The 53,953-nt window shown below is 70.4% G+C and carries 55 protein-coding genes and 4 pseudogenes (2 of these 59 only partly in view); 24 read left to right on the forward strand and 35 right to left on the reverse strand.

The genetic code is table 11. The annotated features are described in order from the left end of the window. On the forward strand, positions 1-110 hold the 3' portion of the coding sequence (locus CJ022_RS02830) for a YqhG/Tai3 family protein (RefSeq protein WP_101925184.1). Its footprint begins 439 nt before the window's first position; 110 of the gene's 549 nt are visible here — the last part of the coding sequence; the start codon falls outside the window, past its left edge; the stop codon is at positions 108-110. A gap of 11 nt (positions 111-121) precedes the next feature. Next, positions 122-604 (forward strand): dihydrofolate reductase, encoded by a 483-nt coding sequence (locus CJ022_RS02835; RefSeq protein WP_101925253.1) that lies wholly within the window; start codon positions 122-124, stop codon positions 602-604. Between the two features lie 77 nt (positions 605-681). On the opposite strand, the pseudogene CJ022_RS02840 reads toward CJ022_RS02835, so the two are convergent. The 10 genes and pseudogenes from CJ022_RS02840 to CJ022_RS02885 all read right to left on the reverse strand — a co-directional run. Continuing rightward, positions 682-1,509 (reverse strand): annotated as a pseudogene (locus tag CJ022_RS02840) (symmetrical bis(5'-nucleosyl)-tetraphosphatase); the annotation flags it as partial. Next, entirely contained in the window at positions 1,509-1,892 is a 384-nt protein-coding gene (apaG, locus tag CJ022_RS02845) for a Co2+/Mg2+ efflux protein ApaG (RefSeq protein ID WP_101925186.1), read from the reverse strand. The pseudogene CJ022_RS02840 and the gene apaG, both read right to left, overlap by 1 nt. 37 nt (positions 1,893-1,929) lie before the next feature. Further along, on the reverse strand, positions 1,930-2,742 hold the full coding sequence (gene rsmA, locus CJ022_RS02850; protein ID WP_101925187.1) for a 16S rRNA (adenine(1518)-N(6)/adenine(1519)-N(6))-dimethyltransferase RsmA: 813 nt from the start codon (positions 2,740-2,742) through the stop codon (positions 1,930-1,932). A gap of 49 nt (positions 2,743-2,791) precedes the next feature. Further along, the gene (locus tag CJ022_RS02855; RefSeq protein ID WP_343125124.1) at positions 2,792-3,157 is read right to left on the reverse strand and encodes a tRNA-binding protein; all 366 of its coding nucleotides are present in this window, start codon (positions 3,155-3,157) and stop codon (positions 2,792-2,794) included. Beyond that, complete coding sequence (gene pdxA, locus CJ022_RS02860) at positions 3,154-4,137, reverse strand: 4-hydroxythreonine-4-phosphate dehydrogenase PdxA (protein ID WP_101925188.1); 984 nt, start codon at positions 4,135-4,137, stop codon at positions 3,154-3,156. Before pdxA ends, CJ022_RS02855 begins: the two co-directional genes overlap by 4 nt. Further along, positions 4,137-5,453: a peptidylprolyl isomerase gene (locus CJ022_RS02865; protein WP_101925189.1), complete on the reverse strand. Its 1,317-nt coding sequence runs from the start codon at positions 5,451-5,453 to the stop codon at positions 4,137-4,139. The genes pdxA and CJ022_RS02865 overlap by 1 nt, the downstream gene beginning before the upstream one ends. Further along, on the reverse strand, positions 5,450-7,876 hold the full coding sequence (gene lptD / locus CJ022_RS02870; RefSeq protein WP_101925190.1) for an LPS-assembly protein LptD: 2,427 nt from the start codon (positions 7,874-7,876) through the stop codon (positions 5,450-5,452). The genes CJ022_RS02865 and lptD overlap by 4 nt, the downstream gene beginning before the upstream one ends. 246 nt (positions 7,877-8,122) lie before the next feature. Continuing rightward, entirely contained in the window at positions 8,123-9,037 is a 915-nt protein-coding gene (locus tag CJ022_RS02875) for a histone deacetylase family protein (RefSeq protein ID WP_101925255.1), read from the reverse strand. 45 nt (positions 9,038-9,082) lie between these two features. Continuing rightward, positions 9,083-9,634 carry a cob(I)yrinic acid a,c-diamide adenosyltransferase gene (locus CJ022_RS02880; RefSeq protein WP_101925191.1) on the reverse strand — a complete coding sequence of 184 codons (552 nt, stop codon included), beginning with the start codon at positions 9,632-9,634 and terminating at the stop codon, positions 9,083-9,085. 16 nt (positions 9,635-9,650) lie between these two features. Next, positions 9,651-10,238: a hypothetical protein gene (locus CJ022_RS02885; protein WP_101925192.1), complete on the reverse strand. Its 588-nt coding sequence runs from the start codon at positions 10,236-10,238 to the stop codon at positions 9,651-9,653. A gap of 91 nt (positions 10,239-10,329) precedes the next feature. Here CJ022_RS02885 and ubiH point away from each other — a divergent pair, with 91 nt between their 5' ends. From ubiH to CJ022_RS02900, 3 genes are read left to right on the forward strand one after another with little or no spacing between them, the layout of a single operon-like run. Further along, complete coding sequence (gene ubiH / locus CJ022_RS02890; RefSeq protein ID WP_101925193.1) at positions 10,330-11,541, forward strand: 2-octaprenyl-6-methoxyphenyl hydroxylase; 1,212 nt, start codon at positions 10,330-10,332, stop codon at positions 11,539-11,541. After that, positions 11,538-12,713, forward strand: a complete 1,176-nt coding sequence (locus tag CJ022_RS02895; RefSeq protein WP_101925194.1) for an FAD-dependent oxidoreductase — start codon at positions 11,538-11,540, stop codon at positions 12,711-12,713. The genes ubiH and CJ022_RS02895 overlap by 4 nt, the downstream gene beginning before the upstream one ends. Positions 12,714-12,730: 17 nt before the next feature. After that, a complete protein-coding gene (locus tag CJ022_RS02900) occupies positions 12,731-13,027 on the forward strand; it encodes a hypothetical protein (protein WP_143703862.1) in 297 nt (98 codons plus the stop codon). Between the two features lie 3 nt (positions 13,028-13,030). Here the strand turns inward: CJ022_RS02900 and CJ022_RS02905 are convergent, their stop codons facing one another. From CJ022_RS02905 to CJ022_RS02930, 6 genes are all read right to left on the reverse strand, one after another. Beyond that, positions 13,031-13,966: a DUF808 domain-containing protein gene (locus tag CJ022_RS02905; RefSeq protein WP_101925196.1), complete on the reverse strand. Its 936-nt coding sequence runs from the start codon at positions 13,964-13,966 to the stop codon at positions 13,031-13,033. A 128-nt stretch (positions 13,967-14,094) separates the two neighbouring features. Next, positions 14,095-14,436 (reverse strand): hypothetical protein, encoded by a 342-nt coding sequence (locus CJ022_RS02910; protein ID WP_101925197.1) that lies wholly within the window; start codon positions 14,434-14,436, stop codon positions 14,095-14,097. A gap of 11 nt (positions 14,437-14,447) precedes the next feature. After that, complete coding sequence (rlmM, locus tag CJ022_RS02915) at positions 14,448-15,497, reverse strand: 23S rRNA (cytidine(2498)-2'-O)-methyltransferase RlmM (protein WP_101925256.1); 1,050 nt, start codon at positions 15,495-15,497, stop codon at positions 14,448-14,450. Between the two features lie 71 nt (positions 15,498-15,568). Continuing rightward, the gene (locus CJ022_RS02920; protein WP_101925198.1) at positions 15,569-16,129 is read right to left on the reverse strand and encodes a nucleoside deaminase; all 561 of its coding nucleotides are present in this window, start codon (positions 16,127-16,129) and stop codon (positions 15,569-15,571) included. 19 nt (positions 16,130-16,148) lie between these two features. Further along, positions 16,149-16,526 carry a hypothetical protein gene (locus CJ022_RS02925; RefSeq protein WP_101925199.1) on the reverse strand — a complete coding sequence of 126 codons (378 nt, stop codon included), beginning with the start codon at positions 16,524-16,526 and terminating at the stop codon, positions 16,149-16,151. 55 nt (positions 16,527-16,581) lie between these two features. Then, positions 16,582-18,348 (reverse strand): glutamine--tRNA ligase/YqeY domain fusion protein, encoded by a 1,767-nt coding sequence (locus CJ022_RS02930; protein ID WP_101925200.1) that lies wholly within the window; start codon positions 18,346-18,348, stop codon positions 16,582-16,584. 280 nt (positions 18,349-18,628) lie between these two features. Here CJ022_RS02930 and CJ022_RS02935 point away from each other — a divergent pair, with 280 nt between their 5' ends. The 3 genes from CJ022_RS02935 to msrA all read left to right on the forward strand — a co-directional run bounded on the left by CJ022_RS02935 (position 18,629) and on the right by msrA (position 22,542). Beyond that, a complete protein-coding gene (locus CJ022_RS02935; RefSeq protein WP_101925201.1) occupies positions 18,629-20,818 on the forward strand; it encodes a sensor domain-containing diguanylate cyclase in 2,190 nt (729 codons plus the stop codon). Positions 20,819-20,882: 64 nt separating this feature from the next. Beyond that, positions 20,883-21,806: a DMT family transporter gene (locus tag CJ022_RS02940; RefSeq protein WP_101925202.1), complete on the forward strand. Its 924-nt coding sequence runs from the start codon at positions 20,883-20,885 to the stop codon at positions 21,804-21,806. 85 nt (positions 21,807-21,891) lie between these two features. Next, on the forward strand, positions 21,892-22,542 hold the full coding sequence (gene msrA, locus CJ022_RS02945; protein WP_101925203.1) for a peptide-methionine (S)-S-oxide reductase MsrA: 651 nt from the start codon (positions 21,892-21,894) through the stop codon (positions 22,540-22,542). Positions 22,543-22,590: 48 nt separating this feature from the next. Here msrA and rnk read toward each other — a convergent pair whose 3' ends face one another. The 5 genes from rnk to CJ022_RS02970 form a co-directional block, all read right to left on the reverse strand. After that, positions 22,591-23,019, reverse strand: coding sequence for a nucleoside diphosphate kinase regulator (gene rnk, locus CJ022_RS02950; RefSeq protein ID WP_101925204.1), 429 nt, complete (start codon positions 23,017-23,019; stop codon positions 22,591-22,593). Between the two features lie 120 nt (positions 23,020-23,139). Next, on the reverse strand, positions 23,140-24,057 hold the full coding sequence (gene oxyR / locus CJ022_RS02955; RefSeq protein ID WP_101925205.1) for a DNA-binding transcriptional regulator OxyR: 918 nt from the start codon (positions 24,055-24,057) through the stop codon (positions 23,140-23,142). Positions 24,058-24,142: 85 nt separating this feature from the next. Beyond that, complete coding sequence (gene ahpF / locus CJ022_RS02960) at positions 24,143-25,732, reverse strand: alkyl hydroperoxide reductase subunit F (protein WP_101925206.1); 1,590 nt, start codon at positions 25,730-25,732, stop codon at positions 24,143-24,145. A gap of 186 nt (positions 25,733-25,918) precedes the next feature. After that, the gene (gene ahpC, locus CJ022_RS02965) at positions 25,919-26,482 is read right to left on the reverse strand and encodes an alkyl hydroperoxide reductase subunit C (protein WP_101925207.1); all 564 of its coding nucleotides are present in this window, start codon (positions 26,480-26,482) and stop codon (positions 25,919-25,921) included. 331 nt (positions 26,483-26,813) lie between these two features. Beyond that, on the reverse strand, positions 26,814-27,683 hold the full coding sequence (locus CJ022_RS02970; protein ID WP_158238332.1) for an alpha/beta hydrolase: 870 nt from the start codon (positions 27,681-27,683) through the stop codon (positions 26,814-26,816). Between the two features lie 62 nt (positions 27,684-27,745). Between CJ022_RS02970 and prmC the strand changes: the two genes are divergently transcribed. The 3 genes and pseudogenes from prmC to CJ022_RS02985 form a co-directional block, all read left to right on the forward strand. After that, entirely contained in the window at positions 27,746-28,612 is an 867-nt protein-coding gene (gene prmC / locus CJ022_RS02975; RefSeq protein WP_101925209.1) for a peptide chain release factor N(5)-glutamine methyltransferase, read from the forward strand. Positions 28,613-28,648: 36 nt separating this feature from the next. After that, the gene (gene pip, locus CJ022_RS02980; RefSeq protein WP_101925210.1) at positions 28,649-29,590 is read left to right on the forward strand and encodes a prolyl aminopeptidase; all 942 of its coding nucleotides are present in this window, start codon (positions 28,649-28,651) and stop codon (positions 29,588-29,590) included. Positions 29,591-29,621: 31 nt separating this feature from the next. Next, positions 29,622-29,840, forward strand: a pseudogene (locus CJ022_RS02985) (alkylphosphonate utilization protein); the annotation flags it as partial. Positions 29,841-29,895: 55 nt separating this feature from the next. Here the strand turns inward: CJ022_RS02985 and CJ022_RS02990 are convergent. Genes CJ022_RS02990 through CJ022_RS16660 form a run of 3 tightly spaced genes read right to left on the reverse strand, consistent with a single transcriptional unit; the run spans position 29,896 to position 32,024 of the window. Then, positions 29,896-30,456 (reverse strand): NUDIX hydrolase, encoded by a 561-nt coding sequence (locus CJ022_RS02990; protein ID WP_101925212.1) that lies wholly within the window; start codon positions 30,454-30,456, stop codon positions 29,896-29,898. A 48-nt stretch (positions 30,457-30,504) separates the two neighbouring features. Further along, positions 30,505-31,446: a 5'-3' exonuclease gene (locus tag CJ022_RS02995; RefSeq protein ID WP_101925213.1), complete on the reverse strand. Its 942-nt coding sequence runs from the start codon at positions 31,444-31,446 to the stop codon at positions 30,505-30,507. After that, positions 31,443-32,024, reverse strand: coding sequence for a nitroreductase family protein (locus CJ022_RS16660; RefSeq protein ID WP_233198576.1), 582 nt, complete (start codon positions 32,022-32,024; stop codon positions 31,443-31,445). The genes CJ022_RS02995 and CJ022_RS16660 overlap by 4 nt, the downstream gene beginning before the upstream one ends. An 84-nt stretch (positions 32,025-32,108) precedes the next feature. Here CJ022_RS16660 and CJ022_RS03000 point away from each other — a divergent pair, with 84 nt between their 5' ends. From CJ022_RS03000 to CJ022_RS03010, 3 genes are all read left to right on the forward strand, one after another. Then, positions 32,109-34,502, forward strand: coding sequence for a DUF1631 family protein (locus tag CJ022_RS03000; protein ID WP_233198571.1), 2,394 nt, complete (start codon positions 32,109-32,111; stop codon positions 34,500-34,502). Between the two features lie 63 nt (positions 34,503-34,565). Then, a complete protein-coding gene (locus CJ022_RS03005; protein ID WP_143703865.1) occupies positions 34,566-36,719 on the forward strand; it encodes a DUF1631 family protein in 2,154 nt (717 codons plus the stop codon). 40 nt (positions 36,720-36,759) lie between these two features. Continuing rightward, positions 36,760-37,860: an NAD(P) transhydrogenase subunit alpha gene (locus CJ022_RS03010; RefSeq protein WP_101925216.1), complete on the forward strand. Its 1,101-nt coding sequence runs from the start codon at positions 36,760-36,762 to the stop codon at positions 37,858-37,860. Between the two features lie 3 nt (positions 37,861-37,863). Here CJ022_RS03010 and CJ022_RS03015 read toward each other — a convergent pair whose 3' ends face one another. The 3 genes from CJ022_RS03015 to CJ022_RS03025 are packed head-to-tail and all read right to left on the reverse strand — an operon-like array spanning position 37,864 to position 39,269. Further along, the gene (locus tag CJ022_RS03015; RefSeq protein ID WP_233198572.1) at positions 37,864-38,322 is read right to left on the reverse strand and encodes a DUF3106 domain-containing protein; all 459 of its coding nucleotides are present in this window, start codon (positions 38,320-38,322) and stop codon (positions 37,864-37,866) included. 3 nt (positions 38,323-38,325) lie between these two features. Further along, positions 38,326-38,721: a hypothetical protein gene (locus tag CJ022_RS03020; RefSeq protein WP_233198573.1), complete on the reverse strand. Its 396-nt coding sequence runs from the start codon at positions 38,719-38,721 to the stop codon at positions 38,326-38,328. After that, on the reverse strand, positions 38,718-39,269 hold the full coding sequence (locus tag CJ022_RS03025) for an RNA polymerase sigma factor (RefSeq protein WP_101925258.1): 552 nt from the start codon (positions 39,267-39,269) through the stop codon (positions 38,718-38,720). The genes CJ022_RS03020 and CJ022_RS03025 overlap by 4 nt, the downstream gene beginning before the upstream one ends. 232 nt (positions 39,270-39,501) lie before the next feature. Between CJ022_RS03025 and CJ022_RS03030 the strand changes: the two genes are divergently transcribed. From CJ022_RS03030 to CJ022_RS03040, 3 genes are read left to right on the forward strand one after another with little or no spacing between them, the layout of a single operon-like run. Further along, on the forward strand, positions 39,502-39,801 hold the full coding sequence (locus tag CJ022_RS03030; protein ID WP_101925218.1) for an NAD(P) transhydrogenase subunit alpha part 2: 300 nt from the start codon (positions 39,502-39,504) through the stop codon (positions 39,799-39,801). Then, positions 39,798-40,292, forward strand: a complete 495-nt coding sequence (locus CJ022_RS03035) for a hypothetical protein (RefSeq protein ID WP_143703866.1) — start codon at positions 39,798-39,800, stop codon at positions 40,290-40,292. Before CJ022_RS03030 ends, CJ022_RS03035 begins: the two co-directional genes overlap by 4 nt. Then, positions 40,289-41,689: an NAD(P)(+) transhydrogenase (Re/Si-specific) subunit beta gene (locus CJ022_RS03040; protein WP_101925220.1), complete on the forward strand. Its 1,401-nt coding sequence runs from the start codon at positions 40,289-40,291 to the stop codon at positions 41,687-41,689. Before CJ022_RS03035 ends, CJ022_RS03040 begins: the two co-directional genes overlap by 4 nt. A gap of 22 nt (positions 41,690-41,711) precedes the next feature. Here CJ022_RS03040 and CJ022_RS03045 read toward each other — a convergent pair whose 3' ends face one another. Then, entirely contained in the window at positions 41,712-42,122 is a 411-nt protein-coding gene (locus CJ022_RS03045) for a hypothetical protein (protein ID WP_143703867.1), read from the reverse strand. Positions 42,123-42,220: 98 nt separating this feature from the next. Between CJ022_RS03045 and sufT the strand changes: the two genes are divergently transcribed. The 4 genes and pseudogenes from sufT (at position 42,221) to CJ022_RS03065 (ending at position 47,410) form a co-directional block, all read left to right on the forward strand. Next, the gene (sufT, locus tag CJ022_RS03050; protein WP_101925222.1) at positions 42,221-42,772 is read left to right on the forward strand and encodes a putative Fe-S cluster assembly protein SufT; all 552 of its coding nucleotides are present in this window, start codon (positions 42,221-42,223) and stop codon (positions 42,770-42,772) included. A 252-nt stretch (positions 42,773-43,024) separates the two neighbouring features. Further along, positions 43,025-44,723 (forward strand): annotated as a pseudogene (locus CJ022_RS03055) (S8 family peptidase). 136 nt (positions 44,724-44,859) lie between these two features. Then, a complete protein-coding gene (locus tag CJ022_RS17670; RefSeq protein ID WP_101925223.1) occupies positions 44,860-46,854 on the forward strand; it encodes a PKD domain-containing protein in 1,995 nt (664 codons plus the stop codon). A gap of 142 nt (positions 46,855-46,996) precedes the next feature. Continuing rightward, entirely contained in the window at positions 46,997-47,410 is a 414-nt protein-coding gene (locus CJ022_RS03065; RefSeq protein ID WP_143703868.1) for a hypothetical protein, read from the forward strand. 29 nt (positions 47,411-47,439) lie between these two features. Here CJ022_RS03065 and CJ022_RS03070 read toward each other — a convergent pair whose 3' ends face one another. The 3 genes and pseudogenes from CJ022_RS03070 to CJ022_RS03080 form a co-directional block, all read right to left on the reverse strand. Continuing rightward, on the reverse strand, positions 47,440-47,928 hold the full coding sequence (locus CJ022_RS03070) for an asparaginase domain-containing protein (protein WP_101925225.1): 489 nt from the start codon (positions 47,926-47,928) through the stop codon (positions 47,440-47,442). A 71-nt stretch (positions 47,929-47,999) separates the two neighbouring features. Next, entirely contained in the window at positions 48,000-48,365 is a 366-nt protein-coding gene (locus CJ022_RS03075) for a DUF2069 domain-containing protein (protein ID WP_101925226.1), read from the reverse strand. Further along, positions 48,362-48,915, reverse strand: a pseudogene (locus CJ022_RS03080) (NAD(P)H-dependent oxidoreductase). Before CJ022_RS03080 ends, CJ022_RS03075 begins: the two are co-directional and overlap by 4 nt. Positions 48,916-49,050: 135 nt before the next feature. On the opposite strand from CJ022_RS03080, the gene CJ022_RS03085 reads away from it, so the two are divergent. The 3 genes from CJ022_RS03085 to CJ022_RS03095 are packed head-to-tail and all read left to right on the forward strand — an operon-like array spanning position 49,051 to position 51,187. Continuing rightward, positions 49,051-50,322 (forward strand): YihY family inner membrane protein, encoded by a 1,272-nt coding sequence (locus CJ022_RS03085; protein WP_101925227.1) that lies wholly within the window; start codon positions 49,051-49,053, stop codon positions 50,320-50,322. Beyond that, a complete protein-coding gene (locus tag CJ022_RS03090; RefSeq protein ID WP_101925228.1) occupies positions 50,319-50,918 on the forward strand; it encodes a TlpA family protein disulfide reductase in 600 nt (199 codons plus the stop codon). The genes CJ022_RS03085 and CJ022_RS03090 overlap by 4 nt, the downstream gene beginning before the upstream one ends. After that, positions 50,918-51,187, forward strand: a complete 270-nt coding sequence (locus tag CJ022_RS03095) for an acylphosphatase (protein ID WP_101925229.1) — start codon at positions 50,918-50,920, stop codon at positions 51,185-51,187. The genes CJ022_RS03090 and CJ022_RS03095 overlap by 1 nt, the downstream gene beginning before the upstream one ends. 18 nt (positions 51,188-51,205) lie before the next feature. Here CJ022_RS03095 and ppk2 read toward each other — a convergent pair whose 3' ends face one another. The 4 genes from ppk2 to CJ022_RS03115 form a co-directional block, all read right to left on the reverse strand. Beyond that, the gene (gene ppk2 / locus CJ022_RS03100) at positions 51,206-51,985 is read right to left on the reverse strand and encodes a polyphosphate kinase 2 (RefSeq protein WP_101925230.1); all 780 of its coding nucleotides are present in this window, start codon (positions 51,983-51,985) and stop codon (positions 51,206-51,208) included. A gap of 43 nt (positions 51,986-52,028) precedes the next feature. Continuing rightward, a complete protein-coding gene (locus CJ022_RS03105) occupies positions 52,029-52,367 on the reverse strand; it encodes a helix-turn-helix domain-containing protein (protein ID WP_101925231.1) in 339 nt (112 codons plus the stop codon). 2 nt (positions 52,368-52,369) lie between these two features. Further along, the gene (moaB, locus tag CJ022_RS03110; protein ID WP_101925232.1) at positions 52,370-52,891 is read right to left on the reverse strand and encodes a molybdenum cofactor biosynthesis protein B; all 522 of its coding nucleotides are present in this window, start codon (positions 52,889-52,891) and stop codon (positions 52,370-52,372) included. Positions 52,892-53,102: 211 nt separating this feature from the next. After that, positions 53,103-53,953 carry the 3' portion of a LysR family transcriptional regulator gene (locus CJ022_RS03115; protein WP_199171421.1) on the reverse strand. It continues 238 nt past the right edge of the window, so 851 of the gene's 1,089 nt are visible here — the last part of the coding sequence; its start codon lies off the right edge, out of view; its stop codon occupies positions 53,103-53,105.

Here is a 53,953-nt window from a genome sequence, read left to right on the forward strand (position 1 = left end):
CGCTGATGCGCTGCGAGGACGCGCAGTGGCGCGTCGACGACATCGCGTTCGGCGGCGACTGGGACTTCGCGTCGACCGGTCGCCTGCGCGCCACGCTGGACGCCGAGTGAGCCGGCCCGCCCTGGTCCTCGTCGCGGCGCTGGATCGCCATCGGGCGATCGGCCGCGGCAATGCGATGCCCTGGCACCTGCCCGACGACTTCCGCCACTTCAAGGCGTTGACGATCGGCAAGCCGGTGCTGATGGGGCGCAAGACTGCCGAATCGCTGGGGCGTGCCTTGCCGGGGCGTCGCAACCTCGTCCTGACGCGCAGCGGCGCGGTGCCCTTCGCGGGCATGGAAGCGGTCGCTTCGCTCGATGCGGCGCTGGCGCAGTGCGCCGCCGCCGACGAGCTCTGCGTCATCGGCGGCGGCGAGATCTATGCGCTGACCCTGCCGCTGGCGACCCGTCTGCACTTGACCCACGTCGATACCGTTGTCGACGGCGCCGATGCGTTCTTCCCCGCGTTCGACGCCGTCCGGTGGCGCGAGGTCGCGCGGACGACGCACCCGGCCGACACACGGCATGCGGTGGCGTTCGACTTCGTGGAGTACGTCGCGGTCTGACTGTCGGCAGACCGCAGGGACGATGCACCGATGCCGATGTCCGTGGTCCGGAACGCGCAGGCGTAGACGCCTCAGCGCGGCGGCGTCACGTCCCGCCCGGGCACCTGGACGATGCGCAGGCTGTCGGCATCAAGCTGCAACGCGGTCAGCTTGCCGCCCCACACCGCGCCGGTGTCGAGCGCGTGCACGCCGTGGCCGATGAACAGGCCCAGCGTCGACCAGTGGCCGCAGACGATCTTGAGGTCGCGCTCGGCGCGGCCGGGCACTTCGTACCAGGGGTAGAGGCCGGGCTGCTGGGTGCCGGGCACGCCCTTTTCCTCGAACGCGATGCGTCCGCGCGGCGCGCAATAGCGCATGCGGGTGAAGACGTTGATGATCGCGCGGTCGCGGTCCGGTCCCGCGAGCCGCGGCGACCGCGCCGGGCGGCCGCCGTACTTGCTCTTGTGCAGCTTGCGGTAGCCGATGCCACGCAGCTTGCGTTCGATCTCGCCGGCGTGCTGCACCGCGAGTTCGGTGGTCCACTGCGGCGCCAGACCGGCGTGCAGCATCATCCAGCCGAGCGCACGGTCCACGTGCAGCAGCGGGCAGCCGCGCAACCAGTCCAGCAGCACGTCGCGGTCGTGCGCGAACAGCACGCCCTGCAGGTCGGCATTGACCTTGCGCTGGTCTTCCTCGCGGCGCTCGGCGATCGCCAGCAGCGACAGGTCGTGGTTGCCGAGCACGCTGACCACGTTGTCGCGCAGCGAATGCACTAAGCGCAGGGTTTCGATCGATTCCCCGCCGCGGTTGACGAGGTCGCCGCAGAACCACAGCGTGTCGGCCGCCGGGTCGAAGCGGATCGCATCGAGCAGGCGTTGGGTCGGGCCGTAACAGCCCTGCAGGTCGCCGATGGCCCAGATCGCCATCAGTGCAGGGTTCTGGGAATCGACAGCGTGAACGGCGGAATCGGCGCATCGAAGTGCGCGCCATCGTCGCCGAGCATGTCGTAGCTGCCTTCCATCGTGCCGACGGCGGTCTTCAGCACCGCGCCCGAGGTGTAGGTGAACGCTTCGCCGGGCTCGAGCCGCGGCTGCTCGCCGACGACGCCGTCGCCGCGGACTTCCTCGACCCGGCCGTGCGCGTCGGTGATGATCCAGTGGCGCGACACGAGCTGCGCCGGCCGGCGGCCGACGTTGCGGATCTGGATCGTGTAGGCGAACACGTACCGGTCGTCGTCCGGCTTCGACTCGTCGTCGAGGAAGCGCGTGGCGATCTGGATTTCCAGTGTGTAGTCGGCGGTTTCGTCCATGTGCGCCCAGTGTAGCCGCCGGGACTGAATCCTTCGACTACACGGCCGGCGGCTGGTTGGCGAGACGCACGAAATCGGCGACCGCGAGCTGCTCGGCGCGCAGCTGCGGATCGATGCCGGCGGCGAGGATGAAGTCGGCGTCGCAGAGTGTGCTCAGCGCGTTGCGCAGGGTCTTGCGGCGTTGGCCGAAGGCCGCGCGGACGAGGTTGGAGAAGCGCGCGCGGTCGTCGATGCCGATGCTCGCCGGCGGCCGGGGACGCAGACGCACGACGGCCGAATCGACCTTCGGCGGCGGATGGAATGCGCCGGGGCCCACGGTGAACAGCGCGGTGACCTCGCAATAGGCCTGCAGCATCACGCTGAGGCGGCCGTAGACCTTGCTGCCGGGACCGGCGGCCATGCGCTCGACGACTTCCTTCTGCAGCATGAAGTGCATGTCGACGATGGCCGGCGCGTGGTCGAGCGCGTGGAACAGGATCGGCGACGACAGGTTGTAGGGCAGGTTCCCGACGAGCCGGATCGGCGTGCCGTCGGCGAGTGCGGTCAGGTCGACGTCGAGCACGTTCGCATGCACCAGCGTCAGCGCGCCGTGGGCAGCGGCCTGGGCGGTCAGCGGCGCGAGCAGGTCGCGGTCGAATTCGATCGCCGTCAGCGCGCCGTGCCGGTCGAGCAGCGGGAAGGTCATCGCGCCCTGGCCGGGACCGATCTCGACGATGCGGTCGCCGGGTGTCGGCGCGATCGCGAGCACGATCTTGTCGATGACGCCGCGTTCGTGGAGAAAGTTCTGGCCCAGTGACTTCTTCGGCGGCGCGCCGAAGCTGCCGGGTGCGGACGGGGTGTGACGGCTCATGGCGGGGAACTCGAAGTAGACGACGGCACGTGCGACCCGGTGCGGGGCCTCATGCCAGCCGCGTGCCCAGCGGCACGTCGGAATCGGGGATGCACAGCGTGACCGCGCCATCGGCGTCGTGGAAGCCGGTGACCAGGCACTCGGACATCATCGGTCCGATCTGCCGCGGCGTCAGATTGACCACGGCGACGACCAGGCGGCCGACGAGATTCTCGGGCGTGTAGCGGTCGGTGATCTGCGCGCTGGACTTGCGCACGCCGATGGCCTCGCCGAAATCGACATGCAGGATGTAGGCGGGTCGACGCGCCGCCGGAAACGGCGCCGCCGACAGGACCCGGCCGACGCGGAGTTCGACCCGGGCGAAATCGTCCCAGCCGATAGCCGGCAGGGCACCGGGCGACGCGCCGGCGCTCACGACGCGTATGCCATGCGCTGGCGGGCGAGTCGCGCGCACTGGTCGATCGCGGCGAACAGGCTCGACGGATCCGCCTGGCCGGTACCGGCCAGCGGCAATGCCGTGCCGTGGTCGACGGCGACGCGCGGGTAGGGCAGGCCGAGGGTCAGGTTGACCGCGGATTCGAAGCCGCTGAACTTCAGCACCGGCAGGCCCTGGTCGTGGTACATCGCCAGGACCGCGTCGACCTCTGCGAGCCGCGCCGGCAGGAAGGCGGTGTCGGCGGGCAAGGGGCCGAGCAGGTGCAGAGCATCGGCGCGCAGCCGATCCAGCACGGGCGCGATGACGTCGCGTTCCTCGGTGCCGAGATGGCCGTCCTCGCCCGCGTGCGGGTTGAGGCCCAGCACCGCGATCGTGGGGCGTTCGATGCCGAAATCGGTACGCAGCGCGCGGTCGACGATCCGCAATACGCGCTCGAGAAGCGCTGCGGTGATCGCGTCGGGCACGGCGCGCAGCGGCAGATGCGTCGTGGCCAGCGCGACCCGCAGGGTCGGGCTCGCGAGCATCATCACGACCTCGCAGCCGGCATCGTCGGCCAGCAATTCGGTCGTGCCGGTGTAGGCGATGCCGCCCGCATTGATGGCGGCCTTGTGCACCGGACCGGTCACCAGGCCATCGAAGCGACCCTGGCGGCAGCCGGCGGCCGCGTGCCGCAGGCCATCGATGACGCTGTGGGCGTTCTCGGGTGCGGGGGTTCCGAACGCGGGCAGCCGCGCATGCGGCAACTCGATCAGGCGCAGGGTGCCGGGCGGGGCATCGACCGTTTCGGCATCGACCAGGGTCAGGGCCAGGCCGATGGCCTCGGCCGCGCGCATCAGGGTGGGGCCATCGCCGATCGCGACCAGATCGGCATCGCAGCCGCGCCAGGCGGCGCGCACGCACAGTTCCGGTCCGACGCCGGCCGGCTCACCCGGGACCAGCGCCAGCCGGGGACGCGACATCAGCCGCCGCCGACCTCGGGATCGGCGTCGGGACCGGTGCGGACGCTGATGTAGGCCTCGCCGCGGAGTTCGCGGACGTAGCGGTCCCATTCTTCCTCCAGCTTGCGCTGGCCGATCGACTCGCGCACCTGGGCGCGACGGGTGTTGTCGGTGGCGCTGGACTGGCGCGAGCCGGTGCGCTGGACGATGTGCCAGCCGGCCTGGGTGCGGAAGGGCTGCGAGACCGCGTCGTCGGACAACGCAGCGACTTCGGCGCCGAATTCGGGGCCGAACTCGTCCTGCGTGAACCAGCCGAGGTCGCCGCCGCGTTCCTTGCTGCTGTTGTCTTCCGATGTCTCGGTCGCGACGGTCGCGAAGTCGGCGCCGCCCTCGATGCGCGCGCGCAGGGTGTCGATGCGGGCACGCGCCTCGCTGTCCTGGCCGGCCGGGGCACGGATCAGGATGTGACGCGCCTGGTACTGGGTGACGCTGCCGGCGCCGCCCTGGCCGTCGCCCTCGCGGGTGTCGACCAGCTGCAGCAGCTGGAAGCCGCTGGGACCCCGGATCGGGCCGATGATCTGGCCAGGCTCGAGGCCGGTCATCGCCGACGCGAACGCCGCCGGGATCTCATCGACCCGGCGCCAGCCCAGATCGCCGCCTTCCAGCGCGTTCGGGCTGTCGGAGTAGCGCACTGCGGCGGCTCCGAATTCCATCTCGTTGCGGTCGAGCAGGCTCTTGATGCCATCGACCTTCTGCTGGCCGGTCTGGATCTGCTGCGGCGTCGCGCCTTCGGGCAGGGCGACGAGGATATGCGCCAGGCGGTACTGCACGCCGCCCGACTGCGCGGCCAGCGCGGTGTCGACCTCGGCGTCGCTGACCGACACGCGGGTCTGCGCGAAGCGCTGGCGCATGCGCTGGATCATCAGCTCGTCACGCAGCGAGGCGCGGAAGTCGTCGAATCCCATGCCGTCGCCGGCGAGCTGCTGGCGCAGCTGGTCCATCGTGAAGTTGTTCTGCTGGGCGATGCCGGAGATCGCGGCGTCGACTTCCTCGTCGCTGACGTTGACGCCGGTCTGCTGGGCACGCGCGGTCTGCAGGCGCAGCAGGATCAGGCGCTCCAGGACCTGGCGCTCGAGGATTTCGCGCGGCGGCAGCTGGTCCTGGCGCGTGGCGTACTGGCCCTGGATGTTGGCGACCGCACGTTCGAGTTCGCTGGCGAGGATGATGTCCTCGTCGACGACCGCGGCGATTCGGTCCAGCGGCTGGACCTGCTGGGCATGCGCGACGGACGCGAACAGCGCGGCAGCGACCGCCAGGGAATGGAGGAGTGTTTTCATTGGCTCAGGCCCGGGGCGAGGGTTTCATCGTCGTCGCTGTTGCGAAGCTCGGACGGCGGCACGAGGTAGAGGTCGTCTCGGTAGTAGCCGAGAATAGCACGGCGCAAACGGTCTTCCGTGTTGGGGCCGGCCGAGCCGAGACCCTTCAGTTCAAGTTCGAACATGATCGCGTTGTTCAGCTCCCCCTGGCGATTGCGCAGGTAGCGACGCGCCACGACCCGGGCCGCGAGACAGCAGCTGTCCCACTGGAAGCCGGCAATGCCTTCGAGCATGCGATTGTCCGTCAGCGAGTAGTAGTACCGCCCGATGACGCTCCACGCCGGCGAGATCGGGTACAGGAACGAGAGATCCGCCTGCTCGATCAGGTCGCCACGGCTGCGATAGGAGAAATTCGCGATGCCTTCGTCGCCGATCAGATAGCGCGAGCGCAGGCTTGCCAGATCTTCCTGGCGGCTCTTCGGATCCCACTGGTAACTGGCGCCGATGGTCCAGCGATCGTTGACGGCATAATTCGTATCGGCCACCCAGGCCGAGCGGCCGCGCTCGATCGGTGCCCGGTTGGGGAGCGTCACGCGCGAATCGTCCAGATAGATGATCTGCCCCAGATTCGCGGATAACTTTTCCATGCCGTCCGATTCTCGGATCAGGCGGGTGCTCGTGGCCAGGGTGATCTGGTTCGCATCGGCCTGACGGTCGGCGCCGGAGTAGCGGTTGTCGCGGAAGAGCTGGCCCCAGCTGAAGGTCAGGTCGCGCGTGTCGAAGACGGGCAGGTCCGTCTGGTCCCGGTACGGCGTATGCAAGAAAAAGACCCTGGGCTCGAGCGTATGGAGGAACCGCTCGCCCCGGAAGCTGGTGTCCCGGTCGAAGAACAGGCCGGCGTCGACGGACGCGATCGGCAGGACCCGGCTGGGCGAATCGTTGACGGAATCAAGGCGATTTGCGCGTGCAACCTGCTCCGCAAGCTCGTTCGATAGGTCGTATCCGGTATAGCGCCAGGCCACGGTCGGCCGTACGAACCAGCTGGCGCCCTCTATCGGCATACTGATATAGGGCTTGACGTCGACACGTGCCCCCCCGGGGCGTGCATCGGAATCCGTATGACTGAACTTCGTCGCCTGAGCGTCCAGGCCAGCGACGAATCGGCTGCCAACAGGCTGTTCCCAGCTGACCTGGGCGTAAGGCAGACGGTGGTAGGCAAGCCGGCTGTCCGCGAGCGTGTAGTCCGTGAGTTGATAGTAGTCGGCGCCGATCGCCGCGTTCCAATATAGGCCGCGCCCGAACACGCCCAACGTGCTGCGCGTGGATGTGCTGGAGATGCCGTCGATGTTGTTGCTGAAATCCTCCAGGTACCTCGGGTCGCTCATGTACGTCAGGTTCGCGCGGGCCTGCCAGCCTCGGGTCAATGCCTGGCGACCACTGTAGCTGAGCATGAAACGGTCCTCCTCGCGCCGGTTCTGGGCGATCGGTACCTCCACCAGCTCTAGCTCGCGGTCGTCGACCGTCAGCCCGTCGGACGGCAAGACGTTGAAATCGAATTCGCCCTGGCCGCCGTCGTTGAGGTAGCGGAATTCCGTCGCCAGGCTCACGCCGCGCTTGCTCATCCAGCGCGGCTCCAGCGTCATGTCGTAGTTCGGCGCCAGGTTCAGATAGATCGGCTGGCTGTAGTCGAAGCCGTTGCGCCCGGACTGCGAGATACGCGGGAACAGCAGGCCGGACAGGCGGCGTTCGTCGATCGGGAAGCGGAACCAGGGCACGTACAGCACCGGCACCTTGCCTACTCGCAGCGTGGCGCCGCGCGCAGTGCCCATGCCCATGTCGGTGTCGATGTCGATCTGCTTGGATTTGAGCTCCCACCAGCGGTCGCTGGGCGGGCAGGTCGAGTACGTCGAACCGAGCAGCGCGCCCTGGGTGCCGTCCATGCGGATCTCGTCGGCGCCGCCGTTGCCGCGTCGCGCGGTCAGCTGGTAGCGCACGCGATCCATCTTGTACGACTCGGCGAGGGTGTCGCCCTCGAGCCGGTCGGCGACGACGCGCATGCCGCGGTCCTGGTAGCGGACGTTGCCGCTGGCGACGAAGGTGCCTTCTTCCTGCGAATAGTCGAGGTTGTCGGTGCCGAGGAACTGGTCGCCGCGGCGCAGCGTCACGTCACCGGTGACGTTGGCGTTCTGGCCGCTGATGCCCGACAGCTCGTCGCCGTCGATATCGGTCGGCTGGTTCTCGCGATCCTCGACCGAGCCGACCGGGGCCTGCGCGTCCGCGAACATCGGAACCGAGTCCTCGATCGGGCACAGCGCCCAGTAGTTCGGACGGAGCTCGTCATCGGCATGGGCGGCGAGGGAAGCGGCGATGCAGAACGGAAGGGGAAGCAGACGAAGGGCGGTGCGCACGGGCAATCCGTTCAGCGGGAAAACGGGCGCCAGCATGCCGCATCCCCGAAGGTGCGGCAATCCAGCGCCGGCGCGCGCCGTTCACGTGTCGCGCGGCGCGGAATCGCGGGTGTGCGCTTCGGCCCGCTTCAAGCTGAATGGAAGTCGCGCGCGGGCCCGAACGCCGCTCGAAACCGGCGGGTTCGCGACGCAACAGGCGGGAATTTTCGTGGGCGTGGCGCCGCGTCGCCGCGCTGCGCTGACCACCGAGTCTTCGGACGATGGGGTGAGCGCTGGCCGCGCTCAGCGCGCCGACAGTGCTCGCACGTGGGCGACACTGCACTCGCGCAGCGCCTGCAGGTCGTAACCGCCTTCCAGCATGGAGACGATCCGCCCGTCGGCATGCCGCCCGGCCAGCGCCACCAGTTCGCCGGTCAGCCAGGCGAAGTCTTCGGCGTCGAGCTGCAGCTGGGCGAGCGGGTCGCGCCAGTGCGCATCGAACCCGGCCGAGACCAGCACCAGTTGCGGCGCGAACGCATCGAGCTCCGGAAGCAGCGTGTCGCGCCACGCCTCGCAGAAACGCTTGCTGCCGGTGCCCGGCGGCAACGGCGCATTGACGACGTTGCCGACGCCGCGCTCGGCGCGCAGGCCGGTGTCGGGGAACAGCGGCAGCTGGTGGGAACTCAGATACTGCACCCGCGGTTCGTGCTCGAAGATCGCCTGGGTGCCATTGCCGTGGTGGACGTCGAAATCGACGATCGACACCCGCGTCAGGCCATAGCGCTCGAGGGCGTGCGCCGCGGCGACGGCGATGTTGTTGAACAGGCAGAAGCCCATCGCGATCGCGCCGGTGGCGTGATGGCCCGGCGGCCGCACCGCGCAGAACGTGCGGCGCACGTCGCCGTTAAGCACCGCGTCGACGGCCGCGACGCCGGCGCCGGCCGCATGCAGCGCCGCGGTCGCCGAACCCGGCGACAGCACGGTGTCCGCGTCCAGCGGAATGCGGCCGGTCGGCTGCGATTCGAGCACCGTCGTCAGCAGGGTGTCGTCGTGCACGCGCTGCAGCTGCCCGCGCGTCGCTGCCGGGGCCTGCCGCAGCTCGAGCTCGGGAAAGGCCGCCTGCAACGCCTCGATGACCGCTGCCAGCCGCGCCGGTCGCTCGGCATGGCCGGGCCCCGTGTCGTGGTCGAGGCAACTGGCGTGGGAGAACACCGGGATCACCCGGCGATCGTCGCTACCGAAGCTGATCGGGTGATGCATCGCTCAGCGCCGCCGCGTGTGGTGCCAGAGCACCTCGCCGTGGCCGCCGGCGCGAGCCAGCACCCGCGCCAGCACGAACAGCAGGTCCGACAAGCGGTTGAGGTAGCGGATCGCCTGCGGCCGGACCGCTTCCTCGCGTGACAGGGCGACCGCCTCGCGTTCGGCGCGCCGGACCACGGTGCGTGCGACGTGGCAGCGCGCGGCCGTTTCGCCGCCGCCGGGCAGGATGAAATCCTTCAGCGGTGGCAGGTCGTCGTTGTAGTGGTCGAGCTGCTGCTCGAGCCGGTCGATGTCGGCATCGTCGATCGCCGCATGGCCGGGAATGCACAGCTCGCCGCCGAGATCGAACAGCTGGTGCTGCACCGTCGTCAGCAGTGCGCGGATGTCGTCGGCCATGTCGGCCGCGAGCAGCAGGCCGATCGTCGAGTTGGCCTCGTCGACCGTGCCGTAGGCCGCGACGCGCAGCGCGTCCTTGCCGGTGCGGGTGCCGTCGCCGAGTCCGGTCGAGCCGTCGTCGCCGGTGCGGGTGTAGATCGTCGAGAGGCGGTTGCCCATCTGCGCGACGCGGCGGTCAGTCGGGCTGCAGCGCGCGCGGCGCTGCCGGCTGCGGCAGCACGCGGGTCAGCAGCACGTGGACCATCGCCGCGGCGCCGACATACAGCGCGGTCACGCGTCCGTACGGCAGCAGCCAGTCGCTGTAGTTCTTCCACCAGCCGGCGATGGTCGGCTCGGCGACGCTGCTGCTGATCCAGTAGAAGCTGCCCTGGGCGATCAGATGGCAGACCACGACCGATGCGACCAGGCTCGCGGCCAGCAGGCCCAGCGTCTTCGCCACGCCGCCGGTGCTGTGGCGACGCAGCCAGCCGCCGCCGGCCCACAGCGCGAAATACGCCGGGATCAGGCACCAGTACGCCGGCGACACGCAGTAGTGGCTCCAGAACGACAGGCCCTGGCTGGTGATGACGAACGCGTCGACCGCGACCGCCAGGCCCATCAGCGCCGGGAACGCCCAGCGCGACCACGCGCGCAGATAGAAGCCGCCGATGAAGAACACGGCCCACGAGGCATCCGGCAGCGCGCCGAAGTGGTGCAGGCGGGTCGCGGCCATCAGGACGACGAGCGAGGCGAGGATGGCGGCGCGGCGGGCGACGGTGTTCATCTGGTGGAGCTCCGGACAGGCGGAAGGCGTGCTGGCGCGCATTCTAACGGAGCGGCGTCGGGCCTGCGCTGGCACCGCTTATCATGGCCGCATGGCACAGGCACACCAGGTTCTGATCGTCGGCGGCGGGCTGGTCGGCGCAAGTCTCGCGATCGCGCTCGATCGCGTCGGCATCGACACAGCGCTGGTCGAAGCGAGTCCGGCCGGGACGATGCCGGCGGTCTTCGACGAGCGCAACCTCAGTTTCGCCGAGGCGAGCGTGCATGCGCTGGGCGCGCTCGGCGTGCTGCAGAAGCTGCGTGCACCGACCGGGCCGATCCGCCGGATCCACGTGAGCCGCGCGGGCGACTTCGGTCGCGTCGAGCTGGACGCGGCGGACTACGGGCGCACCCGGTTCGGCCAGGTGGTCGTCGCCCGCGATTTCGGCGAGGCGCTCGAGGCGCGACTCGCCGAGCTGTCCCATCTCACCCGCTACCGGCCCGCGCGGTTCGTCGGATTCGATGCCCCGCGCGAACCGGGGCTGCGGACCGTCCGACTGGCGGACGACGACGGCGAGCGCTGCGTGCAGGCCGCGCTGGTGGTCGGCGCCGACGGCAGCGACAGCGCGGTGCGGGCCGCGCTCTGCATCGGCGCGCAGCAGCACGACTACGGCCAGCGCCTGTTCGTCGCGCGCCTGCGGGCGGAGCGCGCGCCCGACGGTCGCGCCTTCGAACGCCTGACCGCGGAAGGGCCGACCGCGTTGCTGCCGCGCGGCGATCGCCACTACGGTCTGGTGCATGGCGTGGCCTCGGCGGCCGCCGAGGCGGTCGCAGCGCTCGACGATGCCGCCTTCGTCGCGCGCATCCAGACGCTGTTCGGCTGGCGTGCCGGACGCCTGACCGGCGTGGGTCCGCGCAGCGTCTATCCCGCGCGGCGCGTGGTCGCCGACCGCGTCGTGGCCGACCGCGCGGTGCTGGTCGGCAACGCGGCCCAGAGCCTGCATCCGATCGGCGCCCAGGGCTTCAATCTCGGCCTGCGCGATGCGCTGACGCTGGCGGAAGCGCTCGCGTCCGGTGAGGACGCCGGCGCGCCCGCGCGGCTGGCGGCGTACGCCGGGCGGCGCCTCGAGGATCGCAAGCGCACGCTCGCGTTTTCCGACGGACTGGCGCGCGTGACCGCCAATCCCTCGCCGCTGCTGCGCCCGCTGCGCAGCCTCGGCCTGCTGGCGATCGCCGGCGATTCCGGCCTGCAGTCGCTGCTGGCCGGCGGTGCGATGGGTTACCGCGGCGATGTGCCGGCGCTGTGCCGCGAGGGGGCCGCATGAGCCGGCGTGGGCGGCGCGACGTGGTCGTCGTCGGCGGTGGCGTCGTCGGCGCGGCGTGCGCGCTGGCGCTCGCCGCGCGCGATCTCGACGTGGCGCTGGTCGAAGCGCAGGCGCCCGACGCCTGGTCGCCGGCGACGCCGGACCTGCGCGTCTACGCCTTCGCGCCCGACAACGCGGCGTTGCTGCGCGACATCGGTGTCTGGGATGCGGTACGCGGCACGCGCGCGCATGCCTACCGGCGCATGCAGGTCTGGGACGCGGCGGGCGGCAGCGAACTGACGTTCGACGCCGACCGGCTGGCGCTGCGCGAACTCGGCTGGATCGTCGAGCACGGCCTGCTCGTCGACCGGCTGTGGTCGCAGCTGGCGCGCGCCGGAGTCGAGATCCGGAGTCCGGCGCGCGTCGAGGCACTGGACGACGACGGCGACGCGGTCGCCCTGCGGCTGGAAGGCGGTGGGCGGATCGAGGCCCGTCTGGCGATCGCGGCCGATGGCGCGGGATCCGCCCTGCGCACGCTCGCCGGCATCGGCACGGACGGCCACGATTACGCCCAGCGCGGCGTGGTCTGTTACGTGCGCAGCGCGCGGCCCCACCAGGACACCGCGTGGCAGCGCTTCCTGCCGACCGGCCCGCTGGCCCTGCTGCCGTGCGGCGACGGCACCTGTTCGATTGTCTGGACCCTGCCCGATGCCGAGGCGCAGCGGGTCGCCGGTCTCGACGACGCGGCGTTCGCAGCCGCGGTCACCACGGCGTCCGACGGCCGCCTCGGTGCGCTGACGCCGGTGTCGCCGCGGGTGGCGTTTCCGCTGCGGCGCCAGCTCAGCGACACCCAGCGCGCGGGTCGGGTGCTGGTCATCGGCGACGCAGCGCACGTGGTGCACCCGCTGGCTGGCCAGGGCGTGAATCTCGGCCTGCGCGACGTCGCGGCCCTGGCGGCGACGATCGGCGATGCGCAGCGCATCGATGCCGCATGGGATGCGCCTCAGCGGCTGGCCCGCTGGGCGCGGACGCGGCGCAGCGACAATACGGTCGCGGCGCACGCGTTCGACGGCATCAACCGCGTGTTCTCCAGCGATGCCCTGCTGCCGACGCTGCTGCGCAGCCACGCCTTCGGTGTCGCGCAGGCGCTGCCGCCCTTGCGCAACCTGCTGTGGAAACGGGCCGCCGGCTGATGTCGGGGCGCCTGCGCATGCAGCGCGTCCTGGCCGGTCTGCTGGCGTTGCCGACATCCGCGCCGCTGTGGGCGATGCGCCAGTGCCCGCCGGAGTCGATGCCGCGACCGCTCTGGTTCGACGCGGTGGGCTGGGGCGTGGCGGTCTCCGGCGTGCTGCTCGGGGCGCTGGTGCCGCTGCTGGTCTGGCGCCGCACGCGCGGACGGCGAGCGCGTGCGCGCGCTGCGCTCGTCGCCGCAGCGCTGCTGGTCATGCTCGCGATCTGGTGCGCCGGCCTGCTGGTCTGGCTCGGCGCCTTCGTTCTGCCCTGCTGAGCGTCAGTGCGCGGGCGCGGGCTTGCCGCGCATGCGCCGGATCAGGGTCACCACGCCGACGACCACACCGCCGGCGATGATGCCGACGACGCCGTTGATGACTGTCGGCGTCAATGCGCCGAGCACCGCGCCCACGGTCGGCAGTGCGCCGAGGCCGGTCGCGGTCTCCTGGATCCAGGTGTTCACGTCGTGGAAGCCGTGGGTCAGGATGCCGCCGCCGACGAGGAACATCGCCGCGGTGCCGACGACCGACAGCGTCTTCATCATCCACGGCGCGGCGCGCAGGATGGCGCGGCCGACGCCGCGGGCGATTCCCGACGGGCGCTGGCTGAGGTAGAGGCCGCCGTCGTCGAGCTTGACGATGCCCGCGACCAGACCGTAGACGCCGATCGTCATCAGCGCCGCGATGCCGCTGAGCACGCCGAGCTGGGTCACGAACGGCTGGCCGGCGACCGTGCCGAGGGTGATCGCGATGATCTCCGCCGACAGGATGAAGTCGGTGCGGATCGCGCCCTTGATCTTGTCGCGCTCGAACTCGACCGGATCGACCTCCGGTCCGGCCAGCGCCGCGATCCGCGTGGCCTTGGTCGCCGCGTCTTCCCTGGCGTGCAGCAACTTGTGGACGACTTTCTCGAAGCCCTCGTAGCAGAGGAACAGGCCGCCGAGCATCAGCAGCGGCGTCACCAGCCACGGCAGGAAGGCGCTGATCGCCAGCGCGGCCGGCACCAAGATCAGCTTGTTGCGCGCCGAGCCCTTGGCGACCGCCCAGACCACCGGCAGTTCGCGGTCCGCCTTGACCCCGGTGACCTGCTCGGCATTGAGCGCGAGATCGTCGCCGAGCACACCGGCGGACTTGCGCGCGGCGACCTTGGTCAGGAGTGCGACGTCGTCGAGGACCGTGGCGATGTCGTCGAGCAGGGTGAGCAGGCTGGAGGCCATGGTGGGTCCGGTCGCGGGTCGAAGGCGCGGAGTATGCCGCGAAGCCGTCGTCCCTGCGTCTGCGCGCGATGCCGGGCGATCGACGCTGCGCCAGCCGCCCGCTCAGCCGCGGCGGATTCCGGGGTCGCTCAGCGCAGCAGGGCCAGCGCCGCCAGCGCGAAGGCGAGCAGCGCGGCGGTGGTCGCGACGATCGCCAGCCGGGTCGACAGCACGAGCTGGCGGTCCATGCGGGGGGCGCCGAGCTGCAGGACCTCGATGGTCTTCTGCATGTCGGCGGCGAGCTTGCCGATCGAATCGGCGTTCTGGCTCGCGGCGTCCTGCAGTTCGACGATCTGCGCATCGACCACGTCGTTGCGCCGTTGCTGGCCCAGATCGACCAGGGGCGGCGGCGTGCGGGTGAAGATCGGCCTTGCCAGCCGGACGATCTCCGGCAGGTACGGGGCGACGACGGTGATCCAGGCGGCGGCCATCGGCGGTCTCCTTACTCGACGCTGGCGTAGACCGTGATCTCTTCACGGTCATGGTAGAGCTGGCGCGCGCGAATGGTCAGCGTCGCGTGCTCGCCGGCGTTGTTGGCGAACAGGTCCAGTGCCAGCAGCGTTTCCTGCCAGCGCTTCTTCATCGGCAGCTTGAGGTTGAAGACCGCGTTGCGGCACCAGCCTTCGCGGAACCACGTGGCCATGCGCTCGGCGACCTTGCGCGGCTGCTCGACCATGTCGCAGACCAGCCAGTCGACCGCACCGACGGGCTGGTAGCGGAAGCCGTCGACGCGGTGGTGGTCGACGAGGCCGGTCTCGAGCAGTTCGGCCTGCATCGGGCCGTTGTCGACCGCGACCACGCGCATGTGTTCGCGCGTCAGCACCCAGGTCCAGCCGCCGGGCGCCGCGCCCAGGTCGACGGCGCGCATTCCCGGCTTGATGCGCGCGTTGCGCTCGCGCTCGGTCAGTAGCGCCATGAAGGCTTCTTCGAGTTTCAGCGCCGAACGCGACGGCGCATCGGCATGCGTGCGCAGCCGCGGAATGCCGAGCGGCCACGGCGCGCTGTCGCCGACCACGGACTGGGCCAGGTAGGCGTGCGTGCCAGACAGGAAGAACACGTGCAGGCGCGGGAACCGCTTCTCGTCCTTCTGGCTGAGGAACCCCCGCTTGCGCAGCGCCGGGCGTAGCGCATTGGCGAAGCTGCGCGCGAGGCCCGCGAGCTGCTTGCCCTCGTCGGAATCCGGATGCTCGACCAGCAGCTCGCCGTGGCGGCCACGCCCGGCGAGCGCCTCGAAGATCGGCGTGATGCGGTCGGTTGGGTCGAGGTCGCGCAGTTCGGTCAGCAGCACCAGCTTCTGCCGCGCGAAGATCAGGTCGGCGAACGGCAGCTCATGGGTCAGCGACGGGCCGTTGTCGGAATGGAACAGCACGTAGCCGTCGTTGCGCCTGGTCTGGGCGTACCCGGCGACGTGCACGCCGGCCGCGCGTTCGGTCAGTTCCGCCGCCAGGTCGGACTCGAAGCCCGGGCGACAGTAGCACAGCAGGCCGCTGATCGGCGTCAGCTTCGAGGCCGCGGCGGTCTCGGCGGAGGTCGCATCGGCGGCGATTGGATCGAGGTCGGTCATCAGTACTTCGCTCCGTCGGTCTCGCCATAGGCGCGCAGCACCGCGCGGGCCTCGTCGCGCAGCAGGTCGCGGACCACCGAGATGCCGCGCGCCTCCAGCGCGCCGATCCAGTCGGCCGGCAGCGGGCCTTCGTCGAACGGGGTCAGCGCTTCCACGTCTTCGGAACGCGCGCCGATCAGCAGCCGGTCGATACCCGCCCAGACGGTCGCGCCGTAGCACATGCAGCAGGGCTGGGACGAGGTCGCCAGCGTGATCGGGCCGCCGCGCTCGTTGAGGCGCGGGGTCTGCAGGCGCTGCTGCGCGAGCATGTAGGCCATCGTTTCCGCATGCGCGACCGAGCAGCTGTGCGGCATCACCCGGTTCACGCCGACGGCGACGATGCGGTCGGCCTGGTCAAAGACCACGGCGCCGAACGGACCACCGCTCTGCGCTTCGATGTTCAGGCGCGACAGTTCGATCGCGAGCGCGACCTTGGCCTCATCGCCGGGCACGGCGCGCGAGGCATCGACGTGGTCGTGGACCCACGCGGGGAGGGTCAGATGGACCTGGGCATACAGCATTGGACGGGACAACCTTGGGTTAGCGGAGCAGGCGCCCGCCGTCGGCCGCTTCGCAGCGGGACGCGACGCAGGCGCAGGACTGGATCTCGACGAAGCCGCAGACGCCGGCCATGCCGCGGCGTGCACAATCGGCCTGGACCGCCGCGGGATCGACCGGCGCGGCGGCGTTGACGCAGGCGGGCTGGTAGCCGCAGCAGCTGCCGACGTTCTTGACCGCGCAATCGCTGTCGGTGCGGCAGCGGGTGTCGATCTGTGGCCCGGCGGCGATGGCCGTGGGCACGCCGGTGACGGGGGGCGGTGCGGTCTCCGGCATCGGCGTCGCGGGCGCCGCGCACGCCGCCAGCGCCAGCAACAGGGCCGACAACAGGGGCAGGGCGAGGACGCGCAGGCGGTTCATCGCGGCGATGGTACCGCCCCCGCGCGGAATGCGCGTCGCCCGCAGGCCGCGCGCGTCAGCCGGCCGCGCCCGCCGCCCAGGTGTCGCGCAGCGTCACGCTGCGGTTGAACACCGGCCTGCCCGCCGTGTGGTCGTAGCGGTCGGCGACGAAATAACCGAGGCGCTCGAACTGGAACGACTGCTCGGGCGCGGCGTTTGCGGCAGCCGGCTCGACGTAACCGGTCACGCTGCGCTTGGATTCGGGATTCAGATGGTCGCGGTAGGTCTTGCCGGTCGACTCGTCGTCAGGCTTTTCGACCAGGAACAGGCGATCGAACAGCCGCACCTCGGCCTCCACCGCATGCGCGGCGCTGACCCAGTGGATCGTGCCCTTGATCTTGCGGTTCGCGCCTTCCATGCCGGGACGCGATTCGGGATCGAGGGTGCCGCGCAGTTCGACGATCGCGCCGCTGTCGTCCTTGATGACCTCGTTGCAGCGCACGATGCCGGCGCCGCGCAGGCGCACTTCGCCGCCCGGGATCAACCGCTTCCAGCCCTTGGGCGGCACTTCGGCGAAATCGTCGTGCTCGATCCACAGCTGGCGCGAGAACGGCACCTCGCGCGTGCCCAGCGCCTCGTCCTTGGGATGGTTCGGGAAACTCAGGGTTTCCGCGTGGCCGTCGGGCAGGTTGGTCAGCACCAGCTTCAGCGGATTGACCACCGCCATGCGGCGCGGCGCGCGCGTATCGAGATCGTCGCGCAGCGCGCCTTCCAGTACCGAGAAATCGATGACCGAGTTCTGCTTGCTGATACCGACGCGGTCGACCAGCAGGCGCAGGCCGGCCGGCGTGTAGCCACGGCGACGCAGGCCCTGCAGCGTGTACATGCGCGGGTCGTCCCAGCCATCGACCAGGCCTTCGCCGACCAGCTGGGTCAGCTTGCGCTTGCTCATCACCGTGTAGTTGATGTTGAGGCGCGAGAACTCGATCTGGCGCGGCTTCGCGGCGACGTTCTCGACGCCGTTGCGGGTCAGCGGCGCCAGCAGCGACGGCGTGCCGGCGAGGTCGACCCGGTCCACCACCCAGTCGTACAGCGGGCGATGGTCCTCGAATTCCAGCGTGCACAGCGAATGGGTGATGCCTTCGATGGCATCGCCCAGCGCGTGGGCGAAGTCGTACATCGGATAGATCGGCCAGGCATCGCCGGTGTTCTGGTGGGTGACCTGCTTGATCCGGTACAGCGCCGGGTCGCGCAGGTTCATGTTGCCGCTGCTCATGTCGATCTTGGCGCGCAGCGTGCGCGTGCCATCGGCGAACTCGCCCGCACGCATGCGCCGGAACAGGTCGAGGTTCTCGTCGGTGGACCGGTCGCGGAACGGCGAGTTGCGGCCGGGTTCGGTCAGCGTGCCGCGGTATTCGCGCACCTGCTCGGCGGTCAGGTCGCAGACGAAGGCATCGCCCTGGGCGATCAGTTTCTCGGCCGCGAGGCAGTAGACCTCGAAGTAATCGGATGCGTGGCGCAGCTCGGCCCACTCGAAGCCCAGCCAGCGCACGTCGTCCTCGATCGCGCGGACGAAGGCGAGGTCTTCCTTCTCCGGATTGGTGTCGTCGAAGCGCAGGTTGCAGCGGCCGCCGAATTCCGTCGCGACGCCGAAATTCAGACAGATCGCCTTGGCATGGCCGATGTGCAGGTAGCCGTTCGGTTCCGGCGGGAACCGGGTGCGGACCGCCGCGTGCTTCCCGCTGTCCAGGTCGTCGCGGACGATCTGGCGGATGAAGTCCTGGCGGACCGGCGCGGCGGCGTCGGCGGGAACGGCGGAGTCGGTCGGGCCTGCGGAAGACATGGGGCGGATGGCTCGGGGCTGCGGTGAGGACCGCGCAGTGTAGCCGAGCGCCCGGCGCGGCCGGGCTGGCGCGCTGGTGCCCGCCCGCCGCTGGACCCGACGCACAGATGCAATAATTATGTGACGCAGGTACGGAAACCGTGGCACGCGATTTGCTGAAAACGTCACAGACAGGGGAGTGTCGCTTGGGCGAGGCAGGGGGTATCAAAGTCCCGTCAGGAGAGGCTGCGCGTCCGGCGGCGGGTCGAGGCGTGTGCGGGGCGATGCTTCCGCGTCCACGATGCACGGGACCGCGCGCATGGAGCTGAGCCCGCCCCGCGCGATGCGGGGGCACACCTGGGCCATCGCAGGGTGCCTGTTGCTGCTGCTGGCGCTGTTCGTGGCGCTGCTGGCATCGACCCAGCTGCGTCCGGGCGAGCAGGTGCCGGTCGCCGTCGAGCCCGGCCCGGCCCCCGGCGCAGACGACCTCCACGAAGCACGGCTGCGCTTCGTGCTGCCGCCTCTGGAACCCCGGAACGGCGCGCCCACCCGGTGGGCGATCTGGCTGCCGCGCGAGCCCGTCGAATCGCTGCAGCTGCGCGACGACGCCGGCTGGCGCAGCGAGATCGGCGGGTTCTACGGCTGGCGCGACGACGAGGGCGTGCTGCCGACCGGCTACGGCTTCCTGCTGCCGGCGGACTGGAGCGGGCCGGTCGAACTCACCCTCGAAGCGCGTGGCTCGGAGCGGGGCAGTTTCCGGCCGGTGCTGGCCCGGGCCGTCGACATCCGCCGGATCGAACGCTCCGGCGTCGCCCTCGCCGCCGCCGTCTACGGCAGCCTGCTGATGCTGGCCGCACTCGCGCTGGCGCTGGCCTACGCCTCGCGCGACCGCGTGTTCCTCGGCTTCTTCGGATTCATCATCGGGCTGTTGCTGCTGCTGCAGGGCTTGAACGGCCATCTCTACGGCCTGCCGGGGCTGCGCCTGTTCGGCGTCTGGGGCGTGCAGGGCTTGCTGGCGCTGTCGCTGGCCTACGCGGCCAGCTGGCTGTGGCTGATCGAGATCTACGCGTTTCCGTCGGGCGCGCCGCGCCGGTTCGCGCGGCCGCTGCGGCTGGGCATCGGCCTGCTGATCGCACTGGCCGCCATCTGCCTGTTGAACCTGTCGGTACTGGCGGTGCTGATGGCCGTGCTGACGACGCTGGCCTGGACGGTGGCCGGTGTCGGCGGGCTGGCCCTGCTGGTCGACGCCGGCCGGCGCGGGGTGCCGCTCGCCTGGCTGCTGGTGGCGGCGGGCACGGTGTCACTGCTCGCGGGCATCGGATCCGAGCTGGCGAGCAACGGGATCATTCCCGAGCTGCCGATGGTGCACTTCGGTTACCAGGGCGCGGCGGTCGCCTTCGCGCTGACCCTCGGCATGGGTCTGATCGGGCGCATCGGCGACTACCGCGACCAGCGCGACCGCGACCGCCTGGCCCGGCTCGACACCGAGCGGCGCATGCGCCGCGAAGCGGCACGCGCCGATCTGGCGACCGAGCTGCAGACCCGGCTGGGCACGCTCGACCTGGGCGAGATTCCGTCGCATGGCCTGCGCCTGCTGATGGACCATCTGCTGCCGCTGGTGCCGACGGAATCGTGCATCGCCGTCGTCCGCGGCTTCCAGGGACGCGACTACCTGCTGGTCGAACCCGCCGACGCACTGGTCGCGACCCGCCACGAACTCGAGCGGCGGGGCCTGATCCTGCGACGCCTGGCGACTGGCGGCATCGGCCTGCAGCAGCCGGTGCGCTCGTCGGCCGGCGCGCCGGTGGTCGCGATGGAAGCCGTGGTGCCCTTGCCCGTGCGCGCGCCGGGCTGGGGTGCGCTGCTGCTGCGCCGCGCCGGCGGTGAAGGCTTCACGACCGACGAGATGTCGGTCATCGGCGAGCTGCTGCGGGTCACCCTTATGCACATCGAGCAGGCGATGGCATCGATCAAGCTGCGCCGCTCGGCCGAGATGGACGCGCTGACCGGCAGCATGAACCGCCGCACGATCGACAGCTGGCTGCAGCGCGCGTACGTCGAAGGCGATCGCAGCGGACGCACGGTGTCGGTGCTGTTCGTCGATCTCGACCATTTCAAGTCGGTCAACGACCGCTTCGGCCACGCCTGTGGCGACGACTGCCTGCGCCACGTGGCCCAGGCGCTGCGCAGCGTGCTCGGCGACGGCGACATGCTGGGCCGCTACGGCGGCGAGGAGTTCATCGTCGTGCTGCCCGGTCAGGATGGCGCCGCGGCGCGCACGGTCGGCGAGCTGATGCGCACTGCGGTGGAGAACATCGACATGCACCACGACGGGCATCGCGTGCGCCTGACGGTCAGCATCGGCATCGCGACCCGGCACGGCGACGAGCACGCGCCCGCGGCGACCATCGCGCGCGCCGACAAGGCGCTGTACGCGGCCAAGCGGCAGGGCCGCAACTGCGTGCAGGTCGCGCCCGCCATCTTCAGCTGATCCCGCGCGCGGCGTGGCGCGGAGACGCGCTACGCTGCCCGGCCCCCCGCGTGCGGATCCACCGATGCCCGAACGATCCGCCCAACGCACGGCGCTGCTGTCGATGCTGGCCGGCGCGGCCCTGATCGGCACCAACGGGTTGATGGTGCGACTGGCCGACACGCCGCCGACGATCTCGGCCTTCTACCGGATGCTGTTCGCCGGCGCGATGCTGGCCCTGCTGGTGCACCTGCGGCGCGACTGGCGGCCGCTGCCGCGCGCGGTCTGGCTGTGGGCGCTGGTGCCGGCGGCGGCGTTCGCGATGGACCTGTGGCTGTGGCACCGCAGCATCCTGCTGATCGGCCCGGGGCTCGCGACGCTGCTGGCCAACGCGCAGGTGTTCTTCATGGCGCTGGCCGGCGTGATGCTGTTCGGCGAACGCATCGGGCCACGCTTCGTCGCCGGTATCGCGCTGGCGTTCTTCGGCCTGTGGCTGTTGCTGGGCGCGGACTGGGCCAGCCTGGCGGCCGATTACCGCTGGGGCGTGTGGCTGGGGCTGGCGACGGGGCTGTGCTACGCCGTCTACAACATCGGACTGAAGCATGTGCAGCGGGTCGGATACACGCACGATGCCGCACGCGCGGCGCCGATCGCGCAGATCCTCGCGATCGCCTCGCTCGGCTCGGCCCTGCTGCTGGGGCTGGCCGGCGTGGCCGAGGGCGTGTCCTTCGCGATTCCGACCTGGCAGTCGCTGGCCTGGCTGCTGGTGCTCGCCGGCATGGGCCACTGCCTGAGCTGGATCCTGATCTCGCGCGCGATGCAGCGGCTCGGCGTCGCGGTCGTCGGCCTGCTGTTGCTGGTGCAGCCGGTCTGCGCATTCCTGCTCGATGTGGTGCTGCTGCAACGGCCGACCCTGCCGCGCGAATGGCTGGGCCTGGCGTTCACCCTGGCGGGCATCTTTCTCGCCAGCCTGAAGGGCCGCACGCGGCAGCCGGCCGGCGCTGCATAGACGGCCCGCGACCTTGAAGCGCCGCGCGTCGACCGCACCTTGAGGGATCGTCGCGCGGCATCTCCGCGCCGTCAGGAGATCGCACATGTTGGGAATCGGAGCGTGGAAGCAGCGCCTGCCGGGCGCGCAGGACGCCCTGCCGGGGCGCGGGACGCCGTTGCCGTTGCACAACGTGCATGCGGTGCACGGTCGGCCGCTGCAGGACGACTTCGCCGGCCTGGAGCGGGTGCAGTTCGGCATGGGCTGTTTCTGGGGCGCGGAGCGCAAGTTCTGGTCGCTGCCGGGCGTGGTCACGACCGCGGTCGGCTACGCGGGCGGCGTGACGCCGAATCCGACCTATCGCGAGGTGTGTTCGGGCCAGACCGGGCATGCGGAAGTGGTGCTGGTCGTGTTCGACCCGGCGAAGATCGCGTTCGAGACGCTGCTGCAGACCTTCTGGGAAAGCCACAACCCGACCGAGGGCATGCGCCAGGGCAACGATGTCGGCAGCCAGTACCGCTCGGCGCTGTATTGCACGACGCCGGACCAGTTCGCGCTGGCGTCGCGCAGTCGCGACGCCTACCAGGCGACGCTGCGCGCGGCCGGCTTCCCGGACATCACCACCGAGCTGCGCGAGGACGCACCGCCGTTCTACTACGCCGAGGACGAGCACCAGCAGTACCTGCACAAGCATCCGGGCGGCTATTGCGGCTTGGGTGGAACGGGCGTCAGCTGCCCGGTGGGTGTCGCACTCTAGGCGCCCGGCAAGGCGCGACGCCGGGACGTCCGGCGCCGCAGCGCGACCTCAGCTGGCGTCGGCGGGTGCGACCGCCATTACGCGCAAGCGCAAGGTGCGGCGGTTGGCGACAGGCCAGTCGATGCGCTGGCCGACGCGGAGCCCCAGCAATGCGGTGCCGACCGGCGCGAGAATCGACACGCGTCCGGCGTCGACGTCGACGTCGGCTTCGTGCGGATAGACCAGGCTAAAGCGGTGGTGGATGCCGCTGTCCTCGTCGACGCAGCTCACGCGGGACTGCATGCCGACGCTCTCGGAAGGCGCGCTATCGGGGAGGACGTCGGCGCGATCGAGCTCGCGCTGCAGGGCGGCGGCGCCGGGGTGATGGCGGTAGGTATCGGACTCGAGCATGGCATCGAGACGCGCCAGGTCGTGGGCGGTGAGTTGGACCGGTGGGGCGTCCGAGGGAGGCAGGCCGCTCTGGGGTTGCGATGACATCAGTATCTCCTTGAGGTGAGGGGCGCGAAGGACGCCCACGAAAAAGGCGACGCAGTGCGCCGCCGGGTTCGATTGTGCCGGGATCGCGCGCGCTGCGCGATCCCGGCCCTGCGCACCGCGTCAGCTGGGCAGGGGCATCCGCAGCAGGTGCGGGGGCAGGGTCTGGAACAGCTGCGCCAGCGACTGCAGGAAGTCGGCCATCGCCGAGCTGCGGCGCCAGACCATGGCGATCCGGCGACTCGGCGGCGGCGCGTCGGCGAAGCCGATCAGGGTGATGTCGGGCGACTGCGCGACCGGCGGCTGGATCGCCAGCATCGGCAGCAGGGTCACGCCGACATTGGCCGCGACCATCTGCCGGAGCGTTTCCAGGCTCGTGCCCTGGAAGCCGGACTTTTCGGAGGCGCCCGCCAGATGGCAGACGTCCAGCGCCTGGTCGCGCAGGCAGTGGCCATCCTCGAGCAGCAGCAGGCGCTGATCGGCGAGCGCGTCCAGCGTCATCGTGCGATGCGCCGCCAGTGGATGCTGGTCGGGCACGGCCAGCACGAAGGGCTCCTCGAACAGCGGTTCGGCATGCAGCTGCTCGTCGTGCACCGGGAGCGCAAGCAGCGCGGCGTCGAGCCGCCCGTCGCGCAGGCGCGCCAGCAGCAGATCGCTCTTCTCCTCGACCAGCAGCAGTTCCAGTTGCGGGAACCGCTTGCGGATCGCCGGCACCACGTGCGGCAGCAGGTACGGACCGAGCGTCGGGAAGATCCCCAGCCGCACGACGCCGGCTTCGGGGTCCTGGCTGCGGCGCGCGACTTCCTTCATCTGTTCGACGTCGCCGACGATGCGTCGTGCGCGGTCCGCGACCAGCAGGCCGGTCGGCGTCAGCATCACCTTGCGCGGCGCGCGCTCGACCAGCGACACGCCGAGCTCGTCCTCGAGCTTGCGGATCTGGGTCGACAGCGTCGGCTGGCTGACGAAGCACGCCGCGGCCGCGCGGCCGAAATGCCGGTGGTCGGCGAGCGCGACGAGGTATTTCAGGTCGCGCAGGTTCATCGGCGACTTCCCCCGGCCCGGTAGGCACCGCCCTCCGTCCCGGGCAAGGGGCGGATGACGGCGTGCCGCCGGACCGGTCGACCGATCATGCGGCTTCGGTTTCGACCACCGCCGGCGCGGGCACCGAATGGCGGATGAGGTGGTCGAAGGCGCTGAGCGCGGCGGTCGCGCCCTGGCCCATCGCGATGACGATCTGCTTGTACGGCACCGTCGTCGCATCGCCGGCGGCGAACACGCCGGGCACCGAGGTCTGGCCACGATCGTCGACGATGATCTCGCCGCGCGGCGACAGCGCGACCACGCCCTTGAGCCATTCGGTATTGGGCAGCAGGCCGATCTGCACGAACACACCCTCCAGTTCCACACGGTGGCTGTCGCCGCCGACCCGGTCGCGGTAGACCAGCGCATTGACCTTCGCGCCGTCGCCCAGCACCTCGGTCGTCTGCGCGCTGGTCACGATGCGCACGTTCGGCAGGCTGCGCAACTTGCGCTGCAGCACTTCGTCGGCGCGCAGCTGCACGTCGAATTCGATCAGGGTGACGTGGGCGACGATGCCGGCCAGGTCGATCGCGGCTTCCACGCCGGAATTGCCGCCGCCGATCACCGCCACGCGCTTGCCCTTGAACAGCGGGCCGTCGCAGTGCGGGCAATAGGCCACGCCCTTGTTGCGGTACTGGTCCTCGCCGGGCACGCCCATCTGGCGCCAGCGCGCGCCGGTCGACAGCACGACGGTGCGCGACGTCAGCGACGCCCCGTTCTCGAGCTGGATTCCGATCAGGCCGTCATCGCCCGCCGGCACCAGCTGCGTCGCGCGCTGCAGGTCCATGATGTCGACGTCGTATTCGCGCACGTGCTGCTCGAGCGCGGCCGCCATCTTCGGGCCTTCGGTCTCCTTGACCGAAATGAAGTTCTCGATCGCCATCGTGTCCAGCACCTGGCCACCGAACCGCTCCGACGCCACGCCGGTGCGGATGCCCTTGCGCGCGGCGTAGATCGCCGCGGCCGCGCCGGCCGGGCCGCCACCGATCACCAGCACCTCGAACGGCTTCTTGGTCGCGATCGCCTTCGCCGCACGGTCGGCCGCGCCGGTATCGAGCTTGGCGACGATCTGCTCCAGCGTCATGCGGCCCTGGTCGAACTTCTGCCCGTTGAGGAACACGGTCGGCACCGACATGATCTCGCGCGCCTCCACCTCCGCCTGGAACAGCGCGCCGTCGATGGCGGTGTGGCGGATGCGCGGGTTGAGCACGGCGGCGAGGTTCAACGCCTGCACCACGTCCGGGCAGTTCTGGCAGGACAGCGAGTAGTAGGTCTCGAAGGTGTAGTCGCCATCGAGCGCGGCGACCTGTTCGATGGTTTCCTTGGCCGCCTTCGACGGGTGCCCGCCGACCTGCAGCAGTGCCAGCACCAGCGAGGTGAATTCATGGCCCATCGGCAGGCCCGCGAAGCGCACGTCGATGTCGTGGCCGGGCGAGGTCAGCGCGAACGAGGGCCTGCGCGCATCGTCGCCGGTGGTGTCGAGGGTGATGCGGTCGCTGGCCTCGGCGATGTCGGCCAGCAGGGCGAGCAGCTCGCGCGACTTCTCGCCGTCGTCGACCGACGCGACGATGTGGATCGGGCGCACGGCGCGTTCGAGGTAGCCCTTGAGCTGGGTTTTGAGAGCGGCTTCCAACATGGCGAACTCCGGACGTCAGGGTTGAGTCGCCCGTGACGCATCGTGAGACGACGCATCCGGACAGGGGGGAGAGGGGTGAACCGCAGACGGCAACGGACTGCCGGCTCCGGTTCACCCCCATCCGCGTACAGCGGGATGGGGGCGGATGCGGCCGCGATCCAGGGATCGCGACCACGGTGTCGCGGATCAGATCTTGCCGACGAGGTCGAGCGACGGGGCAAGGGTCTTCTCGCCTTCCTTCCACTTGGCCGGGCAGACCTCGTTCGGGTTGGCGGCGACGTACTGCGCGGCCTTGAGCTTGCGCAGGGTCTCGGTGACGTCACGGGCGATCGCGTTGTCGTGGATCTCGACGGTCTTGATCACGCCTTCGGGATTGATGACGAAGGTGCCGCGCAGCGCCAGACCTTCTTCGGCGATGTGTACACCGAACGCGTTGGTCAGCTGGTGGGTCGGATCGCCGACCAGCGGGAACTGCGCCTTGCCGACGGCCGGCGAGGTCTCGTGCCACACCTTGTGCGAGAAGTGCGTGTCGGTGGTGACGATGTAGACCTCGGCGCCGATCTTCTGGAACTCGGCGTAGTTGTCGGCTGCGTCCTCGACTTCGGTCGGGCAATTGAAGGTGAAGGCGGCGGGCATGAAGATCAGGACCGACCACTTGCCCTTCAGGCTCTCGTTGCTGACTTCGATGAACTCGCCGTTCTGGAATGCGGTGGTCTTGAACGGCTGCACTTCGGTGTTGATGAGGGACATGAAAACTCCTGGACATGACGGGAACGGTCGAGGGGGACCGCCGGGCCGGGTGATCGGCTGAGGACGAGATTAGGCCGGATCTATCGATATGTAAAATTGATAAGAAGAATTCTATCGATAGGTTCAGGCTATCAAACCGAATGATCTAGGGCCGCGAAACCGGTTTCAGGGCGGTCTTGCAAAGCCTGCTGCGCTGCAGCAATATCGGGTGCAAGGGAGGACGCTGGCGGTTCGCGACGTCCTCCACGCGGCCCAGGCCGCGACCGGGTTCCGTGTCCGTACCTCCCTCCCACACGTGTCACGGAATTTTTGAAGGCGGCTTCGGCCGCCTTCATTTTGTCTGCGGTTCCGGTTCGGTCGCGGCAGGGTCCGCGCCGACGAATCCGAGGACCGCGGGCAGCACGGCCGGCGCACGCGCGGGGTCGTAGAACGCGGCTGCGGTGATGAAGTGGTTGCCGTCCGGCAGGCGCAGCAGGTTGGATGCAATGCCGTTGCGACGCAGGGCAGCGTCCAGATCGACGCTGTTGCGCACGCCCACGGTCCGGTCCGCATCGCCGTGGATCAGCAGGAACGGCGGCTCGTCGCCATCGACGAACCGCAGCGCCATCGCGTCCGGCCATTGCTGGCGCGGGCCGAAGATCGCCTCCAGCTCGCCGCTGATGACGAAATCGTAGGGGCCCGACAGGCCGACCACGCCCGCGAGGTCGGTCGGCGCCATCCCGATCTCCCGCAGGTAACGCGGATCGGTCGCCAACAACGCGGCGATCTGCGCCCCGGCCGAATGCCCGGCCAGGAAGATGCGCTGCGGATCACCGCCATGGGTCGCGACGTGATCGCGTGTCCAGCGCACCGCGCCTGCCGCGTCGCCCATGAACGCCGGGAATCCGGCCGCAGGCCAGGTGCGGTAGTCGGCGACGACGGCGACGACACCATGCTTGGCCAGCTGGCTGCCGACGAAGCGGTACTGGCCGCGGGTGCCGTGCTGCCAGGCGCCGCCGTAGAAGAACACCACGACCGGCGCATCCGCCGCGGGTGCCTGCGGACGGTAGACATCGAGCGACAGCTGACGCGCCGGGTCGTAAACGGCGGTCGCGTCGGGCTGCGATGAATTGCGGTTGACGACGCCGAAGAAGGCGCTCTGGCAACCGGAGACGAGCAGCGCCAGCAGGGTGGCGAAGAGCAGGCGGAGAGAACGGCGCATGGGAAGCTCGCGTGGACGGGGAGGCACCATGCCGCGCACGGGCGCGGCTACGATGTGAAGTCATGGATACGTCGCCCCCCCCTTCGCTGGATGCGCTGCTGCGCGACGCCGGCACCCGGATCGATCCCGTTGACGCCCGCTGGCTGCTCGCGCATGCCGCGGGCGAAGGCCAGAGCTGGGTGTTCGCACACGCCGGCGATGCCGCATCGCCGACACTGGCGGCGCGGTTCCGTGCACTGGTCGAACGCCGCGTCGCCGGCGAACCGGTAGCCTATCTGACCGGCCGCCGCGGGTTCTGGTCGCTGGACCTCGCGGTCTCCGCCGACACGCTGATCCCGCGCCCCGAAACCGAACGGCTGGTCGAGCTGGTGCTGGCGCGCCTGCCGCGCGCACCGGGCGTCCGGTTCGCGGATCTCGGCACGGGCAGCGGCGCGATCGCACTGGCCGTCGCGCACGAGCGACGCGACGTCGCCGTCGTCGCGACCGATGCCAGCGCCGGCGCCCTCGACGTCGCCCGTACCAACGCGCAGGCCAACGATCTGGCGCATGTGGTGTTCCGTGCCGGCGACTGGTTCGCGCCGCTCGCCGGTGAACGCTTCGACGTCATCGCCAGCAATCCGCCCTACATCGCCGACGACGACGCGCACCTGCAGCAGGGCGATCTGCGCTTCGAACCGCCTTCGGCGCTGGCGTCGGGCGCCGATGGGCTCGATGCGATCCGCGTGCTCGTCGCCGGCGCGCCGGCGCATCTGACCCCTGGCGGCTGGCTGCTGCTCGAACACGGTTTCGCGCAGGGCGAGGCGATCCGCGCGCTGCTGCGTGCGCACGGTTTCGACGCGGTGGACACCGCACGCGATCTCGCGCAGCACGAGCGCGTCACCCTCGGTCGGATCTCTGCCGCGTCGGATGGGGCCTCGAAACCGGGCTGATAGAATGCCGCCTCGTCACTGACCGGATTCACGTGCATGCGACAGCTCTACCCTGCCATCGAACCCTTCGACACCGGGATGCTCGCCGTCGACGGTCGCCACACGCTCTACTACGAGCAGAGCGGCAATCCGAAGGGCAAGCCGGTGGTGCTGCTGCACGGTGGCCCGGGCGGCGGGTGCAGCCCGAAGATGCGCTGCTTCCACGACCCGTCCAAGTACCGGATCGTGCTGTTCGACCAGCGCGGCGCCGGCCGCTCCACGCCGCATGCCGATCTCGTCGACAACACCACCTGGGATCTGGTCGCCGACATCGAGACCCTGCGCGAGCATCTCGGCATCGAGCAGTGGCAGGTGTTCGGCGGCTCCTGGGGATCGACGCTGGCGCTGGCTTACGCGCAGACCCACGCGCGCCGCGTGACCGAACTGGTGCTCCGCGGCATCTTCATGCTGCGCCGCTGGGAGCTGGAATGGTTCTACCAGGACGGCGCGTCGCGGCTGTTCCCGGAAGCCTGGCAGCACTACGTCGCGGCGATTCCCGACGCCGAGCGCGGCGACCTGATCGCCGCCTTCCACGCGCGCCTGACCAGCGACGACGAAGCGACGCGGCTGGCCGCTGCGCGCGCCTGGAGCGTGTGGGAGGGCGCGACGAGCTTCCTGCACGTCGACGCCGATTTCGCCGACAGCCACGCCGATGCGCAATTCGCGCTCGCCTTCGCGCGGATCGAGAACCACTACTTCGTCAATGGCGGCTTCTTCGAAGTCGACGACCAGCTGCTGCGCGATGCCTATCGCATCGTCGACATTCCCGGCGTCATCGTCCACGGCCGCTACGACGTGGTGTGCCCGGTGCAGAACGCGTGGGACCTGCACCAGGCCTGGCCGAAGGCGCAGCTGGTGATCACGCCGGCTTCGGGCCACTCCGCATTCGAGGCGGAAAACATCGACGCGCTGGTGCGCGCCACCGACGCGTTCGCCTGAGTGCGACGAAGGACGACCCATGAGCGACGACGACACCCTCGTGGTCAAGGACAGCAACGGCGCCGTGCTCGCGGACGGTGACGCGGTCACGCTGATCAAGGACCTGAAAGTCAAAGGCACCAGCGTGACCCTCAAGCGCGGCACCCTGGTCCGCAACATCCGCCTGACCGACGATGCCGGCCTGATCGAGTGCAATGTCGACAAGGTCAAGGGTCTGGTGCTGCGGACCGAGTTCCTGAAGAAGGCCTAGCGGTCCGGCGTCGTCGCGCTGCAGGCGCGTACGGGCGCGCGACGGAGGCGTGGAATCAGCCCGCCGGCGATCCGTCCGGATTGTGGTCGACCATCCACAGCCCGGCCCACAGTTTCAGGTCGAGCTCGTAGCCCTCCGCGTGCTTGCGCATCAACCACGCGGGCGCGTCGCGGCGCGGCACCGCGTGGACCGTGATGTTCTCGTCGCCGACACCGCCACCGGTGCCCACGCGGGTCAGATCCAGCGCGCGGGCGAACGCGATGCGTTCGTTGCTCATGCCCGACGACGTCGGTCCGATCAGCAGCACGTCGACGCGGCCGGGCGACCAGCCGGTTTCCTCGATCAGCTCGCGCCGCGCGGCGTCTTCGAGCGAGTCCTCGTCGTGATCGTCGCCGACCAGGCCGGCGGGCATCTCGATGGTCTTCGCCCCCAGCGGCACCCGGAACTGCTCGACGAACAGCACCTCGTCGTCCGGCGTCACCGCGATGACGAGCACCGCCAGACCGTCGCGGCCGTGGGTGCGCTCGCACGACTCCCATTTGCCACGGCGCACCAGCCGCAGCCAGTCACCCTGATGCAGGATCTCGGCATCCTGCGCATTGTCGGAATTGGTCATGCCGCGATGCTAACGCCGGTGCGTGACGAATGCGGCGACGACGCGGCCTCAGAACGGCGCGTACGGCAACCCGGCCGCGGCGTGCAGGCGGCGCCGGGTCAGCGGCCCGAAGCGCAGCGCGTCGCACAGCGCCAGCAACGCCTCGCCATCGCCGCTGCGCCGCGCGAATCCCTGCGCCGCGTCGCCGAGTGGCGCATCGCAGGCGATGGTCGTCAGCTGCCGGAACAGCAGTGCGGCGTCGCGATGCAGCTTCAGCCGGGCGCCGGCCTGGCCGGCGCCGCGGAAGCGCAGGAACTGGATCTCGTCGACGCGCGCGATCAATGCGTCGAGCGTTCCGAAGTGATGCAGCAGGCTCGCCGCCGTCTTGCTGCCGATGCCGGGCACGCCGGGGATGTTGTCGACCGCATCGCCGCACAACGCGAGGTAGTCCGCCATCTGGTGCGCCTCGACGCCGTGCCGAGCGCGGACGCCGTCCGCGCGCCAGCGCACGCCGCGGGCGAAATCCCATTGCTCGTCCTGGTCCTGCAGCAGTTGCGACAGGTCCTTGTCGGCCGACACGATGACGCCGCGGTGTCCGCGCGCGCGACCGGCGTGCAGGGCGCTGCCGATCAGATCGTCCGCCTCGTATTCGGTGTCGGCGAGGACGATCAGGCCCATCGCGCGGCACAGCGCCTTGCAGTGCGCGAACTGCCGGCGCAACGCATCCGGCGCCGGCGGCCGGTTCGCCTTGTAGGCCGGGTAGAGCCGGTTGCGGAAGCAGCTGTCCAGCGCCTCGTCGAAGGCGATCGCGATGTGGCCGGGCCGCTCGCGCTCGATGAGCTCGGCGATGAAACGGGCGAAGCCGTGCACCGCACTGGTCGGCCACCCGTCCGCATCCTGGAACTCGTCGGGCATCGAATGCCACGCGCGGAACACGTAGAGGCTGGCGTCGACGAGGACCAGCGGCGGCGCCGGCGCCCGCGCCGGACTGCCCGCGGCCTGGGCGCTCATGTGCCGGTCCAGTCGGTCAGCAGCGCGCTCGGATCGGGACGGTCGCGCTCGGGGGGCGTCACCTGCGGCGTGCCCAGATGGATGAAGCCGGCGATGCGTTCCTGGGCGCCGACGCCGAGCGCGGCGCGGATGGTCGCGTCGTAGGCCTGCCAGGCGGTCAGCCACACGCCGCCGAAGCCGAGTGCCTGCGCGGCCTGCAGCAGCGCGAAGCACACGCAGCCCGCCGTCAGCAGGCGTTCCTGTTCCGGAATCTTGGCGTCGTCCCCGTCGAGCACCGCGACGACCGCGACGACCACCGGCGCCTGCGAGAACCGCTGCCGCGCCTTGTCGCGCGCACCGTCGCCGACGTCGGGTTCGCGCTCCAGCAGGCGGGCCTCGCTGAGGGCGCCCAGCCGGTCGCGCGCCGCGCCGGCAATGCGGATGAACCGGAACGGCACCCGCTTGCCATGGTCGGGGACGCGCGAGGCGGTGCGGAGCATGCGCAGCAGCGTCGCGTCGTCGGGCCCGGGCGCACCGAGCTGGGAGGCCGGCACGGAACGGCGCCCATCGAGCGCCGCGAGGCCTTCATAGTGATGAATTGGGAGTCTGGTCACAGTCCTGCTACACGGCTTACGGAATCTTATGCACGGGGCAGTCTGCCCCGTTCCCCCGAATTCCTCCACATGACGCACAACGACGACATCGGCGTGTCTCCCGGTTCGCACCCGACGCATGCGCGAGGCGCCGAGCGCGTGCTCGAGACGCTGCGCCACGACGCGGTCACCGCGCTGGGTGGGGTGCTGTCGGGATTCTGGAGCTCGATCGAAGAGCAGGTCCGCCTGGCCGCGCTGGCCGGGCACGACTACATGGCGGCCCAGGAAGACCGGGTCGCGGTGATCGATCTGAGCCACCGCGCGCTGGAACTGGCGACCCGATTCCGCAAGTCGATCGAAGCCGAATTCGACCGCTGGCTGGCCGACAGCAGCGAGCGCGAGGTCCGCGCATCGCTGAGCCTGATGTCCGAGGGTGAGCTGGAGGTCCATCTGGCGGCCCAGCAGATCGTGGAACTGATGGATCACCAGTTCCTGCATCCCCTGGCCGCACTCGATGAACGGCTGCTCGCGCTTGCCGGTCGGCTGGGCATTCGCGGCGCGCACGCCAACCCGCTGCGGCCGGAGGTTCCGGTCATGGCGTTCATGCGCCTGTTCGAGCCCGACGAGCTGCCCCCCGGTCTGCGTACCACCGTCTTCCAGCAGTTCGACAAGCGCCTGCCGGCGATCCTCGGCGAGCTCTACGCCAAGACCAACGCCTCGCTCGATGCCGCGGCGATCGGCGCGTCGTCGAAGCCCGCACCCGCGCGTGCCCAACCGGTGCACCGCGGCGCAGCACGCGTTGCCGACAATGCGGCGGCGCCGAGCGCGTCCGTCGACGGCGGCAATGACACCTGGATGCCCGATGGTGGCGTCGTCGCACATGCGCCCGCCGCCGGCGCCGATGGCGGGCGCGACGGATCGTCCGGGCACGTGCCCTACGGCCCGTTGTCGTCCGGGCTGATGCAGGTATTGGCCGCGCACGGACAGGGCGCGACCGAGACCGCGCCCATCCATGCCTATCGCGACATCGTCCGCGAGCAGCTGCACAGCTGGCGCGAGCGCCGCGACGCCGGTCAGGCCGCTGCCACCGAGGCAGCCGCCGGTGCAGATACCGCCAGCGCCGCCGGCGAGGGTGGCAACGTCCTGAGCGTCTCGCAGCTGCTCAGCGTGACGACGATGCTGCAGAACGACGACCCGGCGCCCTATGCGCGCGCGCTGGTCGGCGAAGACCGCCGCGAACTGGCCGACGTGATCCGCGACCAGTTGCTGCGCGGCCTGCGCGAGCTCGGCGTGGATCCGGCGCGTACGCCGCTGAGCCGTAACGACGAGGACGCGATCGATCTCGTCGGCATCCTGTTCCAGGCGCTGTTCGACGCGAACGACCTGTTGCAGCAGGCGCGCGACATCTACGGGCGCCTCGTCGTGCCGTATCTGAAGGTCGCGCTGACCGACGATTCGATGTTCAACCAGCGCGCGCATCCGGCCCGCAAGCTGCTGGACGCGGTCACGGAGGCCTGCGACGGCAATGCCGGCGACACGCCGCAGGACCGCGACACGCTCGATCACGCCAGCCGCATCGTCGATCGCGTGGTCGAGGAATACCAGAGCGACCAGGCCGTCTTCGACCTGGCCGCGTCCGAGTTGCGCCAGCGCCTCGACCAGCAGCGTCGTCGCGCCGACGTGGCCGAGCGCCGCGCCGCGGAAGCGATCCACGGGCGCGAGCGCCTCCAGCAGGCCCGCCGCAGCGCCGACGGCCTGGTGGGGTCGCGCATGCAGGACAGGCCGCTGACCTCCGCGGTCGCCGGCTTCCTCGACCGGCACTGGCGCCATCATTTGACCCAGACCTGGCTGCGCGACGGGCCCGATTCCGCACGTCACCTCGCGGCGATCGGTGTCGGCGACGCGATGCTGCAGGTCGACGCGGATGCGGCGCTGGCACGCGGCGGCGCCGTCGCCGACGAGCTGCTCGCGCTGCAGGTCCCGCTCGGCGAGTGCTACACGAGCTGCGGCCTCGATGCGAACGCGGCGCGCGATGCGCTGGCGCGGATCATCTCCGCACTGGCGATGCCCGATACGCCGCGCAAGGTGCACGTGCCGCAGCTGACCGAGGACGCCGTCGACGACGAGGTCACGCCCGTGCTGCAGGTCGCCGGCGGCACCGGCGCACTGGACTTCGACCCGACGATCGCCGCGCGCATGCGGCAGCTGCGCGTCGGGCAGGGCCTGCGTCTGGTCGACGAACACGGCCGCGAATCGGCGGCCCGCGTCGCGTGGATCAGCCCCCTGACGGCGCGGCTCCTGATCGTCAACCGGCGCGGTGTCCGCAAGATGGTCGTCTCGCCCGAGGAGCTGGCGGCACTGGTCGGCAACGGACGGGTGGAAATCCGCGCCGTCGACGCGCCGTTCGACGAAGCGATGAAGCAGGTGTGGCAGCAGCTCAACGCCGCCAACGATCCGGCGCCGCTCCGCGACGTCGCCGGCTGAGTCCTCGGCGACGGTCGCCCGCGAGTCCGCGTCCGGCAAGACTCGTCGTGACCGCATGCGGTATTGTCCCGCGAACTTTACTGGTGCGGGGTGGGCGCGATGCCCGAAGTGCAGACATTCGATGGATCTGGCGGCAGCCCGCGCAGTGACGCGGGCCCGGCGCAGGTCGTCGACATGCTGCGCCGGGAAGCCGTGGCCCGTCTGGTGCCCTTGCTTGGCGAAACGCTGCGCGGTGAACGCGCGCGCCTGACGGCGCTGCAGACCGGTGGCCAGCCGCCGGAAGGCACAGGCGAGTCGCTGACCAATCTGACGATCCTCGCTGCCGAACTGATCGAACACGAGCAGCGCTGGCAGAAATCGCTCGGCGAGATCTTCGCCGCATGGCCGCATGCGCCAGTGGCCCGTGCGCAGACCGGTTACTCGCTTGTGTCCGATGTCGAGCTGCAGGCCCAGCTGATCGGACAGCCCGTCGCCGAGGCGCTGGACAAGCGGTTCGCCTATGTCCGCGACATCATCGACAAACGCTTGTGGTCCCTGGCGGCGCAGCTGGGCTTCGCGCAGCGCCCGACCAATCCGCTGGCCGCGCATCATCTCGTCGATGCCTTCCTCGCAGCGTTCACCGTGCAGGATTGCAGTCCGGATCTGCGGCGTGCGCTGCTGCGCCGCTACGAGCTGCTGCTCGAGACGCATCTCGGCACCCTGTACGAGTGGTGCAATGCGCGGCTGGCCGATACCGGCCATGCGATGGCGAGCAGCAACGATCACGTCTCGCTGGTCGCCAGCGGCCACGGCCAGGTCTGGGAGCGCGGCAACGCGATCGCGCCGTCCGGCGCGTCGTGGCAGCGCAGTATGACGGGCGGTGCGCCTGCCGGCGACGGGCCACGCGGGGCGTTGCTGCGCACGCATGCACGGCGCGTGCGCGCGACGGCGCAGGGCGACCGGGTCGCGCCCGCGCGGCTGTTCCGCCAGGAAGAATTCATGTCGACGCTCGGACTGCTGCAGGCCGATCGTCGCCTGCCCGGACCCGGCGCGCGCCACGGCTCGCGCATGCGCGCCGGGCTGTATGCCGGCGCCAGCCAGCTCGGCATCGAGCAGCGCGATGTCGGCCTGACACCGGACCAGGACGACGCGATCGATCTGGTCGGCCGCCTGTTCGACGCGCTCGCGGCCGGGCATCTGCTGACCGACTCTGCGCAGCAGCGCCTCGCGATCATGACCTTGCCCTATCTCTACCTCGCGCTCGACGATCCGCGCCTGTTCGACGACCCGCCGCCGCCGGCGATGGCGTTGCTCGGCCAGCTGCTGACGCTGTGGGACGGTGCCGCCGAGGAGGACGAGCTGCACGTCCTCGGCGACCGGATCGCCGACGCCGTCGTGGCCGCTGCGCATGGCGACACGGCGGTGTTCGCCCGCGGGCTCGCGCAGATCGACGCCGGGCTCGCACCGGCGCGACGGCGCGCGGAGGCGAACGAACGCCGCACCTGGCAGGCGATCCGTGGGCGTGAACGCCTCGGTGCCGCGCGGCGCGATGCCGACGCGGCCTTGCGCGCGTGCCTCGATGGCCGGCCGGTCACCGGGGCGGTGGCCAGCTTTCTCGATGCGCAGTGGCGCCAGGCGCTGGTCCAGACCTGGCTGCGCGACGGACCGGACTCGCCGCGTTACGAGGAGATCCGCGGGCTCGGCGATGCGCTGGTCGGCACCGACAGCCTGGCGGCGGGCGCGGCCGGTACGGAGGTCGCCGACCGCCTGCTGGCGATCCTGCCGGCGCTGCGCACCTGTTGCCAGCAGTGCGGTCTGGACGAGACGACGCTCGAACAGCAGATCGCGGGGCTGGTCGCCGAACTCGCGAGTCCGACGTCGACGCGCCGGATCAGCGAAGTCATCGCCCTCGCAGGCGACGACGACGTGGCGGAGGATGCGCCGGTGCTCGATGCGGCCGCGGACGCGCGCGGCGCCGACACGCCCGAAATCGTGGAAGGGCAGCGTTTCATCCAGCCCGGCGTCGACGGGCCGGGCCGCCAGTTGCGCCTGGCCTGGTGCAGTCCGCTGACCGGCGCCTGTCTCCTGGTCAATGCCTCGGGGACCAAAGAGCGTCTACTCGCGCCCTCGGCACTGCGCGCGATGATCCGCGACGGCAGTCTGCAGCCGCGTCCGGGCGGCGGCGCGGTCGGCGCCGCGTTGCAGGACATGGCCCGACACGCGCGGTCGTCCGGCTGATCCGCGCTAGGATTGCTCCGGCTGGCACAAGGAGCACCGGGTGGCCGTGATCATTGGAGTGGCGCGTGAGACCGCGGCCGGCGAACGCCGGGTCGCGATGACGCCGGAGACCTGCCGCAAGTTCATCGCCGCTGGCGCCCGCGTGCAGCTGCAACGCGGCTGCGGCACGGGTGCCGGTTTCCCGGATGCGGCATACGTAGAGGCGGGCGGCGCCCTGGTCGACGACGCCGAGGCCGCGCTGGCGCAGGCCGATGTGGTGCTGTGCGTGCAGTCGCCGCCGGCCGGCACCCTGCGCGCGCTCAAGCACGGCGCGATCGTCGTCGGCGCGCTGCAGCCGGAAGCCGAGGCCGGGCGCGCCGATGCGATACGGGCGGCGGGGCTGGTCGCGTTCCCGCTCGAACGCCTGCCGCGCACGACACGCGCGCAGGCCATGGACATCCTCAGCTCGCAGGCCGGCATGGCCGGCTACAAGGCGGTGCTGATCGCCGCCCAGCTCGCGCCACGCTTCTTTCCCATGCTGACGACGGCGGCGGGCACCATCCGGCCCTCGAAAGTGCTGATCGTCGGCGCCGGTGTCGCGGGCCTCCAGGCGATCGCGACCGCGCGCCGCCTCGGCGCGCAGGTCGAAGGCTTCGACGTGCGGCCGGAAACGCGCGAGCAGATCGAATCGCTCGGCGCGCGCTTTCTGGATCTCGGGGTCAGCGCCGCAGGCGAGGGCGGCTACGCGCGCCAGCTGACCGACGACGAGCGTGCCCTGCAGCAGCAGCGGCTCGCCGAGCATCTGAAGGGCATCGACGTCGTGGTCTGCACGGCCGCGGTTCCAGGAAGGCCCGCGCCGAAGATCATCAGTGCCGACATGGTCGCCGGCATGAAGGCGGGCAGCGTGATCGTCGACCTCGCGGCCGAAACCGGTGGCAACTGCGTCGCCACCCGCCCGGGCGAAACGCTGGACCTGGACGGGGTGACCGTCGCCGGTCCACTCGATCTCGCGAGCCAGGGTGCGCTGCACGCCAGCGAGATGTACGCGCGCAACCTCTACAACTTCGCGCAGCTGCTGCTGGTCCAGGGCGCGTTGGCGCTGGACTGGAGCGACGAGCTCCTGGCCAGGACCGTCTGGCCGCCGCGCGAGGCGACGGCCTGAGCCTCAGGGCGTGCGGTCGCGCGAGGGCGCAGGCGGCGGATTGTCCGCCGCCCACTGCCGGCGCTGTTCCGGCGTCATGCCGCGCCAACGCTCGCGCAATGCGGCGCGGTCGGTGTCCGACAGGGTCTTGAGCTTTTCGTAGAGCGCGCGCGCTTCATGCCGCTGTTCGGGCGGCAGGTTCTTCCAGCGGTGCATGCCGTGGCGCGCATTGACGCGTTGCTCGGGCGTCATCGCCGCCCAGCGCCGCGCGTGATCGAGCATCTTCGCCCGGCCTTCGGCATCGCTGTTGTTGAAACGCTCGCGGACCGGCGCGACCAGCTGTGCACGCTGGGCGGCATCGAGCTGGTCCCACGCGGGCAAGGGCGCCGTCGTCGCAGCGGGCGGTCCGGCGTGGGCGGCCGTCGCCATCGTCAGCACGGCCGCGAGCAGCAACGGGCGGGAGAAGAAGCAGGGCATGGACATGGATTACTCCGCGGCGAGCAGGGTGGCTTCGTTCGCAGCCAGCCACAGGTAGAAGTCGGGGGATTCGTCGTAGGCCGCCACGGCGTCGTCGACCGCATCGGCGGTGTCGATGTTGTCCTGGGCGATGACCACGCTCGGTTCGTGCGGCGCCGCTGCCTGTTCGGCCGGCATCGTGAACTGCAGTCCGACGGCGAGTGCACACACCGCTGCGACGCTGGCCGCCAATGGCAGGCCCCAGCCGCGCCGGCGCGTGGACGACTGCAGCGCCGCATGGCGACGCTGGTGCAGGCGCGCGGTCGTGGCGCCGGACAGATGCGTCTGGGCGTCGTGGTAGAGCGTGCGAAGCGTGGCGTCGGACGCGGCGTCCGGGTCCAGCGATGGATCGTGGTGCGGATTCACCGGAAGTCCTCCAGTTGGGTCTGCAGCGCCTCGCGGGCGCGGAACAGATGGGTTTTCACCGAGCCCGCGCTGCATCCCATGATGCGCGCGGTGGTCTCGACATCGAATTCCTCGAGCACGCGCAGCGTGAATGCCTCGCGCTGGCGACGCGGCAGTGCGCGCAGGGCGTCCGCGATCCGGCTCCATGCCTCGCGCCCGTCATGGTGACGGGACGGATCCGGACCGGTGTCGGTCCAGTCGATGTCCTCACCATCCGACGTCGTGGTATCGCCGAGCCAGCTCAGACGGAACTTGCGCCGACGCTGCACGTCGATGATCCGGCTGCGCAGCACGGTCCAGAACAGCGGCGTCCATTCCGTCGCGGGGCGGTCGCGATACCCCAGCATCTTGATCATCGAATCCTGCACCGCGTCGAGTGCGTCGTCGCGATGGCGCAGGCCGAGCTCGGCGAAGCGGAAGGCGCGTCGCTCGACGCTGCCCAGAAACGCTTCGAGGGTCTCCGGCGCCGTCGGCGCAGGATCGCCCGGGACGGCGCGGGGTGTTGGCATCGGCAGGTTCACGGCCGCCAGCCTACCGTGCGCGCGCATCGGCGCGGGCATGGGGTCGACATGTCGGGGAAGGCTGCCATCCATCGGGAATCGTTGTCGCCAGCGCGGGAATGCAGGGGTCAACGCGCCGTCCCTGCTGCGGTTGACACACCCGGGCGACCCGGCGCCACGCGCTGGCGTCGCGTTCACCGATGGTTATGATGCGGATTCACGGGGCGGGAAGGGGTAGGCGATGCTCGACGGGTTCGTGGCGCTGTACATCTTCATGCTGGCGGCGATCGCCGGCCACGTGATCATCTCCCGCGTGCCGGTGATCCTGCACACCCCGCTGATGTCGGGCTCCAACTTCATCCACGGCATCGTGCTGATCGGCGCGATGGTGGTGCTGGGCCACGCCGAGACCACGCTGGAAAAGGTCATCGGCTTCGTCGCCGTGCTGATGGGGGCCGGCAACGCGGCCGGCGGCTACGTGGTGACCGAGCGGATGCTGGAGATGTTCCGCTCGTCGAAGAAGCCGGAGGCCGGCCGATGAGTGCCGCGCGACGCGCGGGGCCCAGCGCGCGCGATGTGTTCCAAATACTGAGCTATCTGCAGTACCCGATGATGCTGATCGCCGTGGGCTATGCGGTCCGCTCGGTCGTTGCGATTCTGTCCAACCCGGGAGGCGGGGTGTCGCTCGCCTATGGCGACTGGAACCACGTCCTGCTGTATGCAGGGATCGGCATCGGCCTGTCCTCGTTGCAGGATCCGTCCAGGACCCAGAACGACCTGTCGCGCAAGGTCTGGCAGAACCCGGTGATGGGCCGGTGGATGCTGGTCGTGCTAGCGGCGTACACGTTCGGTGCGATGACGGCCGGCCTGGCCGGGGCGTATCTGGCTGGAACGAGTGTGGTGCACCAGCTGTCGCTAGGCCTGCTGGCGCTGGGCCTGGGCCTGCTGGGAATGCTGAAGACCGCGATCGAGATGCGCGAGCACCATCGGCTCGACCGGCATCCGGGACTGGCGCTGGGAGACCGCGCATGAGCGGCCTCGAGGTGCTCGATCTCCTGGTCAAGACCAGCTATCTGGTCGCCGCCACGCTGTTCCTCCTGGGCCTGCAGCGCATGGCGTCGCCGAAGACCGCACGCAGCGGGATCCGCTGGGCCGGGCTGGGCATGGTCATCGCCACCTTCGCGACGTTTTTCCTCCCGGACCTGCACAACATTCCGTTGATCCTCGCCGCGACCGCGATCGGCACGACGATCGCGTGGATCTCCGGCAAGAAGGTCGCGATCACCGACATGCCGCAGATGGTCGCGCTGTACAACGGCCTCGGTGGCGGGTCGGCGGCGGCGATCGGTGCGGTCGAACTGCTGCGCTGGTCGCAGCAGGGCGCCGCCCCTGGCCGCGTGCCACTGGTGCTGGCGCTGCTGGGGGCGCTGATCGGCGCGGTGGCGCTGTCGGGGTCGGTCATCGCCTGGGCCAAGCTCGACGGGCGCATGGACAAGCGCTACACGTTCCCGGGGCAGCAGGTCTTCAATTTCGCGGTATTCGCCGCGGCGATCGCGCTCGGCGGCTGGGTGCTCCATGCGCTGGGCGTCCCGGCGATCGTCGCGTTCTTCGTCGCCGCGCTGGCGCTGGGCGTCCTGATGACGCTGCCGATCGGCGGCGCCGACATGCCGGTCGTGATCTCGCTGTACAACGCGCTGACCGGTCTGGCCGTCGCGTTCGAAGGCTACGTGCTCGGCAACGAAGCGTTGATCATCGCCGGCATGATGGTCGGCGCGGCCGGCATCCTGCTGACGCGGCTGATGGCCAAGGCGATGAACCGCTCGATCGTCAGCGTGCTGTTCTCGAACTTCGGCGGCGCGTCGGGGGAGGCGCAGGCGATCACCGGCGCGCAGACACCGATCGAAGCCGGCGACGTGGCCGCGATGATGGCCTTCGCCGAGCGCGTGGTCATCGTGCCAGGCTACGGCATGGCCGTCGCGCAGGCGCAGCACAAGATCTGGGAGCTGGCCCAGCGCCTGGCCGAACGCGGGGTCAAGGTGAAGTTCGCGATCCATCCGGTCGCCGGCCGCATGCCCGGGCACATGAACGTGCTTTTGGCCGAAGCGGGCGTGCCCTACGACCTGATCGCCGACATGGACGACATCAACCCCGAGTTCGCCAACACCGACGTGTCGCTGGTGATCGGCGCCAACGACGTGGTCAATCCGGTCGCGAAGACCGATCCGGCGAGCCCGATCTACGGCATGCCCATTCTCGACGTCGTCGACTCGAAGCACACGATCGTGATCAAGCGCGGCAAGGGCACAGGCTTCGCCGGCATCGAGAATGCGCTGTTCTATGCCGACAACACACGCATGCTCTACGGCGACGGTGCGGAGGTGGCGGGCGCGCTGGTCAGCGAACTCAAGGCGCTCGACGGCGGGCACTGAGCGTCCGCGCCGGGCCGGCGGCTCAGCGCGAGAGCACCGCCGCGATCACCAGCCCGGCGCAAAGCCAGGCGATGTCGGTCGCGCTGTTGGCCATGCTGGCGAGCGTCCACGCGTGGTGCGGGCCCAGCTTCAGCACCGACTCCCACGGCAGCATGCCCATCGGCCGGGCGAGCTGTGCGGCGACGATGCCGAAGCCGGCCAGCACGATCGCCAGCGCCGTCGCGGCGGTGCCGATCGCCGCGCGCAGTGGGCCCGGGTGAACCCGGGCCAGGCGCAGCAGCCAGGCGGCATCGAGCGCCGCGATCACCGCCATCCAGCTGACTTGACTGTCGCGCGCATCGGCCAGCAGGACCCACGCAGCCGCGATGCCTGCGCTTCCGAGCAGCAACAGGGCGATCGCTAGCGGCAATCGCCGTGCGCGGGCTGGAGGCATGGAAGGCTGCATTGCAGGAATGGCCGGCCAGCATACCGGCGGCCGACGATACAATGACAGCCTTGTTGCGGCCGCCGTCCGCCTCCATCTCCGAAGCCATGTATTCCCGCAGCAGCGAACCCGTCCGATTCGAGCGCGATTGCGCCGTCGTCCTCGTCCCCCAGGGCGAGAACGTGACCCTGCCTGCCGGCAGCGTCGGCTACATCACCCAGGCGCTGGGCGGCAGCTATACCGTCTTCGTCGAAGGCAACCTGTTCCGGATCGCCGGCCGCGACGCCGATGCCATCGGCAAGGAGCCGCCGGTGCCGCTGGAGCTGCCCGACGACGCCGATGATGCGGCCGTCGAGCGCATGGTCTGGAGCCAGTTGCGGACCTGCTTCGACCCCGAGATCCCGATCAACGTCGTCGATCTGGGCCTGGTCTACGAAGCCATCGTCATGCCCGGCGACGCCGGTGACCGCAAGATCGAGGTCAAGATGACGCTGACCGCGCCCGGCTGCGGCATGGGCGAGATCCTCGTCGACGACGTGCGCAACAAGCTCGAGCTGATCCCCACCGTGGGCGAGGCCGATGTCGAACTGGTGTTCGACCCGCCGTGGAACCGCACGATGATGTCCGAGGCCGCGCGGCTCGAAACCGGCATGCTCTGACCCCGCAAGGCCGGGGTCATTTTTGTGAAACCTGATCTTCGCGTCGATATGTGACGCGGGGCGCATTTATGTGCGCAAATTTGTCTGCTAGTCCCATTGCGCAAGGGTCGCGCTGTCGCGTAGCGTCAGTTTGCGGTCAGTTTTGTCATGCCCGCATTCGTGTCGGGACTGGCGTTGTCGTTTGTTCAGGGGATGCCGCCAGTGCCGGTCTTGCCGCTTTCCAGCGGCGTTGTCACCGCCCCGGGGTATCGAATGTCGAAGCACAATCCGTCCCATCGCCCGCGCCGTCGCGCGCTCGCCATCGCCACCGGTCTCGCCATCGCCGCGTGCCTGCCGCTGGCGGCCGGCGCGACCGAGCGCGTCAACCTCAGCGGCCTGCAGTCCGCCGAGACCCACGACCGCTTCATCGTCAAATACCGTGACGGATCCGCCGCGCAGGCGGATCCGGCGTGCGCGGAGCGTCGTCGGCAGCGGCAAGCAGCTGCGCCTTGAACACGTCCGGCGCATGGCGGTCGGCGCCAGCGTGGTCCGCAGCAGCCGCAAGCTCGACCGCGCCGACGCCGAATCGCTGATGCGCCAGATCGCCGCGAATCCCGACGTGGAATTCGTCGAAGTCGACAAGCTCAACCAGATCTTCTGGACGCCCAACGATCCGCGCTTCTCGCAGCAGTACGGCTTCGGGACGGGCGCCGGCGGCATCCGCGCGACCGAGGCCTGGGACGTGACCCGCGGTTCGGGCGCGGTCGTCGCGGTGCTCGATACCGGCATCGCGAGCCACAGTGACCTCAACGGGAACATCCTGCCGGGCTACGACTTCATCATCGACACCGCGGTCGCCGGCGACGGCAACGGCCGCGATTCGAATCCGGCCGATCCGGGCGACTACTATGGCGGCCGCGCGTCGAGCTGGCACGGCACGCATGTCGCGGGCACGGTCGCGGCGGTCACCAATAACGGGGTCGGCGTGGCCGGGACCGCGCCGCTCGCCAAGGTGGTGCCGGTGCGCGTGCTGGGCCGCGGCGGCGGCTACGATTCCGACATCGCCGACGCGGTGATCTGGGCCTCGGGCGGCAGCGTCAGCGGCGTGCCGGCGAACCAGAACCCGGCCGAGGTCATCAACCTCAGCCTCGGCGGCGCGGGCAGCTGCGGCAGCGCGATGCAGAGCGCGATCAACGGTGCGGTCGGCCGCGGCACCACGCTAGTCATCGCCGCCGGCAACAGCAACGCGAACGTCTCGGGGTTCTCGCCGGCGAACTGCAGCAACGTCATCGCGGTGGCGTCGAACACCAGCACCGGCGCGCGTTCGAGCTTCTCGAACTACGGTGCGGGCATCACGATCTCCGCGCCCGGCTCGGGCATCGTCTCGACGCTCAACAGCGGCCAGACCACGCCGGGCAGCGAGAGCTACGCGACCTACGACGGCACCTCGATGGCGGCGCCGCACGTGGCCGGCGTCGTCGCGCTGATCCAGTCGGTGTCCAATCCGGTCAAGACGCCGGCGCAGATCAGGACGCTGCTGACCAGCACCGCGCGGGCCTTCCCGGCGACACCGTCGCAACCGATCGGCGCCGGCATCGTCAATGCGAAGGCGGCGGTCGATGCGGCGTCGGGCGGCACCACGCCGGATCCCGATCCCGATCCGGGCACCGGTGGCCTGCAGAACGGCGTGCCGGTCAGCGGGATCTCGGGTGCGGCAGGCAGCGAGCGTCGCTGGACCTTCACCGTGCCGAGCGGGCGCAGCGGTGTGTCGATCCGGATCGCGGGAGGCAGCGGCGACGCGGATCTCTATGTGCGCCGTGGCAGCGCGCCGACCACCTCGACCTGGGACTGCCGCCCGTACCGCACCGGCAACAGCGAAACCTGCACGGCGTCGCAGAGCGGCACGTACCACATCCTGGTGCGCGGCTACACGTCGTTCTCCGGGGTCACGCTGACGGCCAGCCACAACTGATGGCGGGCCGGCAGCAGCACGAGAAGGGCAGGTCCCTGGTCGCCTGATCGTCGGGCCCGGGACCGGCGGCGCACGTCGCGCTTGCGGTGTGCGCCGTTTTTATCTGCGTTCCATCATCGAGGGGAAGGGAGAACACATGAAGAGAGTCATCGCAAGCATCGCCGTCGGCGCCCTGTCGGTCGGCGCTGCCGTGGCCGGTCCGCGCGACGCGCGCCCGGCGGCGTTCAGCCACTCGCTGCCGGCCGAGCACACCGTGGAACTCAAGCAGATGCCGGCCGTCGACCTCGGCCGCCTGCAGGCCGAAGACCGCCAGCTCGACCGCGCGCTGGGCGACCGTCCGGTCCGTTTCGCCGCGCCGCTGGCCGTCGACGTGACGCCGCAGAACGCCGGCGACTGGGACCAGCTGGCCAATGGCGATCTGGTGTGGCGCCTGCGCGTGGAATCGAAGGACGCGCTGTCGCTGAACTTCGGCTTCGACGAGTACCACATGCCCGAAGGCGGACGCCTGCTGGTCTATCCGGCCGGCCTGTCGAAGAGCGCCAATCCCGAGGTGATCCGCAGCTTCGACGCCAGCAGCAACAAGGCGCACGGCAAGCTGTGGACGCCGATCGTCCCCGGGGACACGGCCGTCGTCGAAGTCGTCGTGCCCAAGGCGCGCGCAGGCGAGCTGAAGCTGCGCATGACCCGCGTGAACCACGACTACGTCGGCTTCGGCAAGCTGGCCCGTGATGGCGCGCTGGCCCAGACCAAGGGCGTGTCGGGCAGCTGCAACGTCGACGTCGTGTGCCCGGATGGCGACGACTTCCGCGAGGAGATTCCCTCTGTTGGCGCGTACTCGCGCTTCGGCACGTTCTACTGCAGCGGCTCGCTGCTCAACAACACCGCCGGCGACCAGAAGATGTACTTCCTGACCGCCCACCACTGCGGCATGGGGACCGCGGACGCCGCGGCCAGCATCGTCGTGTACTGGAACTACGAGAACTCCACCTGTCGTGCCCCGGGCACCGCCGAGAGCGGCGCCAACGGCGACGGCAGCCTCGACCAGAACCAGACCGGTGCGGTCGTGCGGGCGACCTACGCGACCTCGGACTTCACCCTGCTCGAGCTGGATGACGCCGCCGATCCCGCGTTCGACCTGAGCTGGTCGGGCTGGGACCGTCGCGATCTGGCGCCATCGGGCGCGACCGGCATCCACCATCCGCGCGTCGCCGAAAAGCGCATCACCCATTCGGACAACCCGCTGCAGATCGAGGGCTATCTCGGCGCCGGCGGTGAAAGCCATCTGTGGGTGCAGTGGAACCAGCGCGGCACGACCGAGGGCGGCTCGTCGGGTTCGCCGATCTACAGCCCGGAAGGTCGCGTCGTCGGCCAGCTGCACGGCGGCTATGCGTCGTGCAGCACGACCGGCGCCGACCATGTCGACTGGTACGGACGTGTGTTCACGTCGTGGACCGGCGGCGGCACCGCGGCCAGCCGTCTGAGCGACTGGCTGGATGCGGCCGGCACCGGCGCCGAGTTCGTCGACACGATCGGCGCCGATGGCGGCACCGAGCCGGGCGCGCCGGTCGCGGACTTCGACGTCGCGATCGACGACGACACCCTGACGGTGACCTTCACCGACACCTCGACCGACGGCGACAGTGCGATCGCGTCCTACGCGTGGGACTTCGGCGACGGTAACGGATCGACCGAGGCCAGCCCGGTGCACACGTATGCCGAGGCCGGTGTCTACACCGTCTCGCTGACGGTGACCGACGCCGACGACCGCAGCCACACCCGCAGCCAGACCATCGAGGTCGGCGACACCGGTCCCGATGCGATCGAGCTGGTGAACCGCACGCCGGTCACCGGCCTGTCCGGCGGTGCGGGCGAGGCGGTGCTGTACCGCATCGACCTCGACGCGGACGCGAGCGGCCCGCTGCAGATCCTGACGTCGGGCGGCCGCGGCAACGTCACCGTGCACGTCAGCTTCGAGGCCGAGCCCACGCTCGACAGCTATGACTTCCGCTCGGCGCGTCCGGGCAACAACGAGTCGATCCGGATCGCCGCGCCCGAGGCCGGCAGCTACTACATCCTGGTCGTCGGCGAGTCCGCCTACAGCGGCGTGAGCCTGCAGGCGCGCCACAACTGATCCGGTTTCGCGCGCAGGGACGCGCGCATCGGGACGACGACGCCCCGGCATCCGCCGGGGCGTTTTCGCGTGCGGCGTGTCCAACGTCGCGTTCATGCCGGGCCGCTACCATCGGACCCGGTTCCACAACCGGAGTGCGTCGATGATCCGCTCGATGCGTGGACTGCGAACGACGGGGCTGCTGATGCTGGCCCTGTTGCTGACGACGATGACGGGGTGTGCGATGGCGACACAACAGACAGCGCTGCCGGCCGATGGCAGCTACCAGCGCTTCATCGTGAAGTACCGCGAGGCCAGCGCACCGGGTCGCGATCCCGCCGCCGTGCAGCCGCGGCTCGACGCGGCCGCATCGACGGTGGCGCCGGTGACGCTCGCCTGGCAGCGCCGCATGGGCGTGCAGGCGGACGTGTTCACGACCAGCGTGCCGCTGGATGCCGACGCGGCGCAGGAGCTGATGCAGCGCCTGTCCGATGATCCGGACGTCGAATACGTGGAACCCGACGGCCGCATGGGCATCGGCCCGGGTCCGGCACTGCCCGAGCGCACCCGGGACTGAGCCGCGGGCGCGGCCCGCGCGCGAGGCCGTCAGGCGATGGGTTCGAAGCGGTTCGCGTCGACGTTCTTGCGCACCAGCAGCGGATCCCAGATACGGCCGTTCATCGCCACGTAGACGCCGGGCGGCTTCGACTGCACCGCGCCGACCGCGGTGCCGATGTTGAACTCCGCATCCGAGCCGCGGAACCGGGCCGGGCTCAAGGCGCCGGTCAGCACGATCGTCTTGTCGGCGATCGACGACAGCACCTTGGCCGTTTCGACCATCGAATCCGTGCCGTGGGTCAGCAGCACGTGGCGCGCCGGCTGGGCGGCGATGGTCGCCCGGATCAGCTCGCGGTCGTCGTCGGTGATGTGCAGCGAATCCTTGCGGATGATCGGGATCACCCGGAACCGGAACGCGACGCCGAGCTCTTCGAGCATGCGCCCGATCTGCGGGTCGCCGACCTGGAAATCCGACTTGTCGTCGAAGTAGATCTTGTCGATCGTGCCACCGGTGGTGACGATCAGCAGCTCGTCCATTGGGTTGCGTCGCGATGGTAGACCTCGGCGCCTGCCGCGCGGAACTCGGCCGATTTTTCCGCCATGCCGGCTCAGTGGCGGTCGCGCTCGACGGGCGCCGCGCGCGGACGCGAGAATCGCGCGCGCACGCCCGGCAGGCTGGCCGAGAACACCACCGACAGCGACAACGCGATGCCGGCCCAGGGCCAGAGACCGAGTTCCGGATACGTCCAGGCGTACATGACGCCGTGCGAGAACCAGAACAGCGCGGCGATGCCCGACCACAGCGGCGCACTGGGCCGCCGCAGCAGCACGCCGGCAAGCAGCAGCAACGGCGGCAGGACGAACACCAGCAGGGCGGCGCCGAAATGCGGATCGTCGCGATGCCAGGCCAGGTAGAGCAGCGCGATCGCCGCGAGCGAGCCGGCCAGCACCACGCGCGAGGAGGGGCGGGTCATGCCGACAGCTTCGCGGCGAGTTGCGCGACGCGGCGGCCGAGGGCACGGGCCAGGGCCGCCTCGTCGTCGGTCGGCTGCGGGTCGTCCTGCTGACCCGCCACATGGCTGGCGCCGTAAGGCGTGCCGCCACCGCGGGTGCTGGTCAGCGCGGGCTCGGTGGCACCAGCATCGTCAGCAGCGTGGCTTCCTGGCCACCGTGCTGGGTCGCGGTCGAGGTGAACACGCCGGCCGGCTTGCCGACCAGGGTGCCGCTGGCCCATTCGGCGCCGAGCGAATCGAGGAAATGCTTCAGAGGCGCGGCCATGTTGCCGAAGCGGGTCGGACTGCCGAGCAGCAGGCCGGCGCACTCGGCGAGGTCCGCGCGCTCGACGTAGGGTGCGCCTTCTTCGGGCACCGGCGCCGCGATCGCCTGGGTCACCGCGCTGACCGGCGGCACGGTCCGCAGCCGCGCCGTCATGCCGTCGACCTCGCCGATGCCGCGCGCGATCTGGCGGGCCAGGCGCGCGACCGAGCCGTTGCGGCTGTAATAGAGGACCAGGATGTCGGGCATCGGCACGGGGCGCGGAAGTCGGTGGGCGGCCAGTCTGACAGGCCGCGGCAGCGCTGCCGAATCGGGCGCGCGGCGGCGCCGGCGAGCGTGTCGCGACCGACGTGTCGGGCGCAGCCGCTTTGCTACCCTGCGCGGATGGAGCCACTCGACACGATAACCCGCTGGGGCGAGCGCGCCATGGACCGCGCACGCGCGCTGACCTTCGGCCGGTTCCTGTGGCGCCGCTTCCTCGACGACCGCTTGTTCGAAGCGGCCGGCGCGCTCGCGTTCACCACGGTGTTCGCCCTCGTGCCGCTGTCGATGGTGGTGTTCGGCGTGCTGTCGGCCTTCCCCACGTTCGGCCAGTGGCGCGACCAGCTCAGCGACTACATCTTCTCGAACTTCGTGCCCAATTCCGCGCGCGCGGTCGAGCAGGTGCTGTTGCAGCTGTCGGCCAACACCGGCCAGCTGACGACGATCGGCGTGGTCGCGCTCGTGATCTCGGTCCTGGTGACCCTGCTCAGCGTGGAAGGCACGTTCAACCGCATCTGGCGGGTCAAGTCCGCGCGCCCGACCTTCACCCGCTTCCTCGTGTACTGGACCGTGCTGACGCTCGGTGCGCTGGTCGCGACCGCCAGCCTGTCGGTGTCGGCGCGGTTCTTCGCGCTGCAGATCTTCGATACCGAAGGCGGCCAGTGGCTGCGGACGGCGATGCTGTGGGCGGCGCCGATGTGCATCGAGCTGCTCGCCTTCGCGACCCTGTACCGGGTGGTGCCGCACCGCACCGTGCAATGGCGGCACGCGTTCGCAGGCGCCGCGCTGGCGGTGCTCGGTTCGGAAGCCGTGAAGTGGGCGATCGGCCTGTATCTCGGCAGTTTCAGTGCCTACGAGCGCATCTACGGCCAGATCGCATTCCTGCCGATCTTCCTGCTGTGGGTCTATCTGGGCTGGGTGTCGATCCTGCTGGGCGCCTCGTTCGCCGCGTCGATCTCGGCGTTCCGCTACCAGCCGGCGCATCTGCGCCTGCCGCGCGGGTACGAGCTGTACGGCCTGCTGCGTCTGCTCGGGCGGTTCAACCAGACCCGGGCCGCGGGTCGTGGCCTGCACAGCGACGAGATCCAGGAACTGGAGCCGATGCTGACCGATTCGCTGGTGCAGGAAATGCTCGCCCAGCTCGAAGAGATCAACGTCGTGCGCCGCGCCGAGACCGGCGAGTGGCTGCTGGCGCGCGACCTGTCCAGCCTGACGCTCGCCGAGCTCTACGACACCTGCCACCTCCGCATCCCGACCGCCGAGGCGATGTTGCCGTGCCGCGACGACGCGCTCGGCGTCGCCGCGGTGGCCGCACTCGACGACCTGCGCGTTCCGCTGCGCGATCTGCTCAAGCGCCGCGTCTCGACCCTCTTTCCGCCCCCGGAGACACCATGACCCTGCATCGATTGCTGGCCGGCAGCGCCGTCGCCGCGCTGCTCGCCGCCTGCACGCCGTCGAGCGCGCCACCCGCCGAAACCCCGGACGCGCCGACCGCGACGGCACCGGCGCCGGCGCCGTCGGCGGACGCCGGGGCCGACGCGGCGGGCGACGGCGTCGAATTCCCGAGCCTGCGGATCGCGACGCTCGACGGCGGCACCTTCGATCTCGCCGAGCGCCGCGGCCAGTGGGTGGTCGTCAACTTCTGGGCGACGTGGTGCGCGCCGTGCCTGAAGGAGATGCCCGAGCTGTCGGCGCTGGACGCGATGCGCGACCACATCGACGTGGTCGGCCTGGCCTACGAGGAGATCGAGCCGGCCGACATGCAGGCCTTCCTCGAGAAACGCCCGGTCGTGTATCCGATCGCGATCCTCGATACCTACGACCCGCCAGCCGACTTCGACACACCCAAGGGCCTGCCGATGACCTATCTGATCGCGCCCGACGGACGCGTCGCGCGCAAGTTCCTGGGTCCCGTCACCGCCGAAGGCATCGAGGCGATGATCGCCGAAGCCGGCGGCCCGGCACCGGCCGCGTCGCCCGCAGGCGCCTGATGGCGACGGCGCGGTTCCGCGTGTCGGGGCGCGTCCAGGGCGTGGGCTTCCGCGCCGCGACGCGCGACCAGGCCCGTCGACTGCAGCTGCGCGGCCATGCGGCGAATCTGGACGACGGACGGGTGGAAGTCCTGGTCTCGGGCACGCCGGAGGCGATCGGGACGCTGGCCACCTGGCTCGCCCACGGCCCGCCGTCGGCAGGCGTCACCCGCGTCGTGCGCGACGCGCCGGCGGTCGATGCGGTGCCGGGCGACTTCGAGGTGTGTTGAGCAGGCCGGGCGTGGGCGTCAGTCCGGCTCGAACGGCGCCAGCGGCGCCAGCACCGGATAGCGCTCGCGTCTGGGTTTGCCCGGCAGCGGCGGGAACGCGATCTGCGGCGCATCCACATGGATGTCGGGCAGGCGGTCGAGCAGGTCGCGGATCAGGGTCAGCCGTCCGCGGCGCTGGTCGTTGAAGTCGACGAGCGTCCACGGCGCGTGCGGCGTATGCGTCGTCGCGAGCATCGCATCGCGTGCGCGCGAGTAGTCCTGGTAGCGCGTGCGCGCGGCGACGTCCATCGGCGAGAGCTTCCAGCGCTTCAGCGGATCGTCGAGCCGCGCGAGAAAACGCGCTTCCTGTTCCGCCTGGTCGCAGCCCAGCCAGTACTTGAACAGCAGGATGCCGTCGTCGACCAGCTGCTGCTCGAACACCGGTGCCTGCTGCAGGAAGGCACCGACCTCGGCCGGCGACGCGAAGCCCATCACCGATTCGACACCGGCGCGGTTGTACCAGCTGCGGTCGAACAGGGCGATCTCGCCGGCGGCGGGCAGATGCGCGACGTAACGCTGGAAATACCACTGGCCGCGTTCGCGCTCGCCGGGTTTCGGCAGCGCGACGACGTGGCACTGGCGGGGATTGAGGTGCTCGGAGATCGCCTTGATCGTGCCGCCCTTGCCGGCGGTGTCGCGGCCTTCGAAGACGATCAGCAGGCGCTGTCCGCTGTGCTGCAGCCAGCGCGCGAGGTCGGCCAGCGCCACCTGCATCGGCGCGAGCGCCGCTTCGTATGCCTTGCGCTTCATCGGTTTCATCGCGGGACCTGCAGCGGGGAAGAGGGGGGTCGGCGCGACGCGCTCAGCGCGGTTTCGCCGGACGCGCCTGGGCCATGCCGCGCGCGACTTCCAGCAGCGCGCCCTGCTGCCGGGTCGTCAACGTGCGGTAGGCGGCCAGCAGATCGTGCTCGCCCTTGGTGCGCGCCGGATCCAGCGTGCTGGCGAGCGTCGCGAACAGCGCGCCGGCGGGCACGCCGAACGCCTTCGCCAGTGCATCGAGCTGGTCCTGTCCCGGCGTCTTTTCGCCCCGCAGCCAGGCCGAGACCGTGGCCGCACCGGCGCGCGGAATCGCCGCGGCCAGTTCGCCGACGGTCAGGCCGCTGGCCTTGACGAGCAGACGCAGGGTCTGGTCGATGGCCATGCTCAGGCTTCTTTGAGGCGTGGTCGGATCGTCGCCAGGTTGCAGGGCTTCGTCCGTGCGTCGAGCTGGCGCTGGACGATCTTCTCCCACGCGGTCCGGCAGGCCGAGGTCGAGCCGGGCAGGGCGAAGACGAACGTCGCATTGGCGAGACCGGCGAAGGCGCGCGACTGCAACGACGACGTGCCGATCTCGTCGAACGAAATCGCGCGGAACAGTTCGCCGAAGCCAGGCATTTCCTTGTCGAGCAACGGCAGCAGGGCCTCGGGCGTCGAGTCGCGGCCGGTGAAGCCGGTGCCGCCGGTGACGAGGACGCCGTCGACGGCGGGGTCGGCGATCCACTTCGAGACCAGGGCGCGCATCGCGTAGCGGTCGTCGGGCAGCAGCGCGCGTTCGCCGATGCGGTGACCGGCCTCGGTCAGGGCGCCGACCAGATAGTCGCCGGAGCTGTCGGTATCGAGCGTGCGGCTATCGGACACCGTCAGCACGCAGACCTGCAAGGGAATGAAATCGGAAGATGTGCTCATGCGGCGAGGGTACCGCACGCCCCTGGACGACATCGCATGCGCGCCTGGCGGCGGGCTGCGCGAGGTTCGTGTGGCGCCTGGGCGCTGCCCTCGTCGGCGTCCGAGTCGATGATGAGACGGAAGCGCCGTGGACGAAGCCGGGGACATCGGGCGAACGCGAGCTCGCGGTTGGCACCCGCAGGCCCGGTCGTCGTCGGAATGCCCGGGCCGGTCACACAGGGAGATCCCGGTCCCACGGCGGTTCCGGCCCGAACTGCCCGACCAGCCAGTCGATGAACACCCGCACCTTGGGCGCCAGTTCGCGGGCGCTCGGGTAGATCACCCACAGCGTCTGCGTGGACACGAGCGGGTGGTCGCGCAGCACCGGCACCAGCGCGCCGTTGCGCAGCTCGGTGGCGGCGGCCCAGGTCGCCATCAGCGCGATGCCCAGGCCCGCGGATGCGGCGTCGCGCACCGCGCCGCCATCGTTGATGCGCAGTGTGGGCGTGACCCGCTTGACCACGACCTCGCCCTGCGGATCCCGGAACGTCCACACGTCGAGCGTCCCGACCACCAGGCATGCGTGCCGGTCCAGATCCTCCGGGCTTGCCGGTTCGCCGTGCTGCGCGAGGTATCCGGGCGCAGCCACCAGCACCCGGCGATCGGGCGCAAGCCGCCTCGCCACGAAGGACGAGTCCGCCAGATCCGCATACCGCACCGCGACGTCGAACGCGCCTTCGACCAGATCCACCACGCTGTCGGAGATCCGCAGGTCCAGCCGGAGGTCGGGATAGCGCGCGATGAACGCAGGCAGCGCCGGCACGATGTGCATGCGTGCGAACGACGACGGGGCGGCCACCCGCAGCACGCCGCGGGGCGACTGCTGTTCCCGGCCCAGTGCGGCGCGCGCCGTGGCGGCCGCTTCCAGCAGATGTTCGGCATGCGGCAACAGGGCGCTGCCGTCTTGGTGCACCAGCCGCGCGCCCAGTTCCTTTTCGAATGCCGCCAGCCGGGCGCTGGCCGCCGCCGGCGTGATGCCGAGGTCGCGCGCGGCGGCACTGATGCTGCCGAGATGGGCGACGC

This window comes from Luteimonas rhizosphaerae, assembly GCF_002849595.1.
Lineage (GTDB): Bacteria > Pseudomonadota > Gammaproteobacteria > Xanthomonadales > Xanthomonadaceae > Luteimonas > Luteimonas cellulosilyticus.

Excerpts from the sequence above, each read along its gene's own strand:
- oxyR (WP_101925205.1), bottom strand. The coding sequence starts at position 24,057 with ATGAACCTGCGCGACCTGAAATACCTCGTCGCGCTCGCCGACCACCGG.
- CJ022_RS02940 (WP_101925202.1), top strand. The coding sequence starts at position 20,883 with ATGCCCGAACGATCCGCCCAACGCACGGCGCTGCTGTCGATGCTGGCC.
- apaG (WP_101925186.1), bottom strand. The coding sequence starts at position 1,892 with ATGGACGAAACCGCCGACTACACACTGGAAATCCAGATCGCCACGCGC.
- lptD (WP_101925190.1), bottom strand. The coding sequence starts at position 7,876 with ATGCTGGCGCCCGTTTTCCCGCTGAACGGATTGCCCGTGCGCACCGCC.
- CJ022_RS02925 (WP_101925199.1), bottom strand. The coding sequence starts at position 16,526 with ATGAACCGCCTGCGCGTCCTCGCCCTGCCCCTGTTGTCGGCCCTGTTG.
- CJ022_RS03065 (WP_143703868.1), top strand. The coding sequence starts at position 46,997 with ATGATCCGCTCGATGCGTGGACTGCGAACGACGGGGCTGCTGATGCTG.
- CJ022_RS03105 (WP_101925231.1), bottom strand. The coding sequence starts at position 52,367 with ATGGCCATCGACCAGACCCTGCGTCTGCTCGTCAAGGCCAGCGGCCTG.
- CJ022_RS03040 (WP_101925220.1), top strand. The coding sequence starts at position 40,289 with ATGAGCGGCCTCGAGGTGCTCGATCTCCTGGTCAAGACCAGCTATCTG.
- CJ022_RS02885 (WP_101925192.1), bottom strand. The coding sequence starts at position 10,238 with ATGAACACCGTCGCCCGCCGCGCCGCCATCCTCGCCTCGCTCGTCGTC.
- ppk2 (WP_101925230.1), bottom strand. The coding sequence starts at position 51,985 with ATGAAACCGATGAAGCGCAAGGCATACGAAGCGGCGCTCGCGCCGATG.
- prmC (WP_101925209.1), top strand. The coding sequence starts at position 27,746 with ATGGATACGTCGCCCCCCCCTTCGCTGGATGCGCTGCTGCGCGACGCC.
- CJ022_RS02880 (WP_101925191.1), bottom strand. The coding sequence starts at position 9,634 with ATGGGCAACCGCCTCTCGACGATCTACACCCGCACCGGCGACGACGGC.
- CJ022_RS03000 (WP_233198571.1), top strand. The coding sequence starts at position 32,109 with ATGACGCACAACGACGACATCGGCGTGTCTCCCGGTTCGCACCCGACG.
- pip (WP_101925210.1), top strand. The coding sequence starts at position 28,649 with ATGCGACAGCTCTACCCTGCCATCGAACCCTTCGACACCGGGATGCTC.
- msrA (WP_101925203.1), top strand. The coding sequence starts at position 21,892 with ATGTTGGGAATCGGAGCGTGGAAGCAGCGCCTGCCGGGCGCGCAGGAC.
- CJ022_RS02865 (WP_101925189.1), bottom strand. The coding sequence starts at position 5,453 with ATGAAAACACTCCTCCATTCCCTGGCGGTCGCTGCCGCGCTGTTCGCG.
- CJ022_RS02910 (WP_101925197.1), bottom strand. The coding sequence starts at position 14,436 with ATGGCCGCCGCCTGGATCACCGTCGTCGCCCCGTACCTGCCGGAGATC.
- CJ022_RS02930 (WP_101925200.1), bottom strand. The coding sequence starts at position 18,348 with ATGTCTTCCGCAGGCCCGACCGACTCCGCCGTTCCCGCCGACGCCGCC.
- rnk (WP_101925204.1), bottom strand. The coding sequence starts at position 23,019 with ATGTCATCGCAACCCCAGAGCGGCCTGCCTCCCTCGGACGCCCCACCG.
- CJ022_RS03015 (WP_233198572.1), bottom strand. The coding sequence starts at position 38,322 with ATGTCCATGCCCTGCTTCTTCTCCCGCCCGTTGCTGCTCGCGGCCGTG.
- ubiH (WP_101925193.1), top strand. The coding sequence starts at position 10,330 with ATGGCACAGGCACACCAGGTTCTGATCGTCGGCGGCGGGCTGGTCGGC.
- CJ022_RS02895 (WP_101925194.1), top strand. The coding sequence starts at position 11,538 with ATGAGCCGGCGTGGGCGGCGCGACGTGGTCGTCGTCGGCGGTGGCGTC.
- CJ022_RS02995 (WP_101925213.1), bottom strand. The coding sequence starts at position 31,446 with ATGAGCGCCCAGGCCGCGGGCAGTCCGGCGCGGGCGCCGGCGCCGCCG.
- CJ022_RS02920 (WP_101925198.1), bottom strand. The coding sequence starts at position 16,129 with ATGCTGTATGCCCAGGTCCATCTGACCCTCCCCGCGTGGGTCCACGAC.
- CJ022_RS02900 (WP_143703862.1), top strand. The coding sequence starts at position 12,731 with ATGCAGCGCGTCCTGGCCGGTCTGCTGGCGTTGCCGACATCCGCGCCG.
- CJ022_RS02935 (WP_101925201.1), top strand. The coding sequence starts at position 18,629 with ATGCACGGGACCGCGCGCATGGAGCTGAGCCCGCCCCGCGCGATGCGG.
- ahpC (WP_101925207.1), bottom strand. The coding sequence starts at position 26,482 with ATGTCCCTCATCAACACCGAAGTGCAGCCGTTCAAGACCACCGCATTC.
- CJ022_RS03090 (WP_101925228.1), top strand. The coding sequence starts at position 50,319 with ATGACCCTGCATCGATTGCTGGCCGGCAGCGCCGTCGCCGCGCTGCTC.
- CJ022_RS03070 (WP_101925225.1), bottom strand. The coding sequence starts at position 47,928 with ATGGACGAGCTGCTGATCGTCACCACCGGTGGCACGATCGACAAGATC.
- CJ022_RS03030 (WP_101925218.1), top strand. The coding sequence starts at position 39,502 with ATGCTCGACGGGTTCGTGGCGCTGTACATCTTCATGCTGGCGGCGATC.
- CJ022_RS02905 (WP_101925196.1), bottom strand. The coding sequence starts at position 13,966 with ATGGCCTCCAGCCTGCTCACCCTGCTCGACGACATCGCCACGGTCCTC.
- CJ022_RS03045 (WP_143703867.1), bottom strand. The coding sequence starts at position 42,122 with ATGCCTCCAGCCCGCGCACGGCGATTGCCGCTAGCGATCGCCCTGTTG.
- CJ022_RS03075 (WP_101925226.1), bottom strand. The coding sequence starts at position 48,365 with ATGACCCGCCCCTCCTCGCGCGTGGTGCTGGCCGGCTCGCTCGCGGCG.
- CJ022_RS02970 (WP_158238332.1), bottom strand. The coding sequence starts at position 27,683 with ATGCGCCGTTCTCTCCGCCTGCTCTTCGCCACCCTGCTGGCGCTGCTC.
- CJ022_RS03085 (WP_101925227.1), top strand. The coding sequence starts at position 49,051 with ATGGAGCCACTCGACACGATAACCCGCTGGGGCGAGCGCGCCATGGAC.
- CJ022_RS17670 (WP_101925223.1), top strand. The coding sequence starts at position 44,860 with ATGAAGAGAGTCATCGCAAGCATCGCCGTCGGCGCCCTGTCGGTCGGC.
- CJ022_RS03035 (WP_143703866.1), top strand. The coding sequence starts at position 39,798 with ATGAGTGCCGCGCGACGCGCGGGGCCCAGCGCGCGCGATGTGTTCCAA.
- sufT (WP_101925222.1), top strand. The coding sequence starts at position 42,221 with ATGTATTCCCGCAGCAGCGAACCCGTCCGATTCGAGCGCGATTGCGCC.
- CJ022_RS03025 (WP_101925258.1), bottom strand. The coding sequence starts at position 39,269 with ATGCCAACACCCCGCGCCGTCCCGGGCGATCCTGCGCCGACGGCGCCG.
- CJ022_RS02990 (WP_101925212.1), bottom strand. The coding sequence starts at position 30,456 with ATGACCAATTCCGACAATGCGCAGGATGCCGAGATCCTGCATCAGGGT.
- CJ022_RS03095 (WP_101925229.1), top strand. The coding sequence starts at position 50,918 with ATGGCGACGGCGCGGTTCCGCGTGTCGGGGCGCGTCCAGGGCGTGGGC.
- pdxA (WP_101925188.1), bottom strand. The coding sequence starts at position 4,137 with ATGTCGCGTCCCCGGCTGGCGCTGGTCCCGGGTGAGCCGGCCGGCGTC.
- ahpF (WP_101925206.1), bottom strand. The coding sequence starts at position 25,732 with ATGTTGGAAGCCGCTCTCAAAACCCAGCTCAAGGGCTACCTCGAACGC.
- rsmA (WP_101925187.1), bottom strand. The coding sequence starts at position 2,742 with ATGAGCCGTCACACCCCGTCCGCACCCGGCAGCTTCGGCGCGCCGCCG.
- moaB (WP_101925232.1), bottom strand. The coding sequence starts at position 52,891 with ATGAGCACATCTTCCGATTTCATTCCCTTGCAGGTCTGCGTGCTGACG.